Origin of the sequence: Nocardiopsis sp. FIRDI 009, from assembly GCF_003386285.1 — a bacterium.
Classification (GTDB): domain Bacteria; phylum Actinomycetota; class Actinomycetes; order Streptosporangiales; family Streptosporangiaceae; genus Nocardiopsis.
In genome coordinates, this window is sequence record NZ_QPNC01000017.1 from 56,307 (window position 1) to 113,977 (window position 57,671).

Below are 57,671 nucleotides of genomic sequence, written 5' to 3' on the forward strand. Positions count from 1 at the left end.
GCGTGCCCCCGGACCACCCGGTCCGGGGGTTCGCTGTCGCCGGGCTACTCGTCGAGGTACTGGTACCTGTCACTGCCCGGCGAGACGACGAGCCGTCCCTCCCGGATCTGCCACTCGGTCATGCCGTCGACCTCATGGCTGACCAAGAACAGGACCGTGACGCGGTCGCCGTCGCCATCGGAGGCCGGGATCCGCGCGATCTCCCCCATCTGCTCGGCGAGCCGGTCCAGGGCCGAGGCCCGGACGTCGGCGCCGTAGAAGACGTAACCGGTCCAGTTGACGCGCTGGCGGGGCAGACTCCAACCGTTGGAGTAGTGGCCGTCCTCGTGGGAGGAGATGACCTCCCGGACGGCGACGAGTTGCCTCTCGTCGCACTCCAGCCATCCTCTGACCGATACGTAGACGCCCACGAGTGCCCCCAACCGAGCCGGAACGCACGGAATCACGCGGTCCGGCGCAGGACCCCGTGCGACCCGAACCTATCCGACGGTCACAACACACCGGACCAGGACTTGATAGGCAAGCAGTTACTTGCATATAGTGAAGGCGTGGCCGACGACATCTTCAAGGCATTGGCCGACCCCACCCGCAGGAAGATCCTCGACGAACTCGCCGAGCGACAGGGGCAGACGCTGTTCGAGATCTGCTCGCGCCTGGCCATGAATCACCAGATCACCATGTCCCGCCAAGCGGTCTCCCAGCACCTCGCCGTGCTGGAGGCGGCGGGACTCGTCGAGAGCCGACGCGAGGGGCGTTACAAGTTCCACGACCTGAACGCCGCTCCGCTGGAGCGCATCGCCGAGCGGTGGCTCAGGCGCGACACACCACCGGAGGACCGATGAGGATCCACCTGTCCAGCGTCTTCGTGGACGACCAGGACGAGGCCCTGCGCTTCTACACCGAGGTACTGGGCTTCGTGAAGAAGCACGAGGTCCCGCTCGGTGCGGACCGCTGGCTGACGGTCGTGTCCCCCGAGGACCGGGATGGCACCGAACTGTTCCTCGAACCCAGCGGCCACCCCGCGGTCAAGCCCTTCAGGGAGGCCCTGGTCGCGGACGGCATCCCCTACACGCAGTTCGCCGTCGACGACGTCCAGGCCGAGTTCGAGCGGCTTCGGGCGCTGGGCGTCCGGTTCACCCAGGAGCCCGTGGAGATGGGCCCGGTCACCACGGCGGTGTTCGACGACACCTGCGGCAACCTGATCCAGATCATCCACCAGAAGTAACGGCGGGCGGTCACCGAGCCGCACACGGGTGTGCTCCCGAACCGGTCCGGTTCGGGAGCACACCCGTGTCAGGGGCGGTCAGGCCACCGCCGGGCAGGACAGGTCCGCCTCGGGTGCCTCACCCGTGAGCAGGTAGGCGTCGACCGGCTCGTCCACGCACGCGCTCTTGTCGTTGCCGTACAGCGTGTGCCCGGCGCCCTCGTAGGTCACCAGGGTCGCGGTCTCCAGCTGACCGGCGAGCTCCTCGGCCCAGGTGTACGGGGTGGCGGGGTCGCCGACGGTGCCGACGACCACGACCGGCGGGGCGTCGGGGGCGGTGAAGCCGGTCGGCGCCTCCTCGGTGTCCGGCCAGTACGCGCACGGCAGCTGCTCCCACACCAGGTCGGCGCCGAACAGCGGCGACACCTCACTCGCCCGGTCCACGGCGTCCCGGTAGGCGAAGATGTCCGTCGGGTCGTCACGGTCTGCGCAGTTGATCGCGGTCAGCGCGGCCTCGGCGTCCAGCTCCTCCTCGCCGGGCTTGAGTTCGACGGACTCCTCGTCCGCGTAGAGGCCGTAGGTGTTCTCGTACAGGTAACCGAGGTAATGGTCGGTGGCCTCCGCGTCGCCGGTGTCGACGGCCGCGAGCAGGTCGGCGAGGTAGTCCCAGCTCTCCTCGTAGTACAGCTCCATGCCGATCATCGACACCAGGGTGGCGCCGTCGATCGTGACGCCCTCCACCACGGGCGCCTCCCGGTCGAGCGCGGCCATGATGTCGGCCATCGCCGCGTCGGCGTCGTCGGCCCCGGTGAACGGGCAGGCGTCGTCGGTGGCCGCGCAGTCCTCGGCGAACAGCTCCCAGGTGTCCTGGAAGCCGACGGCCTGGTCGTAGGCGACCTCGACGTTGGGCCGGTCGGTCTCCACGGCGCCGTCCAGCACCAGGGCCCGGGTGTTGTCCGGGTACGTCTGGGCGTAGAGCGCGCCGATGTAGGTGCCGTAGGAGTAGCCGACGTAGGTCAGCCGTTCGTCGCCCAGGGCGTCGCGGAGCACGTCGAGGTCGCGGACGACGTTGACCGTGCCGATGTGGGCGAGGAAGTCCTCGCCCACGGTGTCGACGCAGTCGTCCGCGTACGCCCGGGCGGCCTCCTCCAGGGGTCGCAGGTCGGCGCCGGTCAGGTCGGCAGGGTCGGTGCCCTCGAACCCCTGCCGGGCCTCGGCCATCGCGGTCCAGTTCCCGCAGGCGAAGCCGCCGCTCTCCCCCACGCCGCGCGGATCGAAGGAGACCAGGTCGAAGGAGGCCCGGATCTGGTCGGAGAACGACGGGAAGTCCAGCATGTCGAGGCCGGTCACGCCCGGACCGCCCGGATTGACCACCAGCGACCCGACGCGCTCCTCGGTCGACCCCTGGGCGGGGGCCCGGACCACGGCCAGGTCGAGGGTCCGCCCGTCCGGCCGGTCGTAGTCGAGCGGAACGGTGACCGTCCCGCACTCCAGGGCCTCGACCCAGTCAGGCTCAGAGCCCCACTCGACGAGTTCGTCGATCTGCTCGTCGTCGTAGCAGGCCGACCAGTCGATCGTCTGACCGGCGAAGACGGCCGCGGCGTCCGCCGCCTCCACCGCCTCCGGCTCGCCCGGTGTCGGGACACACCCCGAGACCAGGGCGGTCACCGCCGCCACCGTTCCGGCACCCAAGGCCGGGACTCCCCACCGCACCCGCGGCTCCGTTCTGTCCGCGCATCGCACCCGACGCGCTGATGCTCGACTCCGTGGCGCGCCCTCGGAGCGATCCGAGAGCGCGCAGGGTATGGGACGGACCGACCCCGGTTCCGGTTGCGTGTGATCCCCTCCGAGCAGCCGTGATGCCCGACACAGGAGCGGGGAGGAACCGCCGCGTCCCCTCACCTCCTCGGTGGGTACACGCCGTAGATCCACAGAAGGATCAGCGCGAGGGTGGAGAGCGCGAGCAGGAGCAACGGAACCGTGAGGGCCTTCGGCGGAGGACCCCATTTAATGGCCACGATCGAATGCACCAACACTCCGACCGATGTGAGCAACGACAACACGTGAAGTACTAACGGCACATCAACCGGCCCCGATGTCAGACATCCGCGAGTTCGGAATTCCGGCTTCTGACGCAGTCACGGAAAGAACAGATACAAGGACTCTGAGAAAAATCTCAGCGGGAGTCGGGTTCACCTTCCACCCTCCCCTTCCGCCGTTCCGAAACCGCTCCCCGAACCCGAACAAGGAACCCGTACCCAGCGGCGGCCGCGCCGGAGACCAGCAGCACCCATACCCCCGCCGACGCGCCCGTTACGGTCATCTCCCTGATGCAGAGACCGTAGGCCGGGACCACGCAGACGAACATGAGGGTGGGAAGAAACCATCCCCCTGGGTCGGGGGAAGGGTGGAATCCGCGCGACGACAGCACGACGACGAGCGATCCAAGCATGAGCACGGCCAGGACCACGCGCAGCTCATATCCGTCATGGCGCTGGTTCAGCTGCGAGCCGCACAGGAAGAAGCTCATAGAGACGACCATGAGGACAAACCAACGGCTCATCGTCCAACCCCGCCCCCGCGCCGAAAGGAACACGGCGCCCACCGTGCCGCGCGTCTTCGGAAACCCTCCCATGCGGAACGGCCGAACACGGGTGAATGACCGGATTCGGCCACGGAGCGCCCCGGGGCTCACAGACGGCTGACGTCGGTGTCGAACAGGCCCGGCAGCGCCTCGGGCGGCGCCGTGACGACCACCGGGCGCAGCGGTTCCCCGAACGACAGGCGGGCGGACCCCTCGTCCGGCTCCAGCGCGGTGTGCGCGATCCAGGCCACGAGTTCGCGGGCCCGTCCCACGTCCCCGCCCGGCCTGGTCAGCGCCACGACCACGCCCGCCACGTCGCACCGCGACTGCAGGTGCACGGTGGCCGCGAACACGCTCTGCGCCCACGCCCCCGGCGTGACCCCGTGCGACCTGCCGTCGTGCGCGCGGCGCCGCCGCCAGGCGGGCGCGGCCAGACCGACCGCCCGGTCGTCGAAGGTGAGCACCAGGCTCGGCCGCTCCCGCGCGGTCAGGCACGCCTCCGGGTCGGTGAGCGTGGCGTCCATCCACACTCCGACCGGGCCGCTGGCGGCGCGCACCAGCGCGGCGCGCGCGGCGTCGACGAGGTCCGTGTCGACCTGGGTGCGGGCCGTCCGGCAGGCGCGGGCGGCCAGCGACCCGTCCAGCAGCGTGTACCCGGACAGGACGAGGGGCCAGTCGACGGCGGCGCGGCCGGTGAGCGGCAGCACCCCGTGGGTACGGCACACCACCGCGCGGTCGGCGGGCAGCTGGTAGGTGACGCACGCCCCGGCGCGGAGGGCGGCCAGGGCCAGTCCGAGGCTCATCGCCTTGGTGCCGGTGGTGATGTCGGCGACGACCGGGGGCGGGGGGACGGTGTCGGCGGTCTCCTTGGCGATCCAGTCGTGGGCGACGGCGGCGACCGCCTCGGCGTCGGAGCCGTCGACCGGGTCGGCGGTCAGACGCACGCGGTCGCGGTAGCCCGTCTCCCGGAGGAGGGCGGCGTCGGCGGGCGCGGCCGCGGGGTGTTCGGCCGCGTGGAGGGTACGCGCGGCGGACACGCGGACGTTGTCGCGCAGACTCTGCGCCGAGGGCAGCACCAGGGCGCGGGCGGGCCGGTGGGCGTGGACGGCGGTCAGGGTGCCCAGGCGGCTGCCGCCCAGGGCGGTGACCAGGACGGGGCGGTCCTGGGGGCCGGGATGGCGGGGTGGACCGACCGTGGCGGAGTCCTCCGGGGGTCCGCCGCGCGCAGACTCCGGGCCGGGGCCGGGGCCGCGGGCGGCGCGGCCGCGCGGGGAGGGGAAGAACGCCTTGCGCAGGTCGTCGAAGGAGGTGAGCCGCCGCAGCAGGTCGTCGAGGTTCCACACGTGGACGAGCCGGGCGGACAGCGCGGGGTTGTAGTCGGTGATGCTCTCGCGCAGCCCGGGGACGAGGGGACCGGTGTAGACGAACAGGACCTGGGCGGCGGCGCCGAAGACCCTCCGGGCCTTGGCGACGGTCCATCCGGCACGCGCGACGACGTCGCCGGGCCTGGTCTTGGCCTCCACGCACAGGACCCGGTGGCGGTGGCGGACCACGGCGTCGAAGTCGGCGACGGCCCCGGCCGGGTGGAGGGGGTCGGCGACCTGGCGGGCGCCCAGGACCTCGGTGTCGGGCTGGCGTCGCAGATGCCGTCGCAGGTGGGACAGGACGCGCCCCTCGGCGACCACCCCGCGCCTGACGGAGGGGGACATGTCCGGGTAGCGGGCCAGGAGCGCCTGTGTGCCGCCCTGGACGAAGAGGCGGACGGGTTCGGGGTCGCGGTCGTCGAGCCAGCGGGCGCCGTGGACCTCGGCCAGGGTGCGCAGGTCGACACCGGTGGTGGACAGGGGCAGCCCGGGACGGGTGGCGTCGGCGGGGCGCAGGACGTCACCCGCGGCGTCGAGGTAGTGGCGCCACCGGCCGGAGCCGGGGAGGGCGTGTTCGTGGCAGAGGGCGGCGGCCACGCTCATCACCTTGGTCCCGCCGGTGTAGTCGAGGAACCAGGGGCGCCCGTCGTGGTCACGGTGGAGGGCGGCGAGGGTTCCGGCCACGGCGGAGAAGTCGTGCGGGTCGGGCCCCACGCTCAGGACCCGGGCGGAGGCGGGGGCGCCGATCCGCCCGGCGGCGGCCGCGACCCGCAGGGCGGTCGGCCGCGTCCCGTCACTGCACAGCAGGACCAGGTGGTCGGCGGGGAGGGTGAGGCAGGACAGCAGGGCGGGGGTGGGGTTGCGGCCCACGAGGACGACGGCGGTACGGGGAGTGTCCACGACGTCCTTCTCCGACGGGCGGGCTGAGGATCTCCACGCTAGGCCAGGCGGCTCCGCTCCGCCAGGGGGAGCGGGCCGGACGCGGTTTCGGAAGAAGCGAGGTCCGCCGTGGGGAAGGGGCGGCGACGCCGGGGTCACCGTCCCACTGGTTCCGGCCGCACGGGCGCCGGCGATCCGCTGACGACGAACGACCGGCAGGCGGTGACCACTCCGCGCCCGTCCCGGACGAGGTCGGAGGGGACGAGCAGGTCATGGCGCTCGGGGTGGGCCGATCCGACGACGGAGGAGACGATGAACCACACCCCCTCCCGTGGTTCGGGCAGGTCGGCACGGGTACGCCGCTCCGCGACGAGGGGCACCCCCGCGGGCACGCCGTCCGCCTCGGGTATCGGTACGCGTACGGCCTCCACGCGTGCCGGGCGCTCCGCCCGGGGCCAGCTCCGGATCACGCGTGAACGCTCGTCGACGACTGTCACCACATGCGGCGTCAGGTTGACCACCGACATCCGGCGACCTCCGTTCCTCTCGCTCCGCGACGGTCCCCGCGCGGTCGCGGAGGCCGTACCGCACCCCCTTCCGGGGCGCTCATCGCCGTCTCTCGGACACACCGGCACGCCCCGCCCGGACGTTCCGGCGCGACCATACCTGTGACGGGTGGGGCTGGTGTCCGCTATGTGACCCTGGGTGGCGGGAGGGGCCTTCGTGACCGGGTCCAACCGTTGACAGTCCGCGCGAAACCGCCCTACTTTGTGGGCAGACCTCCCGTTGACGCGGGGGTGTCAGCCACGGTCTCACCGACTCTCACACACGCTTTCCCGGAGGGCTGGGAAAGCGACCCGGCCCCGGACCACCCGGGGAGAAGAGTTCGTGAGCACGCACCACTGCTCCGCCTGGGAGCTGTTCGGCTCCGCCGCCTTCCTGCGCGCGTTCACCCGCGTGGTGGGGTGCGGGCCCTGCTCCGCGGACGGAACCGCGCAGGGCTGCGCCGGTCACTCCGAGCAGTTCTGTGACTACGTCGACCTGTGCGCCGAGCACTGCCCGTGCCCGGTGCACGGCGGCGACCCGACCAGCGTCATCGCCGTGCGCATGGCCCGTGCCCTGCCCACGGCGTCCGGCGTCGACCGCACCGCCGCCCACCGGCTACGCGACGCCCTGGACGACGTGCGCCGTGACCGCTCCTACAAGAACCTGCGCCGCGTCTACCCGCAGCCGACGGCGGGCGGGAACGTCCGGTGTGCGTTCTCCGAACGCCCCCGCCGCTGGGCCCAACGTCGCGACGTCGCCCGGGTGGCCGCCGACGTGGTCGACCAGGAGGCGCTGGCGCTGCTGGTGCTGACCGCCGGGTGGGGCAACCCCGCCGCCGACCTGCCCGAGGACATCCAGCCGGGCGAGACCGTCTCCTTCACCGAGGACGGCAACGCCGTACCCGTCGCCGACCTGCACGGCCGCCCGGTGACCGAGGCCAAGGAACCGCCCCTGGTCTCCACCGCGACCGGCGACTACCTGCTACGCAAGCTCGCCGAACTGGCCGCCGGACGCGACGCCGACCAGGGCCGCACCCCCGACCAGCGGCGTCGGCTGCACCTGCGCCAGGTGCTGCCCGGACTGAGCGGCGAGGACGTCGCCCGCCGCCTCACCGGGGTGCTGGGGCGCATGGCGGTGGACATGCCCACCCACTTCCGCCTCGTGCAGAGCGCGCGGGGTCGCGCCCGCAGCGCCCCCTACGTCCCCGTCACGGAGTCCCCCGTGACGGACGGGGACGCCACCGGCCGACGTGAGGTCCTCACCCCGCCGGAACGGGCGTGGCTGGAAGAGGCCGGCCGGGAACTGGCCGAGCGCGCCCAGGCCGCGCGCGGGGACTTCGACGCCGACCCGAGCGGCGCCCTGGACGCCCTGCTGCGCGGGCTGCTGGAGAAGGCTCCCGGAACGCCCGACCGCTGGCGCGGCGCCCAGGACGACCCCGATCTGCGCGCCGACCTGCTGGAGGCGCTGGCCGAGGCGATCGAGGGGTGAGGCCGGGCCCGGCGGCGGTGGCGGGCGCCGCGGCTCCGGCCTTGCGCGCCCGACCGCCCCCGGCGCCGCTCACCAGCCCCCCTCCCGGTCCCCGGCCACGCCGAACCGGACGGTCAGCGGCGGCAGGACGGGGTACTCGGCGAACTCCCGCAGCGACATCACCGCCGTGCGCTCCCATGGCAGGCGGTCGCGCCACCGGCTGGCCAGGCACACGTCCACGGCCTGGTCGACCTCGCGCCACCGCTCGGGGCGGGGTTGGCCGGGCAGCCTGCGGGCCACCAGCGCCGCGCCGAACGCGTCCAGGAAGCCCTGGACCCGCTCCGGTCCGGCGCGCGTGACCCCGGCGGCCGGGTCCAGCGACACCGCCCGGGCCCGCCGGTCGACCAGGTACAGCTCCGGGCGCAGGTGGACGCTCCCCATCCCCAGCGACTTGCCCATGCCGATCTTGTGCGCGTGGGCCGGGTCGGCGGGATCGCCGCCGTCGACGGGGTTGTCGAGCAGCAGGGCGCGCAGCAGCGCCCCGAGCTCCCCGTCGGTGAGGTTGGTGAAGGTCAGGCGCGAGCGGAAGGTGAGCCCGTCGCGTACCGGGACGACGTCGCGCTGGGTGTCCCGGACCGGCTCGGTCCGCTGCCGCCGGGGTATGACCGTGATGCCCAGCTCCTCCTGGGTCCGGGCGTCGTAGCGCACCGGTCGACCCAGTTCGGGGCGGTGCCGGTGCAGGTAGACCTTGTATCCGCCGAGTCGGACGCGGCCCTCGTGCGACCAGGTGACGATGTCGGGCCGGTCCCCCGTGGCCGCGTCGGGACCCTGGAGGAGGTAGTTGGCGAAGCAGCCGCGCTGCGGGGAGAGCAGGCGTACGCGCAGCGCGGCGCCATCGGGGTAGTCCGGGTCGGGATCGGTGCTGAGCGCGTGGCCGAAGGACACCCGGCCCTTGGAGGCGCCCGCCTCCCCGGCGAAGGTGTCGGTGTCGCCGAACATGGCGCGGCACACGTCCACGGGACGGCCCGCCAGGGCGGCCCGGTCGGAGTCGCCGTGCTGGGGGCCCAGGACGTGGGCGGGGACGGCACGGCGGACGGGGTTGTCGTCGCTGACGGCGATCCGGTAGCCGCCCGACCGGCCGAAGGAGACGACGTCGCCGGACAGGTCGACGTCGAACCAGACCGGTTCGAGACCGTTGCGGGGCAGCCCTCCCCCGCTGGCCCCGGCCACCGGCGGCCGGTCGGGCTCGGCGGTGTCCACTCCGAGCCCGTCGGGGAAGGCGACGCGCTGGTAGCCGGTGATCTGCTCGGCCGACTCGAAGAGCGCCACCATGGAGTCGGGGACCGGTGCGCGCCCGCGGCGCAGGTCCGGCGGCCGGGGGAACAGGTAGGCGTTGCGGCGTTCCCCGGCCGCGACACCGGTCAGGACGGTCAGGCACGGGACGACCCCACCGCCGTCGCCGCCCGCCGGGCGCGCGGAACGGGTGTCGAGATAGTCCCGGGCCTCGCGCGCTGTGGGGGCCACGGCGGCCACCCGCCGCTCCCCCGGCAGGTGGACCGCGTGCACCCAGCGGTACTGGAGCCGACCGTGCTGGGCGTGCGTGGTGGGGACGTAGGCGCCCGAGCGCGGCGGGTCGGGGAAGTCCGACACCCCGAAGTCCCAGGTCCGCAGGCTCTCCCGGAGGACGTCGAAGGACACCCGCAGCGCCTGCCCGGCCTCGGCGGTGATCGGGGTGGCCGGGACCTCGACGACGTACCACCGGTCCTCGGTCGGGGAGTGGAAGAGGAACCCCTGTTTGGTGCGCAGGCCGGCACGGCGTTTGCGGTAGTGGGCGTGCTGGTGGGACATGACCTGGCGGGCCCTGGTGGACAGGGCGCTGTCGGCGCTGCCGGGGTCGATGCGCACGGGGGCGCGGAAGAACAGCATGGGGGTGTTGACCGGCCCGGTCTCCCCGCTGGTGAGCATGCGCACGGTGTTGCGCACCAGGCCGCGCAGGGTCGGCCCGGGGATGGCCGGGAGGGTGCCGTCGCCGTACGGGAAGCGGGTGGAGACGTTGACCGCGCCCCGGTCCAGGGTCTGCCCGACGAACGTGGGGGTGAGCGTGGTCAGGGTGAGTTCGATCCAGCCCGAGTGGGTGCCCTCCATCGTCCGGTCGTGGCTGCGCAGGAGGTCGTCGGTGGCGAACCCGGCGTGCAGGTCGGCGGCGGGCATGGGGGTGTCGGCCAACCGCACGAGACCGTAGGGGGCTGTGGCGTGGTACCGCTCCCACCCACGCGGCGTGGATTCGCCGTCCCTCCCGTCACCGCCGCCGCACGCGGCGGACCCGTGCGGCGCGCCCATCAGTGCGCCGCCCCCGGGATGTCGTCCCCGGAGCCGACGTCGATCTCCGGCCCCGTGGGCTTGGGCCCGCAGGACAGACCGGTGAGGCGGTGGAAGGCGACTCCGACGGCGCCGGTGGCGGGGTCGCTGGCCCAGTACTCCCGAACGGTCAGCCAGGTGCCGCGGCTCTCCAGGGCGGTGCGGCCGCCCGGGGCGGGTCGGCGGCGTCCGGAAAAGTCGGTCCACTCCACGGGGAGGACGGCCTCAAAGCCGCCGGGTTCGGTGGTCACGGACAGGGAGGCGCGGGCGTCCACCGTGCGGCTGTACTCGGGCCCGTTCCAGCCTTGGAGCAGGAAGGACCGGTCGCGCGGACGCAACCAGTCGGGGACGTCGCCGGGGGCGTCGGCGCTGATCCAGCCCGCTTCGGCGCGCTCACCCAGGCGAATCTGCGCGCCGGGGCAGAAGACCAGGACCTCCAGGATCCGCCAGCGGTCGGTGTCCGGGTCCAGGGGCGGCGGGGGCGCGTCGGCCCCGGTGGGGAGGAGGGCGTCGGACCGGTACCAGTGGCCCCGGGGGCAGGCGCCGGTGACCCGGGTGTCGCCGAGTTCGGCGAGCAGCCACTGGGGGTGGCCCGGCGCCCCGGGAAGGCCGGCCACGCCCGTGTCCAGGAGGCGGCAGCGCGCGGCGCGACCGAACACGTCGGCCAGGACCGCGTGGATCTGCTCGGGGGTGAGCGCCCGGACGGCCAGGCCCGCGGGCTGTGGGGGACGGTCTCTCACCCCTCACCTCCGGTCGGCTCGTCGGGGGCGAGCCGGTTGTGGAGGGCTGCCAGCCAGCCGCGTGCGGCGGCCGCCTCGGCACTGGTCGGGGTGAACACGGCGGTGAGGAGGTCGACCGTGCGCGGGGGACCGCCGTCTCCGGGGTGGACGGTGACGGCGGCGCTGGTAGCGGTGAGACGGCCGTTGCCGCCGCCAGAGCCCGCGCCGAGGGTCTCGAAGGGGACCGTGGCCAGTTCCCGGACGACGAGGACGAGCAGGCCGAGCAGGGCGTCGTCGGGGTCGCGCGCGTCCAGGACGACGTCCGCGGCGCCGCCGCAGTGCAGGTCGGCGGTGAACAGGCGTCCGTCGACGGCGTCACCGAAGAGGGAGTCCACGGTCAGGCGGGTGGCGGTCAGCGGCGCCCCGCCGGACAGGACGGGGGTGGAACGCAACCGCAGGCGGGAGGGTCGGGGGGTGGCGGCGCCGCGTCCGGGGTCGCGTTCGGTGTCGGCGCCCCACCAGTGGGCGTGGCAGCGGCACCACCGGGCGGACGGCCCGCCCAGGTGTTCGGCCGCGTCCCGGAGCAGGCGGGCGGCGATGCGTTTGAACAGGGAGAACAGGGCGGTGTCGCCGAGGACGGGCACCGGGTGCACGCTGGCGGGACCCGTGGCGTCGGCGGGGTCCGCCCGATGGTCGGGGCCACCCGACACGCTCGGGGGCCCTTCGGTGTCGGTGACGACCGGGCGGTACCGGTGGGCGCGGTCCACCTCCCCGATCCGGTCGCCGACGGGCACGTCCCCGACCATGAGCAGGCCGGGACGCGGGTCCGGATCCGCCGTCCGAGGACGGCCCCCGCCGCGGCCGTCGCCCTCGGGCGGCGCGGTCGCGGCGGGCGGGCCCGGCGCCCCGGCCCCCGTGGGCGGCGCCGTGCGTTCGGCGACGGCCAGGGTCAGGTGGAGCTCGGCGCGGTGACGGCGGTCGGCGACGGCGGACCGGGCGGCCAGCTCGACGACGGCGGTGCCGCGCCCGTGGCGGGTCAGTGCCGTGCCCAGAGCGGTCGCCAGGTCGGCGGCCTCCCCGTCCGCCGCCGCGTTCCCCGACCAGCGTTCGGCCCACGTGCGCGCGTGGTAGGCGAACCAGCCGTGTTCGTCGGACAGGTCATGGCGGCGCACGGACCAGCGCGCGGCCCGTACCGCCCCGTACCCGCGTCCGGAGTGGCTGCCGACGTGCGCCCCGGACCCCGCGCCGTCCAGACCCGCGGTGGCCAAGGCGAGCAGCGCCAGCAGCCGGGGCTCTTCCGCGGGGGCGGGGACGGACAGCCGCAGGTGCGCGGTGAGGACCGTCCCGGCGGGCAGGACCTCCCACTGCCATGTCCGGCCCGGGAGCACGGCCCCGGCCGCCGGGTCCACGCGCGTGCCCGCCCGGACCGCGACCGCGGCCCCCTCCGGCAGTTCGGCCGGGGCGTCGTCCAGGTCCAGTGCGCTGGGGGCCGGAGGGGGCACCTCCTGACCGACCTCGCTCCGGGGTTCCGACGAGCCCAGGAGCGCACGGACCCCGTCGGGGTCGCCGGTGCGGTCGGCCAGTTCGTGCCGCAGGATCCCGGCCAGGGTCGTGGCCCGCAGCCGTGGCAGCCCGGAGCGGGGGTCGCGGTCCAGGTGCAGGTCGACGTCGGTCTCGGCGGCGTGGCGCGGGATGGCCTGGGCGGCGCCGACATGGGTGTCGCAGAGCAGGCGCAGGCGTGCGGTGACCTCCCAGACCAGCGCGGGCCGTGCGGGCGGTGGGACGGGCTCGGGGCTCACCGTCGGCCTCCCCCCTCCCGGGACGGGAGGACGTCGGTTCCGGGGCGCACGGCCCGGGCGGTCTCGGCCAGCCAGGAGGAGACCAGCAGCAGGCACAGGCGCGCCGACGCACGGCGCTCCCAGGCCAGAGCGGACTCTGACAGACCGCTCGGACGGCTCCGCGGCGGGCGTCCGTCGGGCAGGGTCAGGTCCACGGCGGCGACGGCCTCGGCGTAGGCGGGGTCGTGGCCGGGGTCGGGCCGGTTGTCGGCCCACCAGGCGGCGGCGCCGTCGGCGATCCCCTCCAGCCAGGCGCGGACGGTGACGGTTCCGTGCCGGTCGGGGCGGAGGAGGCGGGCACGCTCCAGGGCGCGCACCGCTCGGTCCCGCAGGACCCCGCGCGCCCCGGAGGGGTCCTCGTCCGGGGCGTGCGGGGAGCGGGCCGCGACGGTGCCCTGGAGTGCGGCCAGGGCGTCCTCGGGGGTGTGGTGGGGGTGGACGACGACCTCGCGCAGCCGGCCCAGCAGGCTGGGGGTGAGCGGCGCGAGCAGGTGCGCCGACCCCTGGGCGAGTGTCCGGGCGTGGGCGCGGACGGAAGGGGCGGCGGCGTTCCAGAGCAGGTCGTCGAAGAGGGCGCGCAGCCCGTCGTCGTCCTCCGGGGCGGGCGGAGCCGGGGCGGTCCCGCCCGCCAGCGGCACGGCCAGCGGCGCGAGGGGTTCGGGGCCCGATGGCGGGGAGGCGAGGATGAACTGGCCGTGTCCGTCGACCACCCGCTCCCCCAACGGGTGCGCCTCCACCAGCCGCGCCCGCTCGGTGGTCAGGTCCCGGTCCAGGCGCAACCGGACGACGGCACCGGGGCGGGCCGCCCAACGCTGGGCCATCGGCCCCCGGTAGCCCCGGTGGTAGGCGCCGACGGCCTCGGCCTCCACATGGCTGACGAGCGCCTCGGCGCGGGTGTCGGGCAGGACCCGGGTCAGCAGGTCGAGCACCGCGGGGACCAGCGCCTGGGGGCGGTGCTGGCCGTGGTCGTCCACCACGAGCGCGGGCGAGAGCAGCACGAGGTCGACCGGGGCCCCGGCGGGCCAGGACCGGTCGGGGTGGACGGGCTCCACACGGTCGGGTGAGAGCAGGCGGTCAGGGTCGACGGGGGTGACGCGGACCCCGCCGTGGGCCCGGGTGCCGCCCGACCCCAGGGTGAGGGTGCCGTCGGCCTCGGCCAGGGCGGCGACCACGCGTTCGGCCAGGGCGTGCAGGGAGTCGGGGTCGGGGGCCCGCAGCTGCCAGCGGGCCTCGAAGACCTGGCCCGGGTCGAGGGTGGTGGCGAGGAAGGGCACACCCTGGCGGTTCGCTCCCGTGCGGGCCCGCCCGAGGTACTGCTCGGCGGTCGTGCGCACCTGGGCGCGCAGTGTCCGGTCGGGGGTCACCGGGTCGCGGACCGCACGGTAGGGGGTGGCGGGGTCGGTGGGGCCGAAGACGTCGACGGTGGTGTCCCCGTTCTTGCCCGGGGTGTACAGGTAGGCGGGCGGGGGGAGGGCGACGGTCGCGCGTTCCAGGTGCCCGGAGACCGGGTCCGCGCCGGGTTCCAGCCGGGGGTGGGCGGGGGCGAAGCGCAGGGCCTCGCCCCGGGCCACCCAGGCGTCCAGGTCGTCGTGGCGTCCGGCGCGCAGGAGGGCGGCGGCGAGCATGCCGCGCTGGGCCCGGCCGCCGATGACGTGATCGGAGTCGACGCTCAGGGGGTCGTGGGACGTGCGCACGGCCAGAGTGTCGGTGAGGACGTAGCGCAGCGGCAGGTAGGCGCTGTGGAGGGCGTGGTCGGCGGTCACCGGGGCGTCCCCGTTCCACGGGGCGCCGGCGCGGGCGGGGCGGCCAGCCGCAGCGTGGTGGCGTGCGGGTCCTGCGCGCCGGGTCCGGCGAGTCGGACGTCGACCCGGCCCCGACCGCGCGCGACCCGCGCCCCGATCCGCGTCGTGGCCAGGCAGGCGCGGGCCAGGATCCGCCAGTGCTCCTCGCCAGGGGGCTCGGCCCAGGTCAGCGGAGCGGTGAGGGTCAGCCCCGGCAACAGGACGCGGTGGGTGCGCAGCCGCCCGGGTTCGGGGGCGCCGTCGGCGCCGACCTCGACCCCCGACTCCAGGGTGGTGTAGGCGTCGGTGACCGCCCGGCGCAGGGTGGTGCGCAGCGGTTCCGCACGCCCGGCCAGGGCGCGGGCGACGGCGGCGCGCACCCCGTCGCCGAGGACGGCGTGGCCCACGCGCAGCACGCGGTCGGCGCCGTGGGACCGCTCCCGCCCCAGAATGTCGCGGGCGGCGGCGGACAGTTCCGGAGCGACGGTCAGGGCGCTGTCCGCTCCGGCCCGCAGACGGGCGGCCAGGCGGTGCCGGGGCAGGTAGGGCAACCCGTGGTCGTCGGTGACCACGTCGGTGTCCGCGCCGGTCCCGTCCGCGCTGGCGCCGACGAACAGGGCCGGTGCGGCCAGGTACACGGTGACGCGGTCGGGGCGGCTCACCGGCTCCGGCCCTTCACCGCGGGGACCGCGCCGGGGCGGTCGGGGGGCTGGGGCAGGTGCGTGGGCAGGGCCTCGGCCAGCCGGGGGTCCAGGTGCAGGTCCATGACCCCGACCGCGTCCAGCAGTCCTCCGGGGGTCCACCCCGGGGGCAGCTCGACGGCGGCGCCGGTCACCCGGGCACGGCGGTCGAGTTCGGGAGCGGGGTCGGCCCCCGACTCCAGGAGCGGCACGAGGGCGGAGAGCAGCCAGCCCCGGTTGCGGGTGTCGCCGTCGGCGAGCAGACTGCCCGGGGCGCCGGAGAGGTAGCGGTCCACGAAGCGCGCGAACCCGGAGCCGGTCAGCGGGAGTTCGGTGCGCGGACGGGGCGCCCGGGCGGCCTGGTCGAGTCCGCGCAGGACGCGTTCGACACCGTCGAACCGGGTGGTCCAGGCGATCACGTGGTCGTCGGCGGCGGTGGGGTCGGCTTCGGCGTGGTCGGCCCGGTACCGCTTGGCGCGGCGGCACATCGCCTCGCACAGGTCGTATCCCAGGGACAGCGGGGCACCGACCGGCTGGACCGCGATGCCCACCCCGACCGTGGGCACGCAGGTGGTGTGGACGCCGCCGTCGGGCGCGGTGACCGCGCGTCCGCCGCCCCGGCCCCGGGCTCCGCCGTGGGCCTCGGCGAGCGCCCGGTGCAGTGCCACACGGGGGTCGCGGGGGTCGGCGATCCGTGCGGGGTCGGCGTCCAACCAGTCCAGCGCGTACCCGGCCAGGCTCAGGGCGAGGCGGGCGTCGCACAGCACGGTGAGGTCGTCGCCCGCCACGACGATCGGCCGCACCGGCACCCGGATCCGGCCGGAGGACCCCTGGAAGAGCGAGATCGGTCCCGCCGCCCCCGCACCGGGGATGTGGGGGCGGCGGCCCGGCTCGGCGCACACCGTGGCGGCCACGGCGCGCACCAGGACGCGGGCCAGCCCCTCGGTGAGGCCCGCGATGCGGGTGGACAGGCGCCGCTGGGCCAGGGCGCCGGACCCGGGGACCGCGGGGTCGGCGACGCGCTCGCGGTAGTCGCCGAGGATGGCGCCCAACCCGTTGACGTCCACGTGCACGACGGCCAGACGGCTGACGTCCCCGTGGTCGCGGCCGAGCCGGTCCACCTCCATGGGCAGCGCGAGTTCGGGGGCTCCGGTGGCGGTGGCCGCCCCCTCCAGCCATGCGGCGCCGTTGTCCCGGTGCCAGCGGCGCCCGACGCCGCGCGCCCGCGCCACGTCGGCCGTCACCCGCTCGTGGACGCCCGCCTCACCGTCCTCGGCGCGGCTGCTGTCCACGACCTCGGCGGGGCCTCCGCTGACCGCGCACACCGCCGTGATCCCGTACCCGTGGGCGGGGGTGTGCAGCGCCGACATGTGACGCCGCGCCGCCCGCAGCCGGGCGGGCAGAGCCGCCAGGGCCTCGTCCACCCCCACCGGGACCGGCTCCGGTTCATCCGCCCCGGCCGCACGGCCGTAGGGGACCAGGGCGACCACGGGGGTGAGCTGGCCGGCGCGGTCCCGCAGCCGCCGCGTGTAGCGTCCGGTGAACTCGCGGGCGGTGGGCGGGTCGGGGAGGACCACGGTGAGCGCGCCGCCCGCGTCGCGCAGGACGACGTGGTCGGGGGGCAGGAGGTCGGCGACGCCGTTGCGGGCGTCGGAGGTGTCGGTCAGCTCCGCGACCAGGGCCGCGCGTCCGACCGCGTCGAGGATGCGCCGGCCGCTGAACACGAAGGACTGGATGCCGCGCAGGTCGACACCGACCACCACGCCGCTGGTCGGCAGGGGCCGTGCCGAGGGCGGCGGGCGGCGGAGGGCGACGGGTGGGGGAAGCACCGGGTCGGCTCTCCTTCTGGGCGGGGGCACGGATCCGGCCCGAACGTGCGGGCGTCCTGGTGACCTCTCTCGGACGGTGCCGGCCGGGGTGCGGTCGGCGATCCTCCACCGATACCAGCAACGGCACCCGCGCGGCACCCTCAGCCCGCCGGTTGGCCCGTTCCGGTCAGCGGCGCCGGCCCGGGCGCGGTGTCCGAGAGGGTTGGGTGCGCCTTTCCCCTTCCCTCACGGAGGTCCCGCCATGACCCGGCCCGTACCGGAACCCGCCGCGCCCGCCCGGCCCGTCAGGGCCCCGGCCCCGACCGTCCCGGCGCCGCTGACCGCCCAGGACCTGGTCCCCCGCCTGCGGGAGCTGGCACGGGCGCTGCGGGAGAGGGGCCAGGACCCGGCGCCGAGGGACCGGGGCGGCCACGTGTGAGGTCACGTGCCTCCCCTCCGCGCCCCGCCGCCTTCGTGGGGAACCGGACCGGGCGGGGACGTCCCCGCCGGACGGTCCCTGCACGGGGAGCGTGACGGCGCGAACGCTCGGTCGGGGGTTCCCGACCGTGGAGGGACCGGCCCCCGACCGCCGTCCTCGGGCGGGAACCGGCGCTTTCGGGATCAGTCGAAAAGCGTCCCGCTGAACTCCTCGGCCACGACACGGGGGCGCGGGTCGCCCACGCGCGGGGGCGTGCGCCGCCCGGCCCGACCGGCGGCACGGCGCGAACGCCGGGCGGGCGCCGGGGCGGTCGTCTCCGCGCTGGTCACCGTGTCCACCCGGACCGCACCGAAACCCTGGGCGGTGTACTTGCCCACGCCCGTCAGCTCGACGAGTTCCAGGAGCGTGGCGAAGGCGTCGGCGTGACGGCGCTCTCCGCCGACCAGGTCCAGGCGCAGCCCGCCCTCCCACCCCAGGACGGTGCGGTTGTCGGCGTGGTGGTGCTCGGCCAGGCGCACGTCCTCACCGGGCAGCGGGAGGCGTCGGACCCGGGCCAACCCGCCGAGCACGAGGTCCAGCCACGGTTCGGCCAACGCGGTGGGGGCGAAGCGGGCGACGGCGCCCACGGCCCCGCTCCCACCGACGATCCCCCCTCCGGACCGGTGCACCGCGCCGAAGAGGCGCCGGGGGTTGGGCCACACGTGCGGGATGCGTTCCCCCGTGGCGTCGCGCGTGGTCATGACGATGGGGGTCCGGCTGCGGACCGCCGCCGAGCGCACGGAGGAGGGTCCGCGGGCCGCGGTGAGCATCCGGGCGTAGGAGACGTCGAAGGTGCGGGTCACCGACAGCGGCTCCAGCAGGTGGTCCCCGATCCGCTGCGGCTGACCGACCAACTCCTCGGGGGGGACCGGGGGCGGGACCGCGTCGTCCAGCCAGGTGAGCGTCCAGTGGTGCAGCCGGTCGCCGATCGGCGTCGGCCACCCGTTCATCGACCACCGTTTGGCGGCGGTGTGTTCCTCCGGGGGCTGCGGCCACCAGTGGTTGAGCAGTCCGTGGCAGTCCTCGGGCCGGATCGGCCGCGCGGTGTCCGCCAGGTCACGCAGGATCACGGTCCAGCGTCTCGGCACGGGCGCCACCCCTTCTCGCGTGGTCGCGACGGCGGCGGGTCCGCGCCGTCCTCGGTTCACCGAGGACGTCTCTCGGACAGTGGGCGGTACCGGAACCCGGTCCACCGTCGGCCGTTTCCGCCGTGCCGACGCCGTGTGCGCGTACCCTGGTCCCCGTCAGCGCACGGACCGCCCCGGGCGCCCACGCGTCCGGCCGCCCTTCGGAGATGCCTTGCCTCGTCTGAGCCACGTCCTCGACCTCGCCCCCGTGGACAGGGAGGTGGTCACGCGGTCGGTCGCCGCCGCGCACGAGGTCGTCCGATCGTGCCGGTTCGACGGCCGGGGATGGCTGCGCACCCCTGAGGCCCCCACCCGCGAGCGGCTGGCCCGGCGCGCCGAGGAGCTGGGGCTCCTCGACCGGGAGGGAGCCGAGCGGCTGCGGGCCGCGGCCGCCGACCGCTCCCCGGAGCGCGCGACCACCACCGCGCTCCAGCTCCGCTCCGGACGGCACCTGGCGCCCCGCAGCCACTATCTGGTCGCCGAACTCACCGCTGACGGCGTTCCGCTGGAGCCGCGCTACGAGGAACAGGGGTGGAGCAGCACGGGGCTGACCGTCACCTCCTGGGACGAGGCGGGCACCTGCGCCCTGGAGTACGCCATGCCCGACGGCGCGGACACGGGCGAGACCCCGGTGACCTCGGGGACGGTGGCTCACCACGCGTCGGGGGTCCTGACCGCGACGATGCGGATCCAGCTGCCCGGCCGCCTGCCCCGGTGGCGTACGGCCAGCGGCACGCTCACCGTCGACACCGGTTCCTGGTACGCCGCGCTGGACGGTGCCGCCGCCGAGCCCCCCGTCCGGCTGTCGGCGACCCACGCGCTGGCCGACGTCGAGGCATGGCTCTCCCCCACCGTCCGCGACGACGGCCGGTGGGAGGTGTCGGCGGTCCTGGACGTCCGCGGCCGGGGCCTGATCGCCCGGCCGATGGCGGCCCTGGTGGTCTGGGCGGTGCGCGGGTCCTTCCGCAGGGAGGCCCGGCGCGCGCGGCGGGGCCACGCCACCGAGGTCGTGAGCCCGCGTGAGCGGCTGGACCGGGTCGGGGAGTCCTGGGACCGCGTCGCGGGCACGGCCTGGCAGCTGCCCGACTACCTGCGCGACGTGGCCCGGGCGATGGCCGAGGCGCCCGGCGCCCGGCCATCGCCCCGTCCGGACGCCTAGGAGGAGGGCTCGGTGCCCCACCCGGTGAGCGACCGGACCCGCAGCTCGGTGTAGCGGGAGGTGTCGCGCTCGTCCGAGAGCAGGCTGCCGACCACCGCGCACAGGAACCCGACCGGCACGGCGAACAGCGCGGGGTTCTCCATCGGGATGAGCTGGATGTCGATCCACGCGGGCAGCACCGACAGGTTCTCCCCGGTCACCGGGTGCGTCTTGCCCGACATCACCGGCGAGAACAGCATCAGCGCCAGCGTGCAGGACAGTCCGCCGTAGATGCCCCACTCCACACCGCGGGTGTTGAACCGCCGCCAGAACAGGGTGAGCACGATGACGGGCAGGTTGGCGGCGGCCGCGATGGCGAACGCCAGCCCCACGAGGAAGGCCACGTTGAGCTCCTGGGCCCGGATGGCCAGCACGATGGCCGTCCCGCCGACCGCGCACGCCGCGAAGCGCGCCACCCCCATCTCCTGTGACTCACGCGGCCGCCCCCACATGAGGACGTGTCCGAACAGGTCGTGGGCGATGGAGGACGACGAGGCCAGGGTGAGGCTGGCGATCACGGCCAGGATCGTGGCCAGCGCCACCGCCGAGATCAGCGCGAGCAGCACGGCCGCCCCCACCGGGCCGGCGACCAGTCGGCCCAGCTCCTCGGCGAGCATCGGGACCGCGCTGTTTCCCGAGGGGTCCAGGCTCAGGATGCGGTCGGACCCCACCAGCGCGGCGGCGCCGAAGCCCAGCGCGAGGGTCATGAGGTAGAAGGCCCCCACCATGACGATGGCCCGGTTGACCGAGGTGCGCGCCGCGCGCCCGTCCGGCACCGTGTAGAAGCGGATGAGGATGTGCGGCAGCGCGACCGTGCCCAGGACCAGCGCCAGGCCGAGGCTGATGAGGTCGAGCTTGTTGAACATCGTGCGCGCCGGATCGCCGGGCACCTCCACCCCCAGGCGCAGCCCCGGTTCGAGGAAGGCGCGGCCGTGCCCGCTGGCTTGGGCCGCCTCCGTCAGCAGTGCGCGGGGGTCGAAGGAGAACTGGGCCAGGACCAGGACGGTGAGCAGCCCGGTGGCGCCCAGCAGGACGACCGCCTTGATGATCTGCAACCAGGTGGCGGCCTTCATCCCGCCGTACATGACGTAGACGATCATCAGGACGCCCACGAGCACGATCACCCCCGAACGCGCCTGGCCCTCACTCAGTCCGAGGAAGGTGCCCCCCTCGTGCAGGCCGAGCAGGACCGCCACCAGCGCCCCCGCCCCGACCATCTGCGCGACCAGGTAGAACACGCAGACGGTGACGGTGGAGACGGTGCAGGCGAGCCGTACCCGCATCCGGCGCATGCGGAAGGCGGGCAGGTCGGCCATGGTGAAGCGGCCGGTGTTGCGCATCAGCTGGGCCATGGGCAGCACGAGCAGCCAGGCCACCAGGAAACCGATGGAGTACAGGAAGCCGTCGTAGCCCTGGAGGGCGATCATCCCGGCGATGCCGAGGAACGAGGCGGCCGAGAGGTAGTCGCCGGTCAGCGCCAGGCCGTTCTGGGTGCTGGAGAACCCGCGCCCCCCGGCGTAGTAGTCGACCGCTCCGCGCGTGGTCCGGCGGGCCCGGACGGTGACGGCCAGCGTGACGAGGACGAACACGGCGCACAGGGCGAGCGTCCAGCCGTGCGCGGCGCCGAACCGTCCGCCGAGGACACCGGCGAGGTCCAGGGTCGCGCGGACGGTGCCGTCCCCCGTGGCGGCGCCGTCCGCGGACGCGGACGTGAGATCGGACAAGGCGGTCATCGGCGAATCACCCGCCCGGACAGGGTCTCCTCCTCGCGTGCCCGGTCACGGATCCGCTCGGCCAGCGGGTCGATCGCGCGTGCCGAGAAACGCCCGAAGGCCCAGGCGAGTACGAACGCCAGCAGGAACTGGCCGATTCCCGTCAGCAGGGCGACGTTCACCGGTTCGAGGACCGGTGTACTCATGAATTCCCGGGCATAGGCCGAGAGCAGAAGATAGGTCAGGTAACTGAGGAGGAATCCGGACACCAGGACGGCGGTCTGGAGTGCGAATCTCCTTCGTAGTTTAACGAAAGCCGGGTCCACAGACATGCGCTCGCACGCGCGCGCCACGTCGGCCCGCTCCCGCCGCCGCGCCGCCGCCGACCTGGGGCCTCGTGGACGAAAGGGCTCCCTCCGCCCGTCGACACGCCTTCCGTAGGCGCCCTCCATGTACTCGACCACGGCTCTCCCCCTGCGTTTCTGCTACGGATTCCGCTCCCCCGCGGAGCCCGCCGTTTACCGGCGCGCGCCAGGCGGACCCCGCCTCTGGTTCCTCCGCGGGCGCCGCGTACGCGCGGACGTGCTTCGCGAAGTGGGCAATACGATATCCAGGAGAACGGGGCCGTGTTCGCCAAACTCACAAATCGGTTGCCCCGAATGACGCACGCCGACCGCGTGAACCGGACGAAGCGCCGCGGAATCCAACAACCGGCGCCAAACCACGAACGGACACCGGCGAACCGCCCGCCCGGCGCCGACACCCCCTCCCTTCCAGCGCGGACGCGCCGCGTGCGGGCGCGGGCAGCGCCCGGTCTTCGCTAGGCTTCGGGGCGACCCCGAACCCATCACGGAATCCGACATACCTCGGTTTTCCGTGTTCGTACACGTGTATGATTACGGGGTCCGCACTATTCACGCGATACCGAAGGGAAATCCCCGCCGTGGTCACCGAGGTCTTCACGCGCAAGTACTGCGATCCCCACGCCGTTCGCGAGGAGAAGGTCGAGGCGACTGAGGTCATCCAGTTCGCCTGGGAGGGCGCCGTCCGCGAGGTCGACGCCTGCGTCGAGTGCGCCAAGGAGCACGAGTCCCGTTACGAGCCCCTCGTTGACTACTCGCGCCCGGTGAAGAAGCGTCGCGCCGCCAAGAAGGCGCCCGCACCGGCCCCCGCCGACAACGGTGACGCCGCCGCGGACAGCGGATCCGGTCAGGAGTAGGCCCGCCCGTCGCCCGCCACCGCCCGGGGGCCGCCTCGCGGCGGGGCGGGCGCCACGTCCCGGGTGACGGCCTCGCAGCCGCACCGCGGAGCCGGGGTCGGCGACACCTCCGGTGGCCGCCGACCCCCGCCTCTGACGTGGCGGATCAGCCCCGGCCCATCAGCCGCGCCACCTGACCGCCGCGGCGCATCTCACCGCCCACGCCCGCCTGCACCGCCTCGGCGACCGGCAGGCGGGCGTGCACGTACGTACCGCCCTGGGACCGCACCGACGCGCCCATCCGGCGCATGATCCGCAGCATGCCCGCGTTGGCCAGGCTCGTCTCCGCCCGCACCTCGGCCAACCCCCAGTCGGCGGCCACGACCGTCAGCGCCCGTGCCACGGCGGTACCGACGCCGCGGCCCTGCCAGGCGTCCTCGACCAGGAAGGCGATCTCGCCCACCCCGGGATCGAGTGTGTACATCAGGTGGCCCAACGCCACGGGCGCCTCCTCCCCGCGCGGCCGCACGGCCAGGGTCAGCCCGCGCTCGGGATCGCAGAACACCCGCAGCATCCGCGGACTCAGCTCACTCATCCCCGTGAAGTAACGGTTGCGCACCGTCTCCTCCGAACAGCGGCGGTGCAGGTCGCTCAGGGCGGGCGCGTCGCTGTCGCGCACCTGCCGCAGGGACAGCACCGTGCCCTGCGCCGTGCGCACGACCCGGTCGGTGGGGACCGGACCCGTGGAGGGCATCACCGAACGCACCAGGGCGTCCGCCCGGCTGGACTCGGTCCAGGTGAAGGGGTGCGAGGCGCGGCGCACCAGCACCCCGCGCAACGGGCCGACGGGGACCAGCATGGCCGTGCCCTCGTCCGCGTCGCCGACCTCCTCGATCCGGGTCAGGTTGGTCCACCGGGCGTCGTCGGCCAACAGGAGTTCCGCCAGCGCCTCCGGCAACCGGTTGGGGTGCGCGCGCAGCCGCGCGGTCAGCAGCAGCGCCCGGGTGACGTCGTCCCCGACCTCGCGCCGGTGGGCGGGGACGGCCGTCACCGCGCCGGAGGGGCTCAGCCGCGTGATCTCGCGAACGGCCCGGGCGTGGTTTCCGGGAACGTCCACGACGAACTCGTCGACCACGCCCGCCACGTCGGTGTGCAGGGACAGGTCGACGATGTTGCCCCCGTGTCGCGCGAGGGCCCCGACGACCGCCGCGAGCCCTCCGGGTCGGTCCTCGACCGCCGTCCTGATCCGCCACAGGCCCACAGTGTCCCCCCTCGGATGAAGGTGCTCCCGTCGCCGCGGTACGACGCTGGACCGCGACGACGGGACGCGCACCGACGTGGTTCCAGAGTCGGGGACCCACGTTTCGTGGACGTTAGGCGTCCGTTGAGTTCCGTCGGAGGTTCGCCGGTGCGCGCGTGACACGGCGTCATCGGAGCGCGCGGAGGGCCGGGCCGGTGCCGGTCAGGGGCGCCCCGAGACGAGCTCGCCGTCCTTCCACACCGCCGCCACCAGCGGCACCCCCGGCCGGTAGGCCAGGTACAGGTGGTTGGGCGCCGACAGCAGGGTGAGGTCGGCGCGCGCCCCCGGCCCCAGGTGGCCCACGTCCGTGCGGCGCAGCGCCCGGGCGCCGCCCGCGGTCGCCGCCCACACCGCCTCCTCCGGTGTCATGCCCATGTCGCGCACGGCCACGGCCACGCAGAAGGCGAGGCTGGAGGTGAAGCACGACCCGGGGTTGCAGTCACTGGCCAGGGCGACCAGCGCCCCCGCGTCGATGAGCGCCCGCGCGTCCGGGTAGGGCTGACGGGTGGAGAAGTCCACCCCCGGCAGCAGGGTGGCCACGGTCGGGTCGGGGCGCCGGGCGGCCTGCGCGAGGGCGTCGACGTCCTCGGCGGTGAGGTAGGTGCAGTGGTCGACGGAGGCGGCGCGCGTCTCGACCGCCAGCCGCACCCCCGGCCCCTCACCGAGCTGGTTGCCGTGCACCCGGGGCAGCAGACCGCGTTCGACCCCGGCGGTGAGCACCCGCCGCGAGGACTCCTCGTCGAAGGCGCCGCGCTCGCAGAACACGTCCACCCACCGCGCGTGCGGTGCGCACGCCTCCAGCATGGGCCCGGTGACCAGGTCGACGTACCCCTGCGGGTCGTCGGTGTACTCCGGGGCGACCACGTGGGCGCCGAGGAAGGTGACCTCGTCGGTGACCCGCGCGGCCACGGCCAGGGCGCGCTCCTCGTCGGCGACGGTGAGCCCGTATCCGGACTTGACCTCCAGGGTGGTGGTGCCCTGCGCGCGGGCCTCGCCCACCAGGCGGCGGGCGTTCTCCAGCAGTTCCGCCTCGCTCGCGTCCCGGGTGGCCGCCACGGTCGTGCGGATCCCGCCCGCCGAGTAGGGCTGGCCGCTCATCCGGGCCGCGAACTCACGGCTGCGGTCGCCCGCGAACACGATGTGCGAGTGACTGTCGACGAAACCGGGCAGGACGCAGCGCCCGGCGGCGTCGACCCGGGCGTCGGCCTCCGGAGCCCGTGTGCGCGGCCCGGCCCAGGCCACCCGCCCGTCCTCGATCACCAGCGCGGCGTCGGCGATCTCGCCCACCGCCCCGCGCCCCAGACCGGGATCGTTGGTGACCAGTGTGGCGATGTCGTCGATGAGGACCGCGCGGGGTGTGTCGGTCATGCGTGCAGCTCCTTGATCACCGTGTCGAGTTCGTGTGCGGTCTCGGGCAGGCGCGTGTGGACGCCGTCGCGGACGGTCCAGCGCCCGTCGGCCATCACGTGGCGCACGTCGGCGGCGGTCGCGGCGAAGACCACCGCGTCCGTGGCCCGGGCGGGGTCGGCTCCGGCGAGCCGGACCCCCTCCAGCGGGACGTTGACCAGGTCGGCCCTGGCCCCGGCGCGCAGCTCCCCGGCGTCGGCTCCCCCGCCCTCGGCGGACCAGCCCAGCGAGCGGTGGCCGCGCGCGGTGGCCGCGTGCAGCAGCGCGCCGCCGCCCAGGGTGCCGCGCCGGTGCGTGCGCAGCCGCTCGTGGAGTTCGACGCCGCGCGCCTCGGCGAACAGGTCCAGCCGCACGTGCTGGTCGGTGCCCAGACTCAGCAGCGCCGGGTCCAGGTCTCCGGTGCGGGGCAGGCCGTCGGCCAGGTCCCGTTCGGTCGTCGGGCACAGGCACACGGTCGCCCCCGCGTCGCGGACCGCGGTCACGTCGGCGTCGGTCAGGTGGGTGGCGTGCACCAGGGTGGTGCGTTCGGTCAGGGCTCCGGCGTCGGCGAGCACCCGGGTGGGGGTGCGCCCGTAGGCGGCCAGGCAGGCGGTGTTCTCCACGGGCTGCTCGGACACGTGGACGTGCAGCGGTGCCCGGCGCGCGTCGGCGAACGCGGCCACCTCGGGCAGGTCCCCGGCCGGGACCGCGCGCACCGAGTGGGCCGCCGCGCCGACCCGGGCGTGCGTGCCCCCGGGGACGAGGGCGGCCAGGCGCTCGGCCCATCCGGCCACGTCACCGTCGCCGAACCTCAGCTGCGGCCCGGTCAGCGGCCGGTGCGAGCCGTGCTCGTCCAGCCCCCCGGACAGGTAGCACACGTCGAGCAGGGTGAGGCGCACCCCGGCCTGCGCCGCCGCCTCGACCAGCGCGTGGCCCATCGCGTTGGGGTCGGAGTAGCGCGCGCCGCCCGGGGCGTGGTGCAGGTAGTGGAACTCGCCCACGCACGTGACCCCGGCCAGGGCCATCTCCGCGTAGGTCGCCCGGGCCAGGCGCAGGTAGGTGTCCGGGTCCAGGCGCTCGGCGACCCGGTACATGCCCTCGCGCCAGGTCCAGAAGGAGCCGCCGTCCGCGTGCGTGCGGCCGCGCAGGGCCCGGTGGAAGGCGTGCGAGTGGGCATTGGCCAGACCGGGCAGGGTGAGGCCGCCCAGGACCTCGGCGTCCTCGGGCGGGGCGGTGTCCGACGCGACCGAGGCGAACCGCCCGTCGGCCACCTCCAGGAGCACACCGCGGTCGGGGGTGTCCCCGCCCAGCCAGGCCCACTCGCACCAGTACCGCCGCGCGGCGGTCGCACGTCCGGTCACGGCGCGACCTCCCCCACGGGGCGGGCGAGCAGGTCCTGGAGGACGTCGGCCAGGGCGAGCACCCCGGCGTGGCAGTCGTCGGGACGGGCCCACTCCTTCGGCGAGTGCGACACCCCGGTGGGGTTGCGCACGTACAGCATGGCGGTGGGCACGTGGGCGGCGAGCACCCCCGCGTCGTGCCCGGCGCCGGTCGGCAGCACGGGTACCCGGGGGTCGGGGGCCCGGGTGCCGACGACGGCGGCCAGGCGGTCGCGCAGCCCGTGCGCGAACGACACCAGCGGGGTGCGCGACTCGGCCGTCATCGCGACCCCGACACCGTGCTCGCGGGCGGCGGCCTCGGCCCGGGCACGCACGCCCTCGACCACCGCCGTGAGCGTGTCCTCGGAGTCGGCTCGGGCGTCCAACCAGGCGCTGACCAGCGACGGAATGGCGTTGGTGCCGTTGGGAACGATCACCGACCTGGCCACGGTGGCGCGGGCGCCGTGCTCCTCGGCCTGGGCGCGGGCGGCCAGGACGGCGTGCGCGAAGGGGAGCATGGGGTCGTTGCGGTCGGCCAGGCGGGTGGTGCCCGCGTGGTCGGCGCGTCCGGTGAAGTCCATCCGCCAACGGCCGTGCGGCCAGATCGCGCTGGCCACGCCCACGGGGTGGACGGTGTCCTCCAGCGCGCGCCCCTGCTCCACGTGCAGCTCGACGAACACGTCCAGCGACGCGAGCGTGTCGGGGTCGGGGCCGATCAGGTCCGGATCGTGCCCGGCCGCCGCCATCGCCTCCGCCCAGGTGACGCCGTCGGCGTCGGCCAGCCCCCGCGCCCGTTCGGGGGAGATCTCACCGGCGGTCAGCCGGCTGCCCAGGCAGGGCACCCCGAAACGCCCTCCCTCCTCCTCCACGAACACCGCCAGGACGAGCGGGCGCGCGGGGCGCACACCGCGGGCGCGCAGCTCGTCGACGGCGGCCAGGGCGCTGACCACGCCGAGCGGACCGTCGAAGGCCCCGCCGTCCGGCACCGAGTCCAGGTGGGACCCGGTGGCCACGGCGCCGGGGCCGGGCCCGCCCCACCAGGCCCACAGGTTGCCGTTGCGGTCGGTGCGCACGTCGAGCCCGCGTGCGGCGGCCTCTCCGGTGAACCAGGCGCGGGCGTCGGTGTCGGCGCCCGCCCAGGTGTACCGGTGGTAGCCGCCGTCGGCGGCGCGCCCGACCGGGGCCAGCTCGGCCCACATGCGGTCGAACGACACGGCTACTCCCCCTCGTTCATGGGGACGCGGATGCCGTGCTCGGCTGCCACGCGGGCGGCCTCCTCGTACCCGGCGTCCACGTGCCGGATCACACCCATGGCGGGGTCGTTGGTCAGGACGCGGTCCAGCTTGGCGGCGGCCAGCTCGGTGCCGTCGGCGACGCTGACCTGGCCCGCGTGCAGGGAGCGGCCCATGCCCACACCGCCGCCGTGGTGGATGGACACCCACGACGCACCGGAGGAGGTGTTGACCAGGGCGTTGAGCAGCGGCCAGTCGGCGATGGCGTCGGAACCGTCCTTCATCCCCTCGGTCTCGCGGTAGGGGGAGGCCACCGAACCGGTGTCCAGGTGGTCGCGGCCGATCGCCAGCGGCGCCGAGATCTCACCGGAGGCGACGAGTTCGTTGAAGCGCGCCCCGGCGGCGGCCCGCTCGCCCTGGCCCAGCCAGCAGATCCGCGCGGGCAGGCCCTGGAAGGCGACGCGCTCCCCGGCCATGCGGATCCACCGGGCCAGGTGGTCGTTGTCGGGGAACAGGTCGAGGATCGCCCGGTCGGTGCGGGCGATGTCGGCGGGGTCGCCGGACAGGGCCGCCCACCGGAAGGGGCCCTTGCCCTCGCAGAAGAGCGGGCGGATGTAGGCGGGGACGAACCCGGGGAAGTCGAAGGCCCGGGTGAACCCGCCCTCGCGGGCCTCGTCCCGGATGGAGTTGCCGTAGTCGAAGACCTCGGCGCCCGCGTCCTTGAACCCGACCATGGCCTCCACGTGCGCGGCCATCGACTCGCGGGCGCGGGCGGTGAACTCCTCGGGCTTGGCCGCGGCCAGGTCGTGCCAGTCCTCGAAGGCCACGCCGACCGGCAGGTAGGACAACGGGTCGTGCGCGGAGGTCTGGTCGGTGACCACGTCGATCGGGGCCCCGTCGGCCAGCAGGGCGGGCAGCACCTCGGCGGCGTTGCCCAGAACGCCGATGGACAGGGCGCGGCGCTCGTCGCGGGCCCGGACGGCCAGTTTCACGGCGTGTTCCAGGTTGTCCGCGCGTACGTCCAGGTAACGGTGCTGGAGGCGGCGCTCGATGCGGCTCGGATCGCACTCGACCACGATCGCCACACCGCCGTTCATGGTCACGGCCAGCGGCTGGGCGCCGCCCATCCCGCCGAGGCCGGCGGTGAGGGTGATGGTCCCGGCCAGGGACCCTCCACTGTGCTCGCCTGAACCGCTCAGCTTGGCGGCGACCGCGGCGAAGGTCTCGTAGGTGCCCTGGAGGATGCCCTGGGTGCCGATGTAGATCCACGAACCGGCGGTCATCTGCCCGTACATGGTCAGGCCCTGGGCCTCCAGGCGGCGGAACTCCGGCCAGTTGGCCCAGTCGCCGACCAGGTTGCTGTTGGCGATGAGGACGCGGGGCGCCCACTCGTGCGTGCGCATGATGCCGACCGGGCGGCCGGACTGCACCAGCAGGGTCTCGTCGCCCTCCAGGTCGCGCAGGGAGGCGGTGATCCGGTCGAAGCTGCGCCAGTCGCGCGCGGCCCTGCCGGTGCCGCCGTAGACGACCAGGTCCTCGGGGTGCTCGGCCACCTCGGGGTCGAGGTTGTTGTGGAACATGCGCAGGGCGGCCTCCTGCTGCCAGCCCTTGGCGGACAGGGTGGTGCCGCGCGCGGCGCGGACGGTACGCGGGGTGTTCATGACGGCTCCTCGGGGTGTCAGGCGAGCGGGGTGACGGACTCGGCGGCGGCGACGACGGTGCCGTCGGCGACCAGTGCGGCGACGGCGGCGATCTCGGGCGCCAGGTGGCGGTCGGGGCCGGGCCCGGACACGTGCTCGCGGACGGCGCGCAGGACGGCCCCGGTGGCGGGGCCGGGCTCCAGCGGCGAACGCAGGTCCAGGGCGCGGGCGGCGGTGAGCAGCTCGACGGCGAGCACACTGGTCAGCCCCTCCACGGCCCGGCGGAGCTTGCGCGCGGCCGACCAGCCCATGGACACGTGGTCCTCCTGCATGGCGGAGCTGGGGATGGAGTCGACGCTGGCGGGTGCGGCCAGGCGCTTGAGTTCGGAGACGATGGCGGCCTGGGTGTACTGGGCGATCATGTGCCCGGAGTCGACGCCGGGGTCGTCGGCGAGGAAGGCGGGCAGGCCGTGGGAGCGGGCGACGTCGAGCATGCGGTCGGTACGCCGCTCGGCGATGGAGGCGGTGTCGGCGACCGCGATGGCCAGGAAGTCGAGCACGTAGGCCACGGGTGCGCCGTGGAAGTTGCCGTTGGACTCCACGCGGCCGTCGTCGAGGACGACCGGGTTGTCGATGACGCTGTCGAGCTCGCGCCCGGCGACCAGGAGCGCGTGGTCGAGGGTGTCGCGGGCGGCGCCGGCCACCTGGGGGGCGCAGCGCAGGGAGTAGGCGTCCTGGACCCGGTTGCACTCGGGGCCCCGGTGGGAGGCGACGATCGGCGAGTCCGCCAGCATGGCGCGGATGTTGGCGGCCGAGGCGGCCTGACCGGGGTGCGGGCGCAGGCGCTGGAGCTCCTCGGTGAACACCCGGTCGGTGCCCAGCAGCGCCTCGACGCTCATCGCCGCGGTGATGTCGGCGACCTTGAGCAGCCGGGCGAGGTCCTGGCAGGCGAGGACGAGCATGCCGAGCATGCCGTCGGTGCCGTTGATCAGGGCCAGCCCCTCCTTGGCGCCGAGCTCCACGGGGCGCAGACCGGCCTCGTGCAGGGCGGTGTAGGCGTGCTTCCTCTCCCCGGAGGCGTCGCGGACCTCGCCCTCCCCCATGAGGGCGAGCGCCACGTGGGACAGCGGCGCCAGGTCGCCCGAACAGCCCAGGCTGCCGTACTCGTGGACGACGGGGGTGATCCCGGCGTTGAGCATCGCGGCCAGGGTCTCGACCGTGGCGACCTCCACCCCGGTGTTGCCCGAGGCCAGGGTGCGCAGCCGCAGCAGCATGAGCGCGCGGACGACCTCGCGCTCGACCTCGGGCCCGGTCCCGGCGGCGTGGGAGCGGATGAGGGAGCGCTGGAGGCGGGCGCGCAGGTCGGGAGCGATGTGGCGGGTGGCCAGGGCGCCGAAGCCGGTGCTGACCCCGTAGGCGGGGACCTCGCCGCGGGCGAGCGACTCGACCCGCTCACGGCCGTGCCGGACGGCCTTGAGGGACTCCTCGGCGAGGATGACGCGGGCGCCCTCGCGCGCGACGGCCAGGATCTGGGCCGGGGTGAGCGGGGCTCCGCCGACGGTGACGGTGGAAACTGCTGTGGTCATACCCCCATTGCACCGCTGGCGGGCCCGGTGGTGAAGGGGTGACGCGAGGGTTGTGTCTGGTATTTCAGACAACCCCGACCGGACCCGATCGCCCGGCCCTTTCCCTAACGGATCACGCGGACCTCGCACCGCAGCCCCGGGGCGGCGGCGAGGCGCGCGTCCCCCGTCACCAGGGCGCAGTCCAGTGCCTCGGCCACCGCGACGTAGGCCGCGTCATAGGACGTCAGATCGGACCGCAGAGCCCAGATCCGGTCCGCCACGCCTCCGACCAGGTCCACGTGCACGATCGCCTGGAGGCCGTAGAGCTTGCGCGCGGCCTCCGCCCCGCCAACGGACACCTTCCGGCCGAGCACGAGCCCGCGCAGTGAATTGAGGAACTCGACCGGCTGATGACTGGGGGCGTACCACTCGCTGTCGCCCCCGAGCACCCGACGCGCCGCGTTGCTGGAACGCCCCGGCGCCCCCAGGTAGAGATCGATCAGAACAGACGTGTCAACGACGATCACGCGGCACCGCTCTCCCCTTCGCCGCCCGGCGACTCGTCGCCACGAGCGGCCCGAACGGCCGCGACGATCTCGTCCATGCTCAGGTTGGCCCCCGGCAGAGGTGTCTGTTCGACGACTTCCCGGTTACGGGCGAAGCGCGCCTCGCGCTCCAGCACGGCGAGTACGTACGCCTGGAGTGACTGCCCCGACCGCTTGGCCTCCGCCACCAGGATCTCTCTGACCTCGTCCGGAACATCCTTGACCTGAATAGCTCCCATGGCGCCATAGTAGCGCAATTTAGCTAAATTTAGCTCTCTGATCACGCGATAGAGAGCGCCAAAATGGCGCCCAAGGTTCTTCCCAGGTGCCCCACAGGGGTGGGACAATCGGGGCATGAGTCTCGTACCGGCGGCCACCCGCGCTCTGCGGCTGCTGCGCTTCCTGGCCTCGCGGCCCGGCCCCGTCTCGGCCTCGACCGCCGCCGCCGAACTCGGCCTCCCCCGCTCCAGCGTCTACCAACTGCTGGAGGCGCTGGCCGAGGAAGGGTTCGTCACCCACCTGCCCGAGGAGCGCCGCTGGGGGCTGGGCGTGGCCGCGTTCGAGATCGGTTCGGCCTACCTGCGCCACGACGGCCTCGAACGGCTGACCCGTCCGCTCCTGCACCAGTTGACCGAGGCCACCGGCGCCACCGCCCACCTGGGCATCCTGCACGGCGCCGACACCCTCTACCTGCTCAAGGAGCAGCCCCCGCACGCGCCCACCCTCATCACCGGCGTCGGCGTGCGCCTGCCCGCGCACCTGACCGCCTCGGGCCGGGCGATGCTCGCCCTGCTCCCCCGCGCCCAGGTCCGCGCCCTCTACCCGGACGCCGCGGCCTTCACCGACCGCACCGGGCGCGGCCCGGCCACGCCGTCAGAGCTGCGCCGCCTCCTGGCCGAGGAGCTGCGGCAGGGATGGTCCATGGAGGACGGGCAGGTCACCGAGGGCTTCGTGTCGGTGGCGGCCGCCGCCACCGACCACAACGGCCGCCCCGCCGCCGCGATCAGCCTGACCGTGCCCAGCGCCCGACCGGTGACCCCGCAGGCGCTCGCCGCGCGGGTGCGCGACGCGGCGGCCGACCTCACCCGGAGGCTGGACGGGCGACGCGCCTCACCGTAGCGGTTCGCTGCGCTCCACGATCGACGGCAGCGGCGCCGTGCGCTCGACCATGCGCAGGATGCGCTCCTTGACGTCCTCGGGCACCTGCACGTAGAACTGCGTGGGCGCGTCGACCTCCTCCAACCCCAGGCTCTGCGCGCTCTCCGCCCAGGTGGGCAGTTCGGGGTCGGTGCGGTGGGTGTCGAGGACGAACTCGATGAAGTAGGTCAACCGACGGCCCCCGACGTGCACCTCGCGGATCCGCCGGACCTCCGGCCAGGCGATGAACGTCCCCTCCCCCGGGAACCACCACTTGCGTTCCTGCAGGACGGTCAGCCCGTCGCTGTCGGCGCTGATCCCCTGGCGGGTGATGCGCTGCGGCAGCCCGCGCACGACGACGACGTTGCTGCCGGGCCCGACGAAGGCCATCACCACGGCGGCCGTGCTCCACAGGACGACGGAACCGATCGGCGGGTCCCCCGACACCAGGGTCCACACGAGCGAGCCGACCACGACGAGGAATCCCAGGGTCAGGGCGACGGAGAAGTACGCCACCGCCATCCACATCCGGGCGTTGGGTCCGCGCAGACTGACGTAGCGCCGCAGGTGCGACACCCCGGAGGGCGGCCGGGTCAGGTCCGAGGGCACGCCCCGGGCCGGGGCGGAGGCGTCGGGAGGTTCGGGGGAAGCCATACCCCCCATTCTCCCAACTCCGCGGGACACCCGGTGCGCGGACGGCCCCCCGCCGACGGCCACGGGCGGCAATCCACGCGAAGGCCGGGCGGTGGCGCCGCGCTCGGACTAGGGTTCGCCCCATGAGACGCAACGCACGTGAGTACGACACCGAACTGCGGGCCAACGGGCGGATCATCTCCCTGGACGGTGTGGCCTACCAGGGCCGGACCGTCCTGCGGGAGGGGCCCGACCAGTTCGCCCCGCTGGAACGCTGGGCCAAGGGGGTCGCCGAGACCCTGGGTGAACCGGTGACCTGGCGCGCCCTCGACCACGGGGAACTGGCCGCACGGGGCACGGTGCAGCCCGGGCCGGGAGCTCAGAACCTGCGCGCGCTCTGAGCTCCGCACTTGGCGCACTGGAACTTGCGGTCGTCACCGAGAATCCAGTCGTGCTCGCCACCGGTCGGACACGCTGACATCGACACCATCTCCTCAGGAGGGGCTGTTGGGGGTGCGTGGCGATCACTGTAATTCCCAGTAACCACACGAGTCCCGGGAATGAAAAAGTCCAACCATCCTTCACATCCGCGTCGGACGATGCCATTCCACGATGGAAACGTCGGCACGCGACGTGATCCCCCCGTCATTCCACGCCACCACCGCCCTCCCCGGCACCGGGACGCACCCGGCCCCCACCCGGAACGCCACGAGGGGCCCGTCGCTACGGCGACGGGCCCCTCGGACGGAGTCATGACCGGGGCGCTCCCGTTCGGGCGCCGCCAGGGTTCTGTGCGGCGGGTCGAGCCGCCGGCGGAGCGGGCACGACCTAGTTCTGGGAGGCCTTCATGTGGGCCTCGACCGCGGCGCGGTCGGCGCGCAGCTTGGCGAGCGCCTCGTCGAGGATGAGCTTGCCCTCCTCCTCGCTCCGCCGCTCCTTGACGTAGGCCAGATGGGTCTTGTACGGCTCGGTGCGCGGCGGCGAGGGGGGGTTGGCCTTGTCCTTGCCCGCGGGGAAACCGCAGCGTGGGCAGTCCCACTCGTCGGGGACGGCTGCCTCGCTCGCGAAGCTGGGCACGACCTCGTGCAGGTTCGCACAGTAGAACGGAACCCGGATCCGCGGGGCGGCCTCGCCGCGCTCCGCCTCGCCCATCGGGCCGGCTCCGACTCGACTGCCACGGATGGCACTGCCACTACCCACGAAAAACTCCTTCGGCGAACGCGCTCACCGGCACTCGGGCGAGCGTGACTGTGGACGGGGGAAGCCTCTGGGGGCGCCTGCTAGGCCCGGCCGTACAGGATGCCGAGGACGACGACGGACAGGATCCACACGATGCCGACGGCCACCGTCATGCGGTCGAGGTTGCGTTCGACCACCGACGACCCGCCGAGCGAGGACGTGACCCCGCCGCCGAACATGTCGGACAGACCGCCGCCCTTGCCCTTGTGCAGCAGCACCAGGAAGATCAGCAGCACACTGAGAACCATCACGAAGATGGACAGACCGAGAGTCACACGCTCACCCGTAGCTCGACCCCGAAGCGGGGGGATGGACACCACGGCCCCCGTTTCCCACCCGTACCGGCGACGGCGCCGCGGCACCTGGCCGACCGGTCGGATCGTGGAAGGAGGAGACCGGGACGATTTCGGATTTTACCGTGCCGCCGGCGGCACGGGCGGGGACTTGCGCGACGCGCGCAGGTCCCCTCAGCGAAGTCTAGCCCGACGGGAGCCCCCGTCGGACACCCCGTCCGCCGAACCTGGACGAACCGACCCGGTGGACGGGGCATCGCGAGACGTCCAGCGACTACTGCTCGCTGTAACGGATCACCTTGACGAACTCGTCGGCCTTCAGGCAGGCACCGCCGACCAGAGCGCCGTCCACGTCGGGCTGGGCCATGATGCCCGGGGCGTTGTCACCCTTGACCGAACCGCCGTAGAGCACGCGCACCGCGTCGGCGACCTCCTGGGAGTACAGCTCGGCCAGGCGCGCGCGGATGGCCGAGCACACCTCCTGGGCGTCCTCGGGGGTGGCGACCTCACCGGTGCCGATCGCCCACACCGGCTCGTAGGCCACCACGATCCTGGCGGCCTGCTCGGCGGTGATCTCCTTCAGGGCGCCGTCCAGCTGGGCCAGGACGTGCTCGACCTGGCGGCCCTCCTTGCGCACCTGCAGGCCCTCGCCGACACAGAGCAGCGGCACGATGTCGTTCTTGAAGGCGGCCTTGACCTTGGCGTTGACCAGGGCGTCGTCCTCGTGGTGGTACTCACGGCGCTCGGAGTGGCCGACCAGCACGTAGGAGCACTCCAGTTTGGCGAGCATCGCACCGGAGATCTCACCGGTGTAGGCGCCCTTGTCGTGCGCGGAGATGTCCTGGGCGCCGAAGCCGATCCGCAGCTTGTCCCCGTCCACCAGCGTCTGGACGCTGCGCAGGTCGGTGAACGGCGGCAGGACGACGACCTCGACCCTGTCGTAGTCCTTGTCCTTCAGGGCGAAGGCCAGCTTCTGGACGAGCGCGATGGCCTCCAGGTGGTTGTTGTTCATCTTCCAGTTGCCCGCGATGAGCGGCAGGCGCTGGGACATGTGGTCACTTCCCGTCTAGGCTGAACGTGTGTGGAGCCGGGCCCGCTCCGGTCCTCCCCGTGACTTCGGACCGCCTCCGAACGCTCCGGGGCCCGGCCCGCGGCGGGGATCGCCGGAGGGGCCTCAGGCGAGGGCGTCGATACCGGGCAGGTCCTTGCCCTCCAGGTACTCCAGGCTGGCACCGCCGCCGGTGGAGATGTGGCCGAAGGCCGACTCCTCGAAGCCCAGCGCGCGCACCGCCGCCGCCGAGTCGCCGCCACCGACCACGGTGAAGGCGTCGGAGTCGATGAGCGCCTGGGCCAGCGCTCGGGTACCGCCCGCGTACGGCTCCATCTCGAACACGCCCATGGGGCCGTTCCAGAACACCGTGCGGGTGTCGGCGATCTTCTCCGCGAACAGCGCCTGACTCCGCGGACCGATGTCCAGGCCCATCCGGTCGGCCGGGATCGCGTCGACGTCCACCGCCGCGTGGGGGGCGTCGGCGGCGAACTTCTCCGCGGCCACGACGTCCACGGGCAGGACGATCTCCACACCCTCGCGCTCGGCGCGCTCCAGGTAGCCGCGCACGGTGTCGAGCTGGTCGGTCTCCAACAGGCTGGAGCCGACCTCGTACCCCTTGGCCTTGAGGAAGGTGAACACCATGCCGCCGCCGATGAGCAGGCGGTCGGCGGTGCCGAGGAGGTTGTCGATGACGCCGAGCTTGTCGGAGACCTTGGAACCGCCGAGCGCCACCGCGTAGGGACGCGCCGGGTCGGCGGTCAGCTTGCGCAGGACCTCGACCTCGGTCAGGACGAGGCCGCCGACGGCGTGCGGGAGCCTGCCGGGCAGGTCGAAGACGCTGGCGTGCCTGCGGTGCACGGCGCCGAAGGCGTCCCCGACGTACAGGTCGGCCAGCTGGGCGAAACGGTCGGCGAGCTCCCCGCGCTCGGCGTCGTCCTTGCTGGTCTCGCCGGGCTCGAAGCGCACGTTCTCCAGGAGCGCGACCTGGCCGTCGGCCAGCGACGCGCAGGTGGCCCGGGCCGACTCCCCGGCGGTGTCGGCGGCGAAGGCCACCTCGGCGCCGAGCAGCTCGCCCAGGCGGGCGGCGACCGGGCGGAGGGAGAAGCGCGGGTCGGGGGCGCCCTTGGGGCGGCCCAGGTGGGCGGCGACGATCACGCGCGCGCCGCGTTCGCGCAGCTTCTCGATGGTGGGCAGGGCCGCGCGGATACGGCCGTCGTCGGTGATCCGCTCGCCGTCCAGGGGCACGTTGAGATCGGCCCGGACGAACACGCGCTTGCCGGAGACGTCGAGGTCGTCGATCGTCCGCATGCTGGTCTCCTCGGTGGTCTGATCAGCCCGGACGTCGCGCCGGGCAGAGGTCGGGCGGGTACTCGGACAGCGGCACCCCCTCGCTGTGGGCGAAGGGGTGCCGCGGGGTGAGGGCGCGAGCCCCGTGTCCGGTGGTTACAGGTTGGAACCGACCAGCTTGGCCAGGTCGACCAGGCGGTTGGAGTAGCCCCACTCGTTGTCGTACCAGCCGACGACCTTGACCTGGTTGCCGAACGCCATGGTCAGGCTGGAGTCGAAGGTGCAGGAGGGCGAGGTGCCGACGATGTCGGAGGAGACGATCGGGTCCTCGGTGTAGACCAGGACGTCCTTGAGCGGACCCTCGGCGGCGGCCTTGAACGCGGCGTTGACCTCGTCCTTGGTGACCTCGCGGTCCAGGGTGACGACCAGGTCGGTCACGGAGCCGTCCGGCACCGGGACGCGCATGGCCATGCCGTCCAGCTTGCCCTGCAGCTCGGGGATGACCAGGGCGGTGGCCTTGGCGGCGCCGGTCGTGGTCGGGATGATGTTCTGCGCGGCGGCGCGGGCGCGGCGCAGGTCCGAGTGCGGGAAGTCCAGGATGACCTGGTCGTTGGTGTAGGCGTGCACCGTGGTCATCAGGCCCTGCTGGATGCCGAAGGCGTCCAGGAGCACCTTGGCCATGGGCGCCACGCAGTTGGTGGTGCACGAGGCGTTGGAGATGACGTTGTGCTGGGCGGCGTCGTACTTGTCGTCGTTGACGCCCATGACGACGGTCAGGTCCTCGCCCTTGGCCGGGGCGGAGATGATGACCTTCTTGGCCCCCGCGCTGATGTGCTTGCTGGCGTCCTCGGCCTTGGTGAAGCGGCCGGTGGACTCGATGACCACGTCCACGTTCAGGTCGGACCAGGGCAGCTGGGCCGGGTCGCGCTCGGCCAGGACCTTGACGGTCTTGTCGCCGACGCGGATGAAGTCGTCGCCCACCTCGACGTCACCCGCGAGGGTGCCGAGCACCGTGTCGTACTTGAGCAGGTGCGCGAGCGTCCTGGTGTCGGTGAGGTCGTTGACCGCGACGATTTCGATGTCGCTGCCGCCAGCGGCGACCGCACGCCAGAAATTGCGGCCGATCCGACCGAAGCCGTTGACGCCTACACGGATGGTCACGGAACCAATCTCCTCATATGTCGCACATCATTTCCACCCGCGCATTCGTTCTCGCCCACGCCGTTCGCCCTGGCTGGAGGACCAGAGCAACCGCATTGAACAGGGTTAACACGCGCCAGGTGTTGTCAGAGAGCCTAGCGGAGCGCCGACGGACCACGGCGACGGGCCCTGAGTTCGGCGGCCCGCAGACCCTCGGGATTCGCGACCATACTGGCACCAACCGACGAACAGGTCTATACCATTGTCTGAAGTTATCCGCGTGTTTCCGCAGTTAACAAAGCCGAACACCTCAGGACCCTCGGGCGACCCCGCGTTCACACCGCCGTCACCCGGCGGCGCGGCCTCACGGAACCAGCATGTCCGGCGTGAGGTTCGCCTCGGTCCCCTCGATGCCCAGGTCAGCGGCGCGCTTGTCGGCCATGGCCAGCAGCCTGCGGATCCGCCCGGCGATGGCGTCCTTGGTCAGCGGCGGCACCGACAGCTGCCCCAGCTCCTCCAGGGACGCCTGCTTGTGCGCCAGGCGCAGCTTCCCGGCGGCCACCAGGTGCTCGGGGGCGTCCTCACCCAGGATCTCCAGGGCCCGCTCCACCCGCGCCCCCGCCGCCACCGCCGCGCGGGCGCTGCGCCGCAGGTTGGCGTCGTCGAAGTTGGCGAGCCGGTTGGCGGTGGCCCGCACCTCGCGGCGCATCCGACGCTCCTCCCAGGCCAGCACACTCTGGTGGGCGCCCAACAGGGTCAGCAGGGCGCCGATGGAGTCCCCGTCGCGCACCACGACCCGGTCCACACCGCGCACCTCACGCGCCTTGGCGTGCACCTTGAGCCGACGGGCCGCTCCGACCAGCGCCAGCGCCGCCTCCGGACCGGGACAGGTGACCTCCAGCGACATCGACCGGCCCGGCTCGGTCAGGGATCCGTGGGCGATGAACGCCCCCCGCCAGGCCGACTCGGCGTCACAGGCCCCGCCCGCGACCACGTGCCGGGGCAGCCCGCGCACCGGACGGCCGTTGTTGTCCACCAACCCCGTCTGGCGGGCCAGGGACTCACCGTCCTTGATCACCCGGACCACGTACCGGTTGCCCTTGCGCAGACCGCTCGGGGACAGCACGACCACCTCGGACTCGTGCCCGAAGACCTCGGAGATGTCCTTGCGCAGACGACGCGCGGCGGCACCGGTGTCGAGCTCGGCCTCGATCACGATCCGCCCGCCCACCAGGTGCAGGCCCCCGGTGAACCGCAGGATGGTGGACACCTCCGCCTTGCGGCAGCATGGCTTGAGAATGGCCAGACGGCTCAACTCATCCTTCACCACGCCGGTCATCGCCATCGCCGCGATCCTCCCCCTCGAACTGGCCCGTCCCGGTGGACCCGCACCGGGCACCGGTGTGCACCGACGCGGCCCCGCCGCGCTCGGTTTCCTTCGAGGCAGACTACTTGACCGCTCCCCTCCCCGAGAGGAAGGGATTCACCGGCGCGTCCACCCCCCGTCATGACATGTGCGGGGATTCCTGGCCCAGGCCGCCCGAACGCCCCGCGGACGCCAGGCTCCACAGGTGGCGCGGGCGTGTCGCGCTTCACCCCGGTGCCCGCTCAATCGCCCCCGGCCTCGTCCGCCAACCGTTCCTCCAGATAGTCGCGGAGGACGAGCGCATGGTTGTGCTCGGTGTCGCGAGCCGCGTACAGCAGGGTGACCGGGCCTCGGCGCGCCGCCGCCAGGGCGGGCTCCACCGCCTCCGGCCGGGCCTCCAACTCGGTGCGGTAACGCTCGGCGAACCCGGCGAACCGCTCGGGGGCGTGGCCGAACCACGACCGCAGCCCGGAGCTGGGGGCCGCCTCCCGCAACCACTCGACGCCCGTCAAGGACTCCCGGGACACACCGCGCGGCCACAACCGGTCCACGAGGAACAGCCGTCCCCGCGGCGACGGCCGCCCCTGCCGTGGGTGCTCACGCGCACGCACCACGTCGTACACCCGCTCCACGTCAACACGGTGGCCAGCCATGTCGCGGGTCTTCCCCGGACAGGCCCCGTTCACGCGCTCAGTCGGACAGGATCCGCTCGAAGGCCGCCGCGAGCCGCTCGGCGTCGTGGCGCGGCGAACCGTCGTCACGGCCCAGGTCGGCCAGCTCCAGACGGCCGCCGACCGCGCGCACCACCCGCTCCAACGGCTCGACGTCCTCCACCGTGCCCCGGTCGGCCAGCACCACGTCCACGCCGAGTTTGGGCGCGTGCTCGTGCAGGACCTCCAGGTAGGTCTCGGGCCGGAAGCCGTCGGTCTCGCCCCGCTGCGGTGACAGGTTGAGCGTCACCACACGCCGGGCCCGGGTGGTGACCAGGGCGTGTGCCAGGTCCGGGACCAGCAGGTGCGGCAGGACACTCGTGAACCACGATCCGGGTCCGAAGACCACCCAGTCGGCCTCGCGGACCGCCTTGACCGCCTGCGGGCTGGCCGGCGGGGCCTCGGGGATGAGGGAGATCGACCGCACCTGCCCGCTGGTACTCGCACACGCCACCTGGCCCCGCACCGTCGTCAGCTCCTCGGGACGGTCGGGATCGATCCCCGCGACCTCGGCGGCGATGTCCAGCGGAACCGACGACATCGGCAGCACCCGCCCGTGCGCGCCCAGCAGCTGACCCACCCAGTCCAGACCCGCCACCGAGTCCCCCAACAGCTCCCACAGGGCCACGATCAGCAGGTTGCCGACCGCGTGGCCGTGCAGTTCGCCCTCGGAGCGGAACCGGTGCTGGATCACCTGGCTCCAGGTGTGCCCCCACTCGTCGTCACCGCACAGCGCCGCCAGGGCCATCCGCAGGTCACCGGGGGGCAGCACGCCCAGTTCACGGCGGAGCCGACCGCTGGAACCGCCGTCGTCGGCGACGGTGACGATCGCGGTGACGTCGGTGGTCACCCTGCGCAGCGCCGAGAGGGACGCGTGCAGCCCGTGCCCGCCGCCCAGGGCGACCACACGGGGTGGGCGCCTCCCGTCACCGTGCGGCACCGTGCTGTTCGACATGATGGCTGTGGCCTGCCCCTCGTCCCGTGTACGGCTGGCGCTCGCGACCGCGCCGCCGGCACCGGCGGGCGGGTGGTCGACCCGCGCCCAGGACCGCCGGTCACCGGTCCCGCGCGGGACCGGCACCAGCGGTGACCGGGCCAATCTAAGCGAAGACACAGCACTTGGCGATTCCGCTCACTCTGCGTGCCTCGCCCGGATCGGCGAGGGGGTCACTCCCGCCCGACGTCCCGGTGAACGACGTGCACGTCCACCCCCTGGGAACGAAGCCGGTCACCGAACTGCTCGGCCATGGCGACACTGCGGTGCTTACCGCCCGTGCACCCCACCGCGAGCGTCATGTAGTGCTTACCCTCACGCTGGTAGCCCTCGATGGTCAGCCTGAGCACCTCGGAGTAGGACTCCAGCATCTCCTTGGCCCCGTCCTGCGACAGGACGTAGTCGCGCACGGGGGCGTCCCGGCCGTTCATCGGCCGCAGGTCGGGCACCCAGTGGGGGTTGGGCAGGAACCGGCAGTCCAGGACCAGGTCGGCGTCCACCGGCAGCCCGTGCTTGAACCCGAACGAGACGACGTTGGCGCGGATACGGCCCTCGCCGTCCTCCCCGAAGAAGCCGAGCACCCGCGCCTTGAGCTGGTGCACGTTGAGCTGGGAGGTGTCGATGACCAGGTCGGCCTCGCCCCGGATGGCGCGCAGGGTCTCGCGCTCCCGGGTGATGCCGTCGGTGAGCAGGCCGTCGCCCTGGAGCGGGTGGCGGCGGCGCACCCCCTCGAAGCGGCGGACCAGCGCCTCGTCGCCCGCCTCCAGGAACAGCACGCGCGCGGTCATGTCGCGCTTGCGCAGCTCCTCCACCGTGGACAGCAGGTCCTCGGTGAAGGCCAGCGACCGCACGTCCACGACGACGGCGACCCGCGGCACGGCGCCGTTGGTGCGCCCGGCCAGTTCGATCATGGTCGGCAGCAGCCCGGGGGGCAGATTGTCCACCACGAACCAGCCCAGGTCCTCCAGCGCCCTGGCCGCCGTACTCCGCCCCGCCCCGGACATACCGGTGACGATGACCACCTCCGGTGGCAGCTCGCCACCCAGTTCGACCGTCATGTGTCTCCTCCCCCGTCGGTGCCTTGCTGTGCTGGTGCCTGCTCGCCGTCGCGGCCCGCCCCGGCGGACCCACCGGCCAGGTGGGCGTGCACGGCATCGGCCAGTTTGGGGCCGATACCCGGAACCGTCGCGATCTCCTCCGCCGTGGCCGAGGCCAGGCGTCTGACCGACCCGAACTCCTTGATCAGCGCCGACCTGCGGGTCGGGCCCAGGCCCGGCAGGTCGTCCAACGCGCTGCCCGTGAGCGCCTTGGCGCGCTTGCGGCGGTGGTAGGCGATGGCGAAGCGGTGCGCCTCGTCGCGCACCCGCTGGAGCAGGTACAGACCCTCACCCGTGCGGGGCAGGATCACCGGGTCCTCGTCGTCGGGCAGCCACACCTCCTCCAGGCGCTTGGCCAGACCGCACACGGCGACGTCCTCGATCCCGAGTTCGTCCAGCGCCCGGCGCGCCGCCTCGGCCTGGGGGCGGGCCCCGTCGACCACCACCAGGTTAGGGGGGTAGGCGAACTTGCCGGGCGCGGGGGCGTCCTCGGCGGAGCGGTCGCCGTGGTCACCGCTCTCCCCCATCCGGGCGACCTCACCGGCGCGGGCGCTCTCCTCAAGGTAGCGGGTGAACCTGCGTTTGATCACCTCGTACATGGCGGCGACGTCGTGCTGTTCGGCGCCGCCCGCCCCGGACCCGCGGATGCTGAACCGGCGGTACTCGGACTTGCGGGCCAGCCCGTCCTCGAACACCACCATGGACGCCACCACGTGCTCGCCCTGGAGGTTGGAGATGTCGTAGCACTCGATACGCAGCGGCGCCTCGGGCAGGTCCAGGGCCTCCTGGATCTCGTTGAGCGCCCGGCTGCGGGTGCTCAGGTCGCCGGCGCGGTGGGTCTTGTGGCGGGCCAGCGCCTCGCGGGCGTTCTTGGCCACGGTCTCCATGAGGTCCTTCTTGTCGCCGCGCCGGGGCACGCGCACGGTGACCGCCGACCCCCGGCGCTCCGAGAGCCAGGAGGCGACGGCGGAGACGTCCGCGGGGGCGTCGGAGACCAGGACCTCGCGTGGGACCGCGCCACCGGTGTCGGCGTCGACGTCCGCCTCCTCCCCGGCGTCGCCGTAGAGCTGGCCGAGGAAGGTCTCCATCAGCTCGTCGGGGCCGGCGTCGGTGACCTTGTCGACCACGTACCCCCGACGGCCCCGGATCCGGCCGCCGCGCACGTGGAAGATCTGCACGGCCGCCTCCAGCTGGTCGTCGGCCATCGCGATGACGTCGCAGTCGGTGGAGTCGGGCAGCACCACGGCCTGCTTCTCCAGGGCGGCGCGCAGGGCCGCGATGTCGTCGCGGATACGGGCGGCCCGCTCGTACTCCATCTCCTGGGCGGCCTCACCCATCCGCGCCTCCAGTTCGCGGATGAACCGTCCGGTGTCCCCGGCCAGGAAGGAGCAGAAGTCGTCCACCAGCGCCCGGTGCTCGGCGGGGGTGGCCCTGCCCACACACGGGGCCACGCACTTGCCGATGTAGCCGAGCAGGCACGGGCGGCCGCTGTTGCGCGCGCTCCGGAAGACGCCCGCCGAGCAGGTCCGCACCGGAAAGACACGGAGCAGCAGGTCGACGGTCTCGCGGATGGCCCAGGCGTGGGAGTAGGGGCCGAAGTAGCGCACCCCGCGCCGCTTGGCGCCGCGCATCACCTGGACGCGGGGGATCTCCTCGTTCAGGGTGACCGCGAGGTAGGGGTAGCTCTTGTCGTCGCGGTACTTGACGTTGAAGCGGGGATCGTACTGCTTGATCCAGGAGTACTCCAGCTGGAGCGCCTCCACCTCGGTGCCCACGACCGTCCAGTCGACGTCGGCGGCGGTGGAGACCATCTGCTGGGTGCGCGGGTGCAGTCCGGCGAAGTCGCGGAAGTAGGAGGACAGCCGCGCGCGCAGGTTCTTGGCCTTGCCGACGTAGATGACCCGCCCCGAGGCGTCGCGGAACCGGTAGACCCCCGGGTCGCGCGGGATGGATCCGGGGGCGGGGCGCAGGTGAGGAGTCGCAGCCATACCCCCATTCTGGTCGGTGGGAGGGACAACCGGCCACCCGCGCCGCCCACGTCACACCGGCCGAACGTCACGAGAGGATATCGGGATGCCCTAGGTTGGGCGGTACCGACGAACTTCCCAACTCGGACGATGAGGGGGCTTCCACCGTGTCACCTGGCCAATGGATCGCGATCGGCGTCGCCGTCGCGGTCGCCCTGCTGCTGGTCTTCGCGGTCCACTGGCTACTCAACCACCAGCTGGGCCGGATCTGGCCACACGCCCGCTTCGTGGTCGCACGGTCGACCTTCACCGCCTACGCCGCCGCCGCGGTCGCGGGCGCCAACCTCGCGCTGCCGGACAAGGGCGACGTCGACTGGGGCACGTACCAGACCATCCAGCACGCCATGCAGATCCTCATGATCGCGTCGCTGACCGGTCTGGGCATCAGCCTGGCCTACGCCGCGACGGACATGATCCTGGCGCGCCTGTCGAACTCCAACGGCGACGCCGACCGCCGCGCCCGACGCATCCAGACCCAGGTGCGGCTGCTGCGCCGGGTGATCACCTCGATCATCGTGGTCCTGGCGGTCTCCGCGATCCTGTTCACCTTCGACGAGGTGCGCGCGCTCGGCGCCGGTCTGCTGGCCTCCGCGGGCATCATCGGCATCGTCGCCGGTGTGGCCGCCCAGTCCACCCTGGCCAACCTCTTCGCCGGCCTCCAGCTGGCCTTCAGCGACTCCCTGCGCATCGGCGACGTCGTCGTCATCGAGGGCGAGTGGGGGCGCGTGGAGGAGCTGACCCTGGTCAACGTCACCGTGAAGATCTGGGACGAGCGCCGCCTGGTCGTGCCGGTCGCCAACTTCACCAGCATGGTCTTCGAGAACTGGACGAAGCAGGGCACGGAGATCATGGCGAAGGTCATGCTGCCCCTGGACTGGGAGGTCCCGGTCGAGGCCCTGCGCGAGGAGGCGGGCCGCCTCATCACCTCCAGCAAGCACTGGGACGGCCGCAGTTGGTCCTGCCAGGTCGTGGACATCCTCAACGAGGGCCTGGTGGTGGTGCGGGTGGTCGCCACCGCCGCCGACACCGGCGACCAGTGGAACATCGCCTGCGAGATCCGCGAGCACCTGGCCGCCTGGCTGGTCGAGCACTACCCCGAGTCCCTGCCCCGCAGGCGCACCGAGTTCGTCACCAGTGGCGACGACGCGGACTACGCGGCCCAGTTCCCCACCTCGGCGTTCCGCCGATCGGGGAACTCCCGCAGCGCCGAGAGGGCCCTGGTGGAGCACCGGGACACCGAGGCCGGCGGGGACAGCGACGGCTGACACGTACGGCGGGGCCCGGAACACGCTGGTGTTCCGGGCCCCGCGGCGTGTCCGGGCGACCGCCCGCCCCGCGCCTCAGTCCAGGATGATGTCGGTGCCGTCGATCGTCACCGTGAACGGTTCCAGGGGTTCGGTGGCCGGGCCGACCACCGGTTCCCCGGTGACCAGGTCGAACTGGCTGCCGTGGCACAGGCAGCCGATGACGTCGGTGACCTCCTGGACCGTGCAGCCGCCGTGTGTGCAGGACGCGGCGAAGGCCCGGTAGTCGCCCTCCTCGGGCTGGGTGACGACGAGCTTGCTGTCACTGAAGACCGCTCCCCCGCCCACGGGCACGTCCGTGGTCTGGCCGACCACCGTGCCCCGCCGCACGTCCTGCGGCTTGGGCGGTTCCCCACAGGCGGCGGCACCGGCCGTAACGGCCGCGGCCGCACCCGCCGTCCCGAGCAGGCTGCGCCTGCTCATCCCGCACCCGCACGTTCTCTGACCGGCCACGACCGAACGCTCCTCATCTGCACCGCTACGTTCAACACTACGAACTGTAGTAGGTACTGGGAGCGGCCCCGACCAGGGGTGGCATCCCCTCCGGGAGTCCGCCGACCCCCGGTCAGCTCACGTCGAGCACCACGGTCCCGGCGATCTTGTCGTGGATCCCCTGCCGGTTGGGGCGGTCCCAGGCGGCCATCCCACCGGTGAGCACGACCACCGCCATGAGGGCGGCCCACCGCGGCGCGTTGGGCAGCGCGAACAGCAGCACCGGCAGGCCGAACAGGGCCGCCCGGACGGTCAGGGCCGCGACGGGCACCGGACCGAGACGGCCCGCACCGGCCGCGGGCGCCACCTTGATCCCCGCCAACCGCTTGCCCAGGGTCTGCTGCCACCGAGCCACCGCCAGAGTCTCGTAGCCGGTGTACAGCACGAAGAAACTCACCGCCAGGAAGTACCCGTAGCTGCGCGCGCCGCCGCCGGACCCGCCCAGGAGGTTGAGCGCCCCCAGCCAGACGAGGGCGAGGAGCAGGGCCACCAGCAGGGCGGGCAGCGCCACCGCCACCATGTCCACGGAGCGGGCCAGGACCCGTGCCCCCCAGGTCGCCAACGGGTACAGCCGTTCCCGGGGACCGGAGGGACCGGGCGCGGGGAACCCCCCGCCACCCCCCGGAGCCCCCTGGTACGGGTACCCCTGCCGGGGCGCTCCGCGATGCGGGTCCGGGGGTGGCTGGTGCATGGTGGTCTCCGACCTCCTGGACGGTGCGCGACGGTTCAGAGCATCTTGGCGAGGAACTGGCCGGTGTAGGACTCGGCGACCGCGGCGACCTCCTCGGGGGTGCCCTGGGCCACCACCCGGCCGCCGCCGGAACCGCCCTCGGGACCCATGTCGATGACGTGGTCCGCGGTCTTGATGACGTCGAGGTTGTGCTCGATGACGATCACCGTGTTCCCGCTGTCCGTCAACCTGTTGAGCACCCCCAGCAGCTTACGGATGTCCTCGAAGTGCAGCCCCGTGGTGGGCTCGTCCAGAACGTACACCGTCCGCCCGGTGGAGCGCCGCTGGAGCTCGGCGGCGAGCTTGACCCGCTGGGCCTCGCCGCCGGACAGGGTGGTGGCGGGCTGGCCCAAGCGCACGTACCCCAGACCCACGTCGGTGAGAGTCTGCAGGTGGCGGCGGATGGCGTTGATCGGCTCGAAGAACTCCAGGGCCTCGGCGATGGGCATGTCGAGCACCTCGGAGATGTTCTTGCCCTTGTAGCGCACCTGGAGGGTCTCCCGGTTGTACCGGGCTCCGTGGCACACCTCGCACGGCACGTACACGTCGGGCAGGAACTGCATCTCGATCTTGAGTGTGCCGTCACCCGAGCACGCCTCGCACCGGCCGCCCTTGACGTTGAAGGAGAACCGGCCCGGCTGGTAGCCGCGCGTCTTGGCGTCGGTCGTCTGCGCGAACAGCTTGCGGATGTGGTCGAAGACGCCGGAGTAGGTGGCCGGGTTGGAGCGCGGGGTGCGGCCGATCGGACTCTGGTCGACGTGCACGACCTTGTCCACCTTGCCGGTGCCGTTGACCCGCAGGTGGCGCCCGGGGACGTCGCGCGCCCCGTTGAGCTCCTTGGCCAGGGCCTTGTACAGGATCTCGTTGACCAGCGTGGACTTGCCCGACCCGGACACGCCCGTCACGGCGGTGAACACACCCAGCGGGAAGGTGACGTCGATCCCGTCGAGGTTGTTCTCCCTCGCCCCGCGCACGACGAGCTCGTGCCCCCTGGTGCGGGGGCGGCGCGCGGCGGGCAGCTCGATGGAGCGGCGTCCGGCCAGGTAGTCCCCGGTCATCGAGTCGGGACAGGTGAGCAGCTCGTCCACGATGCCCGACACCACGACGTGGCCGCCGTGCTCGCCCGCGCCCGGGCCGATGTCGACCACCCAGTCGGCGGCGCGGATGGTGTCCTCGTCGTGCTCGACGACGATCAGCGTGTTGCCGATGTCGCGCAGGCGCTGGAGGGTCTCCAGCAGGCGCGCGTTGTCGCGCTGGTGCAGGCCGATGGACGGCTCGTCCAGGACGTAGAGCACGCCGACCAGGCCCGACCCGATCTGGGTGGCCAGACGGATGCGCTGGGCCTCACCGCCGGAGAGCGAACCGGCCGAGCGGGCCAGGCTGAGGTAGTCCAGCCCCACGTCCAGCAGGAAGCCCAGGCGGGCGTTGATCTCCTTGAGCACCTGGGCGGCGATGACCATGTCCCGGTCCGACAGCCGAAGGTCGGCGAGGAAGGCGGCGCTCTGGCTCAGCGACATCTGCGCGACCTCGGCGATGGACTTGCCGCCGACCGTCACGGCCAGTACCACCGGCTTGAGCCGGGTTCCCTCACAGGTGGGGCAGGGCACGGTGCGCATGTAGCCCTCGAGCCGCTCACGGCCCCAGTCGCTCTCGGTCTCGGAGTGGCGCCGCTTGACCCAGGGGATGACGCCCTCGAACTCGGTGTAGTAGGAGCGGTTGCGCCCGTACCGGTTGCGGTAGGTCACGTGGACCTGGGTGTCGTGGCCCTCCAGGATGGCCTTGCGCACGCGGCGCGGCAGCCTCTCCCACGGGGTGTCCAGGTCGAAGCCGATGGCCTCGCCCAGGGCCGTGAGGATGCGGTCCCAGTACCCGGAGTTGGTGCCGCCCGTCCACGGGGCGATGGCCCCCTCGGCCAGGGTCTTCTCCGGGTCCGGCACGAGCAGGTCGGCGTCGACCTCCATGCGGGTGCCCAGGCCGGAGCAGTCGGGGCAGGCGCCGTAGGGGGCGTTGAAGGAGAACGAGCGCGGTTCGAGCTGTTCGAAGGACAGGTCGTCGTAGGGGCAGTACAGGTGCTCGGAGAAGACCTTCTCCCGCTCGGGGTTGTCCTCGGGCAGGTCGACGAAGTCCAGGACGATGGTCCCGCCCGCGAGCTTGAGCGCGGTCTCCACCGAGTCGGTGAGGCGGCCCCGGGCGGAGGGCTTGACGCTCAGGCGGTCCACGACGACCGCGATGTCGTGCTTGTCGTAGCGGCCGAGTTTGGGCGGCTCGTCCAGCCGGACGGCGGCGCCGTCGACGACGGCGCGCGTGAAGCCCTTGGTCTGCAGGTCCTTGAAGAGTTCGACGTACTCGCCCTTGCGGCCGCGCACGACCGGGGCGAGTACCTGGAAGCGGGTGCCCTCGGTCATCTCCAGGACCCGGTCCACGATCTGCTGCGGGGTCTGCCGGGCGATCTCGCGGCGGCACTCCGGACAGTGCGGCACACCCACCCGCGCCCACAGCAGACGCAGGTAGTCGTACACCTCGGTGATGGTGCCGACGGTGGAGCGGGGGTTGCGGCTGGTGGACTTCTGGTCGATCGACACCGCGGGCGAGAGCCCCTCGATGAAGTCGACGTCCGGTTTGTCCATCTGTCCCAGGAACTGTCGGGCGTAGGCCGACAGGGACTCGACGTAGCGCCGCTGCCCCTCGGCGAAGATCGTGTCGAAGGCCAGGGAGGACTTACCGGACCCGGACAGGCCGGTGAACACGATCATGGAGTCGCGCGGCAGGTCCAGCGAGACGTCCTTGAGGTTGTGCTCGCGTGCTCCCCGGACTACCAGTTGTTCGACCATCGAGTGAGACATCCTTCGGCTTGGGCGCACAGGACGCGGCCTCGTCGCGCGACGTCGGCTGACCCGTGTGTGGACTTCGCGGTCCGGCGGACGGTCAATCGGCCGCCCCGGCCCGGGAACCGGGCGCGAAAGGGGGTGGGAAGAGGACGCGGGCCCCGCGGTCCCTCCCGTCCGACAAGACTAACGACCACCGGCGGCGGTTTCTTCCACCTCGAGAAAGTGGTGGCGCCCGGACGGCTGCGCGCCGGGCACCACCACTATAGACGAACAGGCGTTCGAATTCGGTTGTTTTCGAGAATCGGGCCGGACCCGACCGGGGTCAGGAGCGGTCGGCTGCGGCGTCCTTCTCGACCTCGGCCCTGGCGGCGGCCCGCCGACCGGTGTCGACACGGGCCTTGATCAGGCTGGCGACGATGGTGACCGTCATGAGGCCGATGATCACGGTCAACGAGGTGCCGATACCGATCTCCGGGGCGTGCACGCCGTTCTCGTGCAGCGCGTGCAGGATCATCTTCACACCGATGAAGACCATGATCGCGGACAGGCCCCAGCTGATGTAGACGAGCTTGTCCATGAGGCCGGCCAGCAGGAAGTAGAGCTGGCGCAGACCCAGCAGCGCGAAGGCGTTGGCGGTGAAGACGATGTAGGCGTCCTGGGTCAGGCCGAAGATAGCCGGGATGGAGTCGACGGCGAAGACCAGGTCGATGACACCGATCGCGACGATGACCAGGAGCATCGGGGTCACATGCCGCCTGCCGTCGAGCTTCACCGTCAGGTGCGCGCCGTGGTAGTCGTCGGTGACCGGCCAGAAGCGCTTGACCAGGCGCACCGCCGGGTTCTGGGTGAAGTCCTTCTCCTCCTCGTCGTCCTTGAGGTGGTCCCGGACGATCTTGTAACCGGTGTAGATGAGGAAGGCGCCGAAGAGGTAGAAGACCTCGCTCCAGGCGTTGATCACCTGGGCGCCGAGGATGATGAAGAAGCCGCGCATCACGAGCGCGATGACGATGCCGATGAGCAGGACCTCGTGCTGGTACTTCTTCGGGACCGCGAAGGCGCCCATCAGGAGGTAGAACACGAAGAGGTTGTCGACGCTCAGGCTCTTCTCGGTGATGAACCCGGCGAAGTACTCGGCGCCGGCGGTCGAACCGCCGAAGTACATCACGCCGAAACCGAACAGGATGGCCACACCCATGTAGAAGGCCGCCCACCAGGCGGCCTGGCGGATCCCGAACTCCTTCGGTCCGCTCTTCTTGCTCCAGGGATGGTCGACGATGGCCAGGTCGATCGCCAGGACGGCGACCATCCCCAGGATGGTGACAGCCCATACCCACAGGGGAACGTTCACGGTCGGAAACTCCTCCGGTCGGTGCGCGCGGGAGCACTGCGCGCACGTCGAACTACCGGAGGTCTCTCCCGTCCGTCCGACGTCGGCACGAACCGACGGAACCGGGAACACGACACTGTGCTCCGTGATGACGGCTCCGCCGCGGCAGGGATACTCCCCTCACGTGACATACGAGGGTACCGGGGCACACCCCATGACATGCGTGCGCAACCCGGCCCACCCCCAGCATGTCATCAAACACCCACCGAGGGAAGCCGACGACGGGGTGGTGTTCACCATGCTCCGGGGTTCGCCGCCTCCCCGGGCCGCCCCCGCCGCCCCCTCAGGTCCCCCCACGCACCACCGCCGCGTACAGCCCGTCGGCCGCCGCCACCGCGTCCTCCTCCGTCGGCAGGTCCCGGGCCGCCGCCCTCGCGCGCACGCGCAACTCCTCGGCCAGCTCCGGTTCGTCCAACACCCGCCCGACCGCTGCCGCCAGGGCGCGCGGATCGCCCGGCGGCACCATGAGCACCGTCCCCGTGTACAGATCCGGGATACCCCCCACACGCGTGGCCACGACCGGCAGCCCCGTCCGCAGCGCCTCCATGATCACCAACGACGGCCCCTCCCAACGGCTGGGCAGGCAGAACACGTCCGCCGCCGCCAACAGGTCGGCCACGTCCGACCGGTGACCGAGCATGCGCACGTCCGCCTTCAACTCGGCCGCCGTGTCGTGCAGCTCCCCCCACAACGGCCCGTCCCCGGCGATCGCCACCACCGGCTCGGGCCGCCGATCGGCGATCGACGGCGCCGCGGCCAACAGGGTGTCCAACCCCTTCTGACCGGCCAACCGGCCGATGGTCAGCACCAACGGCCGCTCGGGGCGCACCGCCAGATCGGCCCGCGTGGCCTCACGGCCGTTCAACGGCTCCCCGACCGGGGGCGCCGCCACCACCGCCATCCGGGCCTGGCGCGCCCCGGCCGCACGCAGCCGCCGCACCAGGTCACCCGAGACCCCCAACACCACCCGCGCCCGCCGGGCCACGATCCGCTCCAGCACCGGATAGGCCGACGACAACGGCCCGGTGACCGACGGCGGCGCGTTGTGCGCCGTCACCACCAACGGAGAGACCCCCGCCAACGCGCACAGCGCCCCCGCCCGCATCCCGTGCGCGTGCACGACGTCCGCGCCGCCCGCCAGGGCGGCCAACCGCAACACGACCCCCGGGTCACCCAGCGACGGGGCGGCGCCGATCGGGACCGGCGCGAACCGGATCCCCGCCGCGGTGAACCCGAACGCCCGGTCGGCCTCGGCCGGGCCGAGCACCGCCACCCCGTGCCCACGCCCGCGCAGCCCCTCGGCCAACGACCGCACGTGCCGCCCGACCCCTCCGGTGCTGGTCCCGACCACCAGCGCGATCCTGAGATTCACCGCTCCGCCTTCCTGCCCTCTCGTACGCTCCTGACCCGGGTGGCCACCACCCGCGGCGCGGACGGGTCCACCACCGCGGCCACCACCGCGAACACCGCCAACCCGACCGATCCGGCCACCACCGCCGAACCCGCCGCCCGCCACACGTCGGCCACGGGCAGCGCCGCCGCGACCGTACGGCCCACGGCCCAACCCGCGACACCCCCCGCCAGGGACGCCACCACCGACCTGCCCACCCCCGCCAGCGCCGCACGCCCGTGCGCGTGCGCCGAACCCGCGCACAACAGGACCGCCGCCAGGGTGAGCCCCACCGTGACCGACGCGCCCTGCGCGGCGATCGTCCACTCCGGGGGCACCGCCCACACCAGGACGACCGCGCCCGCCATCACCACCGCCCACCCGGCGACCTGGGCGGCGGCCGCGCGGCGACCGTGGTGGGAGGCGTACAGCGCCCGACTGACCAGAGCCACCAGACCGAACCCCACCACGCCCGGAGCGTAGGCCACCAGCGCCCGCTCCAGCGCCAGCGGATCCTGCCGCGCGAAGACCGCCGCGACCGGGACGGCGGCCGCGGCCAACGCGGTGCCCGCGGCCGCCGTCGCCACGACCGTGACCCGGGCCGCACCGGAGACCAGGACACCGAAACCCCGGCGGTCGCGGTCGGCGTGCGCCACCGCCAGAGCCGTGAAGGCGCTGGTGGCGACGGGAACCGCGATCACCCCGTAGGGCAGGGTGAACAGGGCCCAGGCGTAGGTGTGCAGCACGGCCGCGCCCGCGCCGGCCCCGTGGTTGGCCAGGGCCACGAACAGCAGCAGGCACACCTGCATGGCCACCAGGGGCAGGAGGGAGGCGGCTGCCAGCGCCCGGACCCGCTCGCCCACCCCGGGCGGGAACGTCAGGCACGGACGGAGGCGCACCCGCAACCGCGTCATGGGACCCAGCACGGTGAGGAACAGGGCGGCCACCCCGGCGGTCGTCCCCACTGACAGCGTGAGCTCGGCGGCCAGGGACAACTCCCCCACCTCCCGCCGACCCCCGGCCCCCAAGGGGACGAAGACGAGGTAGGCGGTGATCACCACGAGGCTCGACACGAGCGGGGCCAGGGCGGGCGCGAGGAAGCGGCGGTGGGCCTGCAGGACCCCGTACAGGACCGCCGCCAGGCCGTAGAAGACGATCTGGGGGGAGAACACGACGAGCATGCGCGCGGACAGGTCGAGCAGGTCGCCGTGGTCGCAGCCGCTCACCGACCCCAACATGAGCGCGGTCGCGGGAACGGCCACGGCGGCCAGCAGCGCGGACAGGGGCACGGCCAGCAGCAGAACCCAGGTGACCAGCGCGGAGACGGTGTGACGCACCCGCTCCTGGTCGCCCCGCCCCACGGAGGACGCCAGGACCGGCACGACCATCGCGCTGAGCGCTCCGCCGATGACGATCTCGAACAGGACCGCGGGCAGCTGGTTGGCGGTGACGTAGGCGGTGCCCAGGCAGGTGTCGCCGACCGTCCGGGCGAACACCACCGTGCGCCCGAAACCCGCCAGCCGCGCCCCGACGGTGGCCAGCGCGATGACCGCCGCCGCCGTACCGACGGCGCGCCTCACCCCGGGGCCGAGGGCGACGCGAGACACCGTGCTCCCCTCACACGCACCTGCCCCACCGGTCGAGACGGCGCAGGACAGGCACACGGTCGATGACACGGGAGAAACTGGTGCGCTCACTGGCCAGGGTCAGCGCGACGGCCCCGCCGAGCAGCGCCAGGCGCACCGGGCGGGGCGCACGGGCCGCCGCCGCCACCCCCAGAGCGGCCCCGAGCGCGTTGGCGCCCGCGTCACCGAGCATGGAGCGTTCGGCCAGGTCCTCGGGGAGCAGCGCGACCGACGCCCCCACCACCGGGCCGACCAGCGGCGCGGCCGGGGAGGCCAGCGCCGGGGTCGCGGCCAGCACCGCGAGCTTGGCCGCGCGGCCCGGACGCAGGTCGAACAGGTTGACCAGGTTGGCGCTGGCGGCGATGAGCGCCCCGTCCAGGAGCGTGTCGGCCGCCGACCGGCGCAGCAGGGCGGCCGCGGCCACCCCCGTGGCGCCGATCCCGACCATCTTGAGCAGGCCGGTGGTGACACACCCCCGGGACAGCGCCCCCAGGTGACCGCGCAGTCCACGCGCGGCGGGCGATCCGGACAGGTCGTCGTAGGCGCCGAACGCGGCGGCCCCGGCGGCGGCCAGGGCGCAGGAGGCCCGCACCCGCGGGGTCAGCCCCGGCGTGACCAGGCTGGCGGCGCACACACCCGAGGCGAGCGCGGGCCCCTCCTGGAGGGTGACGGTCCGGCCCCGGAAGTTGATCCGCTGCCACGGGTTCGGGTGGGGCTGCCGGGGCCGGGTGAGCAGCGTGTAGGCGGCACGGGCGGCCACGCCCCCCGCCACGGCACCGACCAGGCCCTGGCCGAGGGCACGCCCGGAGCCCGGGAGGACGTCGGCCCGCCTCCGACCGCCGAGGACCGCCAAGAACGACAGGCGCGGCATCACCGACCTCACTCCCCCGCCCGAGCGGCGTGGCGCGCCTCGCCCGGCGGGCGCTCGCCTTCCGCGTCGTCGGACCCCCGCTCGGAGGAGTCATCCTCGCTGGACCTCGGTTCGGGCAGCGGGTCGGGGACGAACCCCACCACCCCCTCGCCCACTCCGTAGGAGGAGGCGGGCCCCTCCAGGCTCGCGGCCAGGGCCAGCACGGTGATCACGTCACCCATCGGGCGTCCGGCCAGGTCGACGGTGGTGAAGGCGGGCTCCTCGGCCCGGGCCCGGGCGATGAGACCACCAGGCTCGGCGGAGGTGACGTCCCCGGCCAGGACCGTGGGCCCGACCTCCTCGCGCAGGGCGGCCACGAACGCGGTCAGGGCGATCTGGGCGATCTCGGAGTCCCCCTCGGAACCGAACTCGGGCGCGACCACGACCACCGCGTCGGCGGCCCCGGCCGGGTCCCCGTGGAACTCGACCAGACCGCCCTCGGCGAAGGCGGCCAGCACCGCCTCAGCCGTCCGGTCCTCGGTCTCCCCGTCCCCGGTTCCCTCCTCGTCCCCGTCCTCGCCCTCCTCGTCCCCGGCACCGGTCTCCTTCCCATCCCGGTCCTCGTCGTCCCCGTCCCCTTCGGAACGCGTGGCGCGGGCCAACGCCCGCCCCAACTCCGTGCCCGCCCGGTCGTGGGCGCCCCCGGTGAGCCGGTCGGGGTCCCGCGCGACCTGGATCGCGAGCTCTCCGACGAAGGTCGCCTTGTCCCCGTCCACCAGGTCCGGAGTCAGACCGAGGCGTCCGACGACCTCGCCGTCGGCCTCCTCGATCCGGTCGGTCAACGCCGCGACCAGGTCACCGTCGGCCCCCGGGGCGGCCACCACGACCACGCCCACACCGTCGAGTCGACGGTCGAGCACATCCTCGGACGCGACCTCGGCGAACGTGTCGGCCACCGCACCGACGCGCTCGGCCTCGTCGCGGTCGGCGCGCAGCCGCTCGCTCTGACCGCGCAGGTCGGCGGTCTCCGACTGGAGGGTGTTGAGCAGCGGGTCCTGGAGCATGGTGGTGCCCAGGACGAGCCCCACGGTGAGCGCGAGGAACACCGCGACGATGGACACCAGGTGGTAGCGGAAGTCGATCACGTGAACAGCCCTGCCATCCAGTAGGAGAACGCGTCCCAACGCGCCGCGAGGAAGGTGAGGTAGACCTGGCCAGCCGGGGAGCTGTAGGCGGCGACGACGATGGTGAGCAGGCAGGCGGCCACCAGGCCCAGCAGGGCCCACGGAGAGATGCGCGAACGGTAGAGGCGGCTGACCCCCTTGGCGTCCACGAGCTTGCCGCCCACCCGCAGGCGGGTGAGGAACGTACTGGCCATCCCCGAGCGCCCCTTGTCGAGGAACTCCTCCAGGGTGGCGTGGGTGCCGACGGCCACGATGAGCGCGGCGCCCGCCCCGTCGGCCAGCATCATCGCCACGTCCTCGCTGGTCCCTGTGGCGGGGAAGACCACAGCGGTGTGACCGAGGTCGGTGAGCCGGGACAGTCCGGGGGCACGGCCGTCACGGTAGGCGTGGACGACCAGTTCGGCGCCGCTGCCCAGCGCCCGGTCGGAGACCGAGTCGAAGTCCCCGACGATGATGTCAGGCCGGTAACCGGCCTCCATGACCGCGTCCGCTCCCCCGTCGACGGCGATGATCACCGGCCGGAACTCGCGGATGTAGGGGCGCAGGGCGGCGATGTCCTCGCGGTAGTGGTAGCCGCGGACCACGATGAGGGCGTGTCGTCCCTCCATACTGGTGGTGATGGCCGGTATCCCGACTCCGTCGAGCAGCAGGTCGCGCTCGTGCTGGAGGTAGGCCATGGTGTTGGCGGCGAAGGCCTCCAGCTGGGTGGCCAGGCCCGCGCGCGCCTCGGCCATGGCCGCCTCGACCGTCCCCGGGTCCTGGAGGGTGCCGCGGGCGACGACCTCGTCACCCCGGTAGAGGACGGCTCCGTCCAGGCGCAGGCGCTCACCGTCGCGCACCCGGGTGAACACCTCGGGGTCGACGTCGTCCACCAGGGGGATCCCGGCGGCGACGATCATCTCGGGACCCTGGTTGGGAT

At 73.4% G+C, this 57,671-nt stretch carries 51 protein-coding genes (1 of these 51 only partly in view); 9 read left to right on the forward strand and 42 right to left on the reverse strand.

Annotation, left to right across the window (positions count from 1 at the left end):
* Nucleotides 1-44: 44 nt before the first annotated feature.
* Complete coding sequence (locus tag DVR05_RS14975) at nt 45-410, reverse strand: hypothetical protein (protein ID WP_232832148.1); 366 nt, start codon at nt 408-410, stop codon at nt 45-47.
* Nucleotides 411-548: 138 nt separating this feature from the next.
* On the opposite strand from DVR05_RS14975, the gene DVR05_RS14980 reads away from it, so the two are divergent.
* Both DVR05_RS14980 and DVR05_RS14985 read left to right on the forward strand, forming a co-directional pair.
* Complete coding sequence (locus tag DVR05_RS14980; RefSeq protein WP_116246504.1) at nt 549-842, forward strand: helix-turn-helix transcriptional regulator; 294 nt, start codon at nt 549-551, stop codon at nt 840-842.
* Complete coding sequence (locus DVR05_RS14985) at nt 839-1,225, forward strand: VOC family protein (RefSeq protein ID WP_116246505.1); 387 nt, start codon at nt 839-841, stop codon at nt 1,223-1,225. The genes DVR05_RS14980 and DVR05_RS14985 overlap by 4 nt, the downstream gene beginning before the upstream one ends.
* Nucleotides 1,226-1,303: 78 nt before the next feature.
* On the opposite strand, the gene DVR05_RS14990 is transcribed toward DVR05_RS14985, so the two are convergent.
* The 4 genes from DVR05_RS14990 to DVR05_RS15005 form a co-directional block, all read right to left on the reverse strand.
* A complete protein-coding gene (locus DVR05_RS14990) occupies nt 1,304-2,896 on the reverse strand; it encodes an alpha/beta hydrolase (protein WP_232832149.1) in 1,593 nt (530 codons plus the stop codon).
* Between the two features lie 484 nt (nt 2,897-3,380).
* Nucleotides 3,381-3,734, reverse strand: coding sequence for a hypothetical protein (locus tag DVR05_RS14995; protein ID WP_157982449.1), 354 nt, complete (start codon nt 3,732-3,734; stop codon nt 3,381-3,383).
* A 161-nt stretch (nt 3,735-3,895) separates the two neighbouring features.
* A complete protein-coding gene (locus DVR05_RS15000) occupies nt 3,896-6,052 on the reverse strand; it encodes a CRISPR-associated protein (RefSeq protein ID WP_116246507.1) in 2,157 nt (718 codons plus the stop codon).
* A gap of 134 nt (nt 6,053-6,186) precedes the next feature.
* The gene (locus DVR05_RS15005; RefSeq protein ID WP_116246508.1) at nt 6,187-6,558 is read right to left on the reverse strand and encodes a hypothetical protein; all 372 of its coding nucleotides are present in this window, start codon (nt 6,556-6,558) and stop codon (nt 6,187-6,189) included.
* A gap of 361 nt (nt 6,559-6,919) precedes the next feature.
* On the opposite strand from DVR05_RS15005, the gene DVR05_RS15010 reads away from it, so the two are divergent.
* Nucleotides 6,920-8,065 (forward strand): hypothetical protein, encoded by a 1,146-nt coding sequence (locus DVR05_RS15010; protein WP_116246509.1) that lies wholly within the window; start codon nt 6,920-6,922, stop codon nt 8,063-8,065.
* Between the two features lie 69 nt (nt 8,066-8,134).
* Here the strand turns inward: DVR05_RS15010 and DVR05_RS15015 are convergent, their stop codons facing one another.
* From DVR05_RS15015 to DVR05_RS15040, 6 genes are all read right to left on the reverse strand, one after another.
* On the reverse strand, nt 8,135-10,255 hold the full coding sequence (locus DVR05_RS15015) for a TIGR03986 family CRISPR-associated RAMP protein (protein ID WP_232832158.1): 2,121 nt from the start codon (nt 10,253-10,255) through the stop codon (nt 8,135-8,137).
* Between the two features lie 128 nt (nt 10,256-10,383).
* A complete protein-coding gene (locus DVR05_RS15020) occupies nt 10,384-11,142 on the reverse strand; it encodes a hypothetical protein (RefSeq protein ID WP_116246511.1) in 759 nt (252 codons plus the stop codon).
* Entirely contained in the window at nt 11,139-12,920 is a 1,782-nt protein-coding gene (locus tag DVR05_RS15025) for an RAMP superfamily CRISPR-associated protein (protein WP_116246512.1), read from the reverse strand. The genes DVR05_RS15020 and DVR05_RS15025 overlap by 4 nt, the downstream gene beginning before the upstream one ends.
* A complete protein-coding gene (locus tag DVR05_RS15030) occupies nt 12,917-14,722 on the reverse strand; it encodes a hypothetical protein (protein WP_116246513.1) in 1,806 nt (601 codons plus the stop codon). Before DVR05_RS15030 ends, DVR05_RS15025 begins: the two co-directional genes overlap by 4 nt.
* Nucleotides 14,719-15,402 (reverse strand): hypothetical protein, encoded by a 684-nt coding sequence (locus tag DVR05_RS15035; protein ID WP_116246514.1) that lies wholly within the window; start codon nt 15,400-15,402, stop codon nt 14,719-14,721. Before DVR05_RS15035 ends, DVR05_RS15030 begins: the two co-directional genes overlap by 4 nt.
* Entirely contained in the window at nt 15,399-17,249 is a 1,851-nt protein-coding gene (locus DVR05_RS15040) for a hypothetical protein (RefSeq protein WP_369974542.1), read from the reverse strand. Before DVR05_RS15040 ends, DVR05_RS15035 begins: the two co-directional genes overlap by 4 nt.
* A 241-nt stretch (nt 17,250-17,490) precedes the next feature.
* On the opposite strand from DVR05_RS15040, the gene DVR05_RS26615 reads away from it, so the two are divergent.
* Complete coding sequence (locus DVR05_RS26615; protein WP_157982450.1) at nt 17,491-17,667, forward strand: hypothetical protein; 177 nt, start codon at nt 17,491-17,493, stop codon at nt 17,665-17,667.
* Between the two features lie 182 nt (nt 17,668-17,849).
* On the opposite strand, the gene cas6 is transcribed toward DVR05_RS26615, so the two are convergent.
* Nucleotides 17,850-18,803: a CRISPR system precrRNA processing endoribonuclease RAMP protein Cas6 gene (gene cas6, locus DVR05_RS15045; protein ID WP_116246515.1), complete on the reverse strand. Its 954-nt coding sequence runs from the start codon at nt 18,801-18,803 to the stop codon at nt 17,850-17,852.
* 202 nt (nt 18,804-19,005) lie between these two features.
* Here cas6 and DVR05_RS15050 point away from each other — a divergent pair, with 202 nt between their 5' ends.
* Nucleotides 19,006-19,992 carry a hypothetical protein gene (locus tag DVR05_RS15050; RefSeq protein ID WP_116246516.1) on the forward strand — a complete coding sequence of 329 codons (987 nt, stop codon included), beginning with the start codon at nt 19,006-19,008 and terminating at the stop codon, nt 19,990-19,992.
* Here the strand turns inward: DVR05_RS15050 and DVR05_RS15055 are convergent.
* Together DVR05_RS15055 and DVR05_RS27415 are read right to left on the reverse strand one after the other, a co-directional pair.
* Nucleotides 19,989-21,764, reverse strand: a complete 1,776-nt coding sequence (locus DVR05_RS15055) for a cation acetate symporter (RefSeq protein ID WP_232832150.1) — start codon at nt 21,762-21,764, stop codon at nt 19,989-19,991. The two genes, DVR05_RS15050 and DVR05_RS15055, sit on opposite strands and share 4 nt — an antisense overlap.
* Entirely contained in the window at nt 21,761-22,195 is a 435-nt protein-coding gene (locus DVR05_RS27415) for a DUF485 domain-containing protein (protein ID WP_116246563.1), read from the reverse strand. The genes DVR05_RS15055 and DVR05_RS27415 overlap by 4 nt, the downstream gene beginning before the upstream one ends.
* A 491-nt stretch (nt 22,196-22,686) precedes the next feature.
* On the opposite strand from DVR05_RS27415, the gene DVR05_RS15065 reads away from it, so the two are divergent.
* Nucleotides 22,687-22,962, forward strand: coding sequence for a hypothetical protein (locus DVR05_RS15065; protein WP_116246517.1), 276 nt, complete (start codon nt 22,687-22,689; stop codon nt 22,960-22,962).
* 145 nt (nt 22,963-23,107) lie between these two features.
* Here the strand turns inward: DVR05_RS15065 and DVR05_RS15070 are convergent, their stop codons facing one another.
* The 8 genes from DVR05_RS15070 to DVR05_RS15105 form a co-directional block, all read right to left on the reverse strand.
* Nucleotides 23,108-24,202, reverse strand: coding sequence for a GNAT family N-acetyltransferase (locus DVR05_RS15070; RefSeq protein ID WP_116246518.1), 1,095 nt, complete (start codon nt 24,200-24,202; stop codon nt 23,108-23,110).
* 201 nt (nt 24,203-24,403) lie between these two features.
* On the reverse strand, nt 24,404-25,609 hold the full coding sequence (gene hutI / locus DVR05_RS15075) for an imidazolonepropionase (protein ID WP_116246519.1): 1,206 nt from the start codon (nt 25,607-25,609) through the stop codon (nt 24,404-24,406).
* Complete coding sequence (locus DVR05_RS15080; protein WP_116246520.1) at nt 25,606-26,988, reverse strand: formimidoylglutamate deiminase; 1,383 nt, start codon at nt 26,986-26,988, stop codon at nt 25,606-25,608. The genes hutI and DVR05_RS15080 overlap by 4 nt, the downstream gene beginning before the upstream one ends.
* Nucleotides 26,985-28,220, reverse strand: a complete 1,236-nt coding sequence (locus DVR05_RS15085; RefSeq protein WP_116246521.1) for an allantoate amidohydrolase — start codon at nt 28,218-28,220, stop codon at nt 26,985-26,987. Before DVR05_RS15085 ends, DVR05_RS15080 begins: the two co-directional genes overlap by 4 nt.
* 2 nt (nt 28,221-28,222) lie before the next feature.
* The gene (gene hutU, locus DVR05_RS15090; protein WP_116246522.1) at nt 28,223-29,899 is read right to left on the reverse strand and encodes a urocanate hydratase; all 1,677 of its coding nucleotides are present in this window, start codon (nt 29,897-29,899) and stop codon (nt 28,223-28,225) included.
* A 17-nt stretch (nt 29,900-29,916) separates the two neighbouring features.
* On the reverse strand, nt 29,917-31,464 hold the full coding sequence (gene hutH / locus DVR05_RS15095) for a histidine ammonia-lyase (protein ID WP_116246523.1): 1,548 nt from the start codon (nt 31,462-31,464) through the stop codon (nt 29,917-29,919).
* Nucleotides 31,465-31,568: 104 nt separating this feature from the next.
* Nucleotides 31,569-31,970, reverse strand: a complete 402-nt coding sequence (locus tag DVR05_RS15100) for a type II toxin-antitoxin system VapC family toxin (RefSeq protein WP_116246524.1) — start codon at nt 31,968-31,970, stop codon at nt 31,569-31,571.
* Nucleotides 31,967-32,227 (reverse strand): hypothetical protein, encoded by a 261-nt coding sequence (locus DVR05_RS15105; protein WP_116246525.1) that lies wholly within the window; start codon nt 32,225-32,227, stop codon nt 31,967-31,969. The genes DVR05_RS15100 and DVR05_RS15105 overlap by 4 nt, the downstream gene beginning before the upstream one ends.
* A gap of 115 nt (nt 32,228-32,342) precedes the next feature.
* Between DVR05_RS15105 and DVR05_RS15110 the strand changes: the two genes are divergently transcribed.
* Entirely contained in the window at nt 32,343-33,107 is a 765-nt protein-coding gene (locus DVR05_RS15110; protein WP_116246526.1) for an IclR family transcriptional regulator, read from the forward strand.
* On the opposite strand, the gene DVR05_RS15115 is transcribed toward DVR05_RS15110, so the two are convergent.
* Nucleotides 33,099-33,779, reverse strand: a complete 681-nt coding sequence (locus DVR05_RS15115) for a hypothetical protein (protein ID WP_116246527.1) — start codon at nt 33,777-33,779, stop codon at nt 33,099-33,101. The two genes, DVR05_RS15110 and DVR05_RS15115, sit on opposite strands and share 9 nt — an antisense overlap.
* Before the next feature lie 122 nt (nt 33,780-33,901).
* Here DVR05_RS15115 and DVR05_RS15120 point away from each other — a divergent pair, with 122 nt between their 5' ends.
* Nucleotides 33,902-34,159: a hypothetical protein gene (locus DVR05_RS15120; protein WP_116246528.1), complete on the forward strand. Its 258-nt coding sequence runs from the start codon at nt 33,902-33,904 to the stop codon at nt 34,157-34,159.
* 427 nt (nt 34,160-34,586) lie between these two features.
* Here DVR05_RS15120 and DVR05_RS15125 read toward each other — a convergent pair whose 3' ends face one another.
* The 10 genes from DVR05_RS15125 to uvrC form a co-directional block, all read right to left on the reverse strand.
* Nucleotides 34,587-34,958 carry an RNA polymerase-binding protein RbpA gene (locus DVR05_RS15125; protein ID WP_017606310.1) on the reverse strand — a complete coding sequence of 124 codons (372 nt, stop codon included), beginning with the start codon at nt 34,956-34,958 and terminating at the stop codon, nt 34,587-34,589.
* A gap of 80 nt (nt 34,959-35,038) precedes the next feature.
* Nucleotides 35,039-35,272 carry a preprotein translocase subunit SecG gene (gene secG, locus DVR05_RS15130; protein ID WP_075924865.1) on the reverse strand — a complete coding sequence of 78 codons (234 nt, stop codon included), beginning with the start codon at nt 35,270-35,272 and terminating at the stop codon, nt 35,039-35,041.
* A gap of 292 nt (nt 35,273-35,564) precedes the next feature.
* Nucleotides 35,565-36,341 carry a triose-phosphate isomerase gene (tpiA, locus tag DVR05_RS15135; RefSeq protein ID WP_116246529.1) on the reverse strand — a complete coding sequence of 259 codons (777 nt, stop codon included), beginning with the start codon at nt 36,339-36,341 and terminating at the stop codon, nt 35,565-35,567.
* Nucleotides 36,342-36,464: 123 nt separating this feature from the next.
* The gene (locus tag DVR05_RS15140; RefSeq protein WP_116246530.1) at nt 36,465-37,649 is read right to left on the reverse strand and encodes a phosphoglycerate kinase; all 1,185 of its coding nucleotides are present in this window, start codon (nt 37,647-37,649) and stop codon (nt 36,465-36,467) included.
* A 135-nt stretch (nt 37,650-37,784) separates the two neighbouring features.
* The gene (gap, locus tag DVR05_RS15145; protein ID WP_116246531.1) at nt 37,785-38,789 is read right to left on the reverse strand and encodes a type I glyceraldehyde-3-phosphate dehydrogenase; all 1,005 of its coding nucleotides are present in this window, start codon (nt 38,787-38,789) and stop codon (nt 37,785-37,787) included.
* A gap of 343 nt (nt 38,790-39,132) precedes the next feature.
* The gene (whiA, locus tag DVR05_RS15150) at nt 39,133-40,113 is read right to left on the reverse strand and encodes a DNA-binding protein WhiA (RefSeq protein ID WP_075924862.1); all 981 of its coding nucleotides are present in this window, start codon (nt 40,111-40,113) and stop codon (nt 39,133-39,135) included.
* Between the two features lie 263 nt (nt 40,114-40,376).
* Nucleotides 40,377-40,787, reverse strand: a complete 411-nt coding sequence (locus DVR05_RS15155; protein ID WP_116246532.1) for a DUF488 domain-containing protein — start codon at nt 40,785-40,787, stop codon at nt 40,377-40,379.
* Between the two features lie 37 nt (nt 40,788-40,824).
* Complete coding sequence (gene yvcK, locus DVR05_RS15160; RefSeq protein WP_198659197.1) at nt 40,825-41,799, reverse strand: uridine diphosphate-N-acetylglucosamine-binding protein YvcK; 975 nt, start codon at nt 41,797-41,799, stop codon at nt 40,825-40,827.
* 212 nt (nt 41,800-42,011) lie between these two features.
* Nucleotides 42,012-42,896, reverse strand: a complete 885-nt coding sequence (gene rapZ, locus DVR05_RS15165) for an RNase adapter RapZ (RefSeq protein WP_116246533.1) — start codon at nt 42,894-42,896, stop codon at nt 42,012-42,014.
* A complete protein-coding gene (gene uvrC, locus DVR05_RS15170) occupies nt 42,893-44,923 on the reverse strand; it encodes an excinuclease ABC subunit UvrC (protein WP_116246534.1) in 2,031 nt (676 codons plus the stop codon). Before uvrC ends, rapZ begins: the two co-directional genes overlap by 4 nt.
* A gap of 146 nt (nt 44,924-45,069) precedes the next feature.
* On the opposite strand from uvrC, the gene DVR05_RS15175 reads away from it, so the two are divergent.
* Entirely contained in the window at nt 45,070-46,227 is a 1,158-nt protein-coding gene (locus DVR05_RS15175) for a mechanosensitive ion channel family protein (protein ID WP_116246565.1), read from the forward strand.
* Nucleotides 46,228-46,302: 75 nt separating this feature from the next.
* On the opposite strand, the gene DVR05_RS15180 is transcribed toward DVR05_RS15175, so the two are convergent.
* The 9 genes from DVR05_RS15180 to steA all read right to left on the reverse strand — a co-directional run.
* Entirely contained in the window at nt 46,303-46,689 is a 387-nt protein-coding gene (locus DVR05_RS15180) for a Rieske (2Fe-2S) protein (RefSeq protein WP_116246535.1), read from the reverse strand.
* A gap of 142 nt (nt 46,690-46,831) precedes the next feature.
* Nucleotides 46,832-47,320 carry an RDD family protein gene (locus DVR05_RS15185; RefSeq protein WP_232832152.1) on the reverse strand — a complete coding sequence of 163 codons (489 nt, stop codon included), beginning with the start codon at nt 47,318-47,320 and terminating at the stop codon, nt 46,832-46,834.
* Between the two features lie 164 nt (nt 47,321-47,484).
* The gene (gene uvrA / locus DVR05_RS15190) at nt 47,485-50,319 is read right to left on the reverse strand and encodes an excinuclease ABC subunit UvrA (RefSeq protein ID WP_116246537.1); all 2,835 of its coding nucleotides are present in this window, start codon (nt 50,317-50,319) and stop codon (nt 47,485-47,487) included.
* Nucleotides 50,320-50,638: 319 nt separating this feature from the next.
* Nucleotides 50,639-51,664: a TerC family protein gene (locus tag DVR05_RS15195; protein ID WP_116246538.1), complete on the reverse strand. Its 1,026-nt coding sequence runs from the start codon at nt 51,662-51,664 to the stop codon at nt 50,639-50,641.
* Between the two features lie 322 nt (nt 51,665-51,986).
* Entirely contained in the window at nt 51,987-53,075 is a 1,089-nt protein-coding gene (locus DVR05_RS15200; RefSeq protein ID WP_116246539.1) for a glycosyltransferase family 4 protein, read from the reverse strand.
* Nucleotides 53,072-54,700, reverse strand: a complete 1,629-nt coding sequence (gene murJ, locus DVR05_RS15205) for a murein biosynthesis integral membrane protein MurJ (RefSeq protein ID WP_232832153.1) — start codon at nt 54,698-54,700, stop codon at nt 53,072-53,074. The genes DVR05_RS15200 and murJ overlap by 4 nt, the downstream gene beginning before the upstream one ends.
* Before the next feature lie 10 nt (nt 54,701-54,710).
* Entirely contained in the window at nt 54,711-55,589 is an 879-nt protein-coding gene (locus tag DVR05_RS15210) for a hypothetical protein (protein WP_369974543.1), read from the reverse strand.
* A gap of 8 nt (nt 55,590-55,597) precedes the next feature.
* Nucleotides 55,598-56,713, reverse strand: coding sequence for a copper transporter (locus DVR05_RS15215; protein WP_116246541.1), 1,116 nt, complete (start codon nt 56,711-56,713; stop codon nt 55,598-55,600).
* Nucleotides 56,710-57,671, reverse strand: partial view of a putative cytokinetic ring protein SteA gene (gene steA / locus DVR05_RS15220; RefSeq protein WP_198659198.1) — the 3' portion only. It continues 244 nt past the right edge of the window; only the last 962 of its 1,206 coding nucleotides appear in the window; its start codon lies off the right edge, out of view; its stop codon occupies nt 56,710-56,712. The genes DVR05_RS15215 and steA overlap by 4 nt, the downstream gene beginning before the upstream one ends.

Excerpts from the sequence above, each read along its gene's own strand:
- DVR05_RS26615 (WP_157982450.1), top strand. The coding sequence starts at position 17,491 with ATGACCCGGCCCGTACCGGAACCCGCCGCGCCCGCCCGGCCCGTCAGG.
- DVR05_RS14995 (WP_157982449.1), bottom strand. The coding sequence starts at position 3,734 with ATGAGCTTCTTCCTGTGCGGCTCGCAGCTGAACCAGCGCCATGACGGA.
- rapZ (WP_116246533.1), bottom strand. The coding sequence starts at position 42,896 with ATGACGGTCGAACTGGGTGGCGAGCTGCCACCGGAGGTGGTCATCGTC.
- DVR05_RS15140 (WP_116246530.1), bottom strand. The coding sequence starts at position 37,649 with ATGCGGACGATCGACGACCTCGACGTCTCCGGCAAGCGCGTGTTCGTC.
- DVR05_RS15110 (WP_116246526.1), top strand. The coding sequence starts at position 32,343 with ATGAGTCTCGTACCGGCGGCCACCCGCGCTCTGCGGCTGCTGCGCTTC.
- DVR05_RS14985 (WP_116246505.1), top strand. The coding sequence starts at position 839 with ATGAGGATCCACCTGTCCAGCGTCTTCGTGGACGACCAGGACGAGGCC.
- DVR05_RS15105 (WP_116246525.1), bottom strand. The coding sequence starts at position 32,227 with ATGGGAGCTATTCAGGTCAAGGATGTTCCGGACGAGGTCAGAGAGATC.
- DVR05_RS15210 (WP_369974543.1), bottom strand. The coding sequence starts at position 55,589 with ATGCCGCGCCTGTCGTTCTTGGCGGTCCTCGGCGGTCGGAGGCGGGCC.
- uvrC (WP_116246534.1), bottom strand. The coding sequence starts at position 44,923 with ATGGCTGCGACTCCTCACCTGCGCCCCGCCCCCGGATCCATCCCGCGC.
- DVR05_RS15005 (WP_116246508.1), bottom strand. The coding sequence starts at position 6,558 with ATGTCGGTGGTCAACCTGACGCCGCATGTGGTGACAGTCGTCGACGAG.
- hutH (WP_116246523.1), bottom strand. The coding sequence starts at position 31,464 with ATGACCACAGCAGTTTCCACCGTCACCGTCGGCGGAGCCCCGCTCACC.
- DVR05_RS15115 (WP_116246527.1), bottom strand. The coding sequence starts at position 33,779 with ATGGCTTCCCCCGAACCTCCCGACGCCTCCGCCCCGGCCCGGGGCGTG.
- whiA (WP_075924862.1), bottom strand. The coding sequence starts at position 40,113 with ATGGCGATGACCGGCGTGGTGAAGGATGAGTTGAGCCGTCTGGCCATT.
- DVR05_RS15055 (WP_232832150.1), bottom strand. The coding sequence starts at position 21,764 with ATGACCGCCTTGTCCGATCTCACGTCCGCGTCCGCGGACGGCGCCGCC.
- hutI (WP_116246519.1), bottom strand. The coding sequence starts at position 25,609 with ATGACCGACACACCCCGCGCGGTCCTCATCGACGACATCGCCACACTG.
- DVR05_RS15120 (WP_116246528.1), top strand. The coding sequence starts at position 33,902 with ATGAGACGCAACGCACGTGAGTACGACACCGAACTGCGGGCCAACGGG.
- yvcK (WP_198659197.1), bottom strand. The coding sequence starts at position 41,799 with ATGTCGAACAGCACGGTGCCGCACGGTGACGGGAGGCGCCCACCCCGT.
- DVR05_RS15015 (WP_232832158.1), bottom strand. The coding sequence starts at position 10,255 with ATGCCCGCCGCCGACCTGCACGCCGGGTTCGCCACCGACGACCTCCTG.
- tpiA (WP_116246529.1), bottom strand. The coding sequence starts at position 36,341 with ATGTCCCAGCGCCTGCCGCTCATCGCGGGCAACTGGAAGATGAACAAC.
- DVR05_RS15180 (WP_116246535.1), bottom strand. The coding sequence starts at position 46,689 with ATGAGCAGGCGCAGCCTGCTCGGGACGGCGGGTGCGGCCGCGGCCGTT.
- DVR05_RS15155 (WP_116246532.1), bottom strand. The coding sequence starts at position 40,787 with ATGGCTGGCCACCGTGTTGACGTGGAGCGGGTGTACGACGTGGTGCGT.
- hutU (WP_116246522.1), bottom strand. The coding sequence starts at position 29,899 with ATGAACACCCCGCGTACCGTCCGCGCCGCGCGCGGCACCACCCTGTCC.
- DVR05_RS27415 (WP_116246563.1), bottom strand. The coding sequence starts at position 22,195 with ATGGAGGGCGCCTACGGAAGGCGTGTCGACGGGCGGAGGGAGCCCTTT.
- uvrA (WP_116246537.1), bottom strand. The coding sequence starts at position 50,319 with ATGGTCGAACAACTGGTAGTCCGGGGAGCACGCGAGCACAACCTCAAG.